41 protein-coding genes and 1 pseudogene are annotated in these 44,072 nt (G+C 41.7%); 12 read left to right on the top strand and 30 right to left on the bottom strand.

The genetic code is table 11. The features are described from left to right. The first annotated feature begins 193 nt into the window (after positions 1-193). Entirely contained in the window at positions 194-1,312 is a 1,119-nt protein-coding gene (gene ytvI, locus DCC82_RS14445) for a sporulation integral membrane protein YtvI (protein ID WP_097354859.1), read from the top strand. A gap of 56 nt (positions 1,313-1,368) precedes the next feature. Here the strand turns inward: ytvI and DCC82_RS14450 are convergent, their stop codons facing one another. The 7 genes from DCC82_RS14450 to dnaE all read right to left on the bottom strand — a co-directional run bounded on the left by DCC82_RS14450 (position 1,369) and on the right by dnaE (position 10,741). Further along, positions 1,369-1,758 (bottom strand): FxsA family protein, encoded by a 390-nt coding sequence (locus DCC82_RS14450; protein ID WP_097354860.1) that lies wholly within the window; start codon positions 1,756-1,758, stop codon positions 1,369-1,371. A gap of 68 nt (positions 1,759-1,826) precedes the next feature. After that, on the bottom strand, positions 1,827-3,590 hold the full coding sequence (gene pyk, locus DCC82_RS14455) for a pyruvate kinase (RefSeq protein WP_097354861.1): 1,764 nt from the start codon (positions 3,588-3,590) through the stop codon (positions 1,827-1,829). Positions 3,591-3,620: 30 nt separating this feature from the next. Beyond that, entirely contained in the window at positions 3,621-4,580 is a 960-nt protein-coding gene (gene pfkA, locus DCC82_RS14460; RefSeq protein ID WP_015864786.1) for a 6-phosphofructokinase, read from the bottom strand. A 171-nt stretch (positions 4,581-4,751) separates the two neighbouring features. Then, positions 4,752-5,729, bottom strand: a complete 978-nt coding sequence (gene accA / locus DCC82_RS14465) for an acetyl-CoA carboxylase carboxyl transferase subunit alpha (protein WP_015864787.1) — start codon at positions 5,727-5,729, stop codon at positions 4,752-4,754. Next, positions 5,714-6,586, bottom strand: a complete 873-nt coding sequence (gene accD / locus DCC82_RS14470) for an acetyl-CoA carboxylase, carboxyltransferase subunit beta (RefSeq protein WP_015864788.1) — start codon at positions 6,584-6,586, stop codon at positions 5,714-5,716. The genes accA and accD overlap by 16 nt, the downstream gene beginning before the upstream one ends. A 78-nt stretch (positions 6,587-6,664) precedes the next feature. Beyond that, the gene (locus DCC82_RS14475) at positions 6,665-7,261 is read right to left on the bottom strand and encodes a FadR/GntR family transcriptional regulator (RefSeq protein ID WP_097354862.1); all 597 of its coding nucleotides are present in this window, start codon (positions 7,259-7,261) and stop codon (positions 6,665-6,667) included. Between the two features lie 168 nt (positions 7,262-7,429). Next, the gene (dnaE, locus tag DCC82_RS14480; protein WP_097354863.1) at positions 7,430-10,741 is read right to left on the bottom strand and encodes a DNA polymerase III subunit alpha; all 3,312 of its coding nucleotides are present in this window, start codon (positions 10,739-10,741) and stop codon (positions 7,430-7,432) included. Between the two features lie 108 nt (positions 10,742-10,849). Here dnaE and ytrH point away from each other — a divergent pair, with 108 nt between their 5' ends. Together ytrH and ytrI are read left to right on the top strand one after the other, a co-directional pair. After that, the gene (ytrH, locus tag DCC82_RS14485; protein WP_062679235.1) at positions 10,850-11,191 is read left to right on the top strand and encodes a sporulation membrane protein YtrH; all 342 of its coding nucleotides are present in this window, start codon (positions 10,850-10,852) and stop codon (positions 11,189-11,191) included. After that, the gene (gene ytrI, locus DCC82_RS14490; protein WP_015864791.1) at positions 11,188-11,697 is read left to right on the top strand and encodes a sporulation membrane protein YtrI; all 510 of its coding nucleotides are present in this window, start codon (positions 11,188-11,190) and stop codon (positions 11,695-11,697) included. Before ytrH ends, ytrI begins: the two co-directional genes overlap by 4 nt. Before the next feature lie 45 nt (positions 11,698-11,742). On the opposite strand, the gene DCC82_RS14495 is transcribed toward ytrI, so the two are convergent. Next, the gene (locus DCC82_RS14495; protein WP_015864792.1) at positions 11,743-12,690 is read right to left on the bottom strand and encodes a DHH family phosphoesterase; all 948 of its coding nucleotides are present in this window, start codon (positions 12,688-12,690) and stop codon (positions 11,743-11,745) included. Between the two features lie 124 nt (positions 12,691-12,814). On the opposite strand from DCC82_RS14495, the gene DCC82_RS14500 reads away from it, so the two are divergent. Beyond that, on the top strand, positions 12,815-13,126 hold the full coding sequence (locus DCC82_RS14500; protein ID WP_015864793.1) for a YtpI family protein: 312 nt from the start codon (positions 12,815-12,817) through the stop codon (positions 13,124-13,126). Positions 13,127-13,151: 25 nt separating this feature from the next. On the opposite strand, the gene DCC82_RS14505 is transcribed toward DCC82_RS14500, so the two are convergent. Next, entirely contained in the window at positions 13,152-14,462 is a 1,311-nt protein-coding gene (locus DCC82_RS14505) for a CBS domain-containing protein (protein WP_062679264.1), read from the bottom strand. Between the two features lie 128 nt (positions 14,463-14,590). Beyond that, entirely contained in the window at positions 14,591-15,271 is a 681-nt protein-coding gene (locus DCC82_RS14510; RefSeq protein ID WP_062679236.1) for a metal-dependent hydrolase, read from the bottom strand. Between the two features lie 128 nt (positions 15,272-15,399). On the opposite strand from DCC82_RS14510, the gene DCC82_RS14515 reads away from it, so the two are divergent. Next, positions 15,400-16,494 (top strand): M24 family metallopeptidase, encoded by a 1,095-nt coding sequence (locus tag DCC82_RS14515; RefSeq protein ID WP_097354864.1) that lies wholly within the window; start codon positions 15,400-15,402, stop codon positions 16,492-16,494. 71 nt (positions 16,495-16,565) lie between these two features. Here the strand turns inward: DCC82_RS14515 and ald are convergent, their stop codons facing one another. The 3 genes from ald to DCC82_RS17715 all read right to left on the bottom strand — a co-directional run bounded on the left by ald (position 16,566) and on the right by DCC82_RS17715 (position 18,924). Continuing rightward, complete coding sequence (ald, locus tag DCC82_RS14520; RefSeq protein WP_062679238.1) at positions 16,566-17,687, bottom strand: alanine dehydrogenase; 1,122 nt, start codon at positions 17,685-17,687, stop codon at positions 16,566-16,568. A 210-nt stretch (positions 17,688-17,897) separates the two neighbouring features. After that, a complete protein-coding gene (locus DCC82_RS14525; RefSeq protein ID WP_015864798.1) occupies positions 17,898-18,659 on the bottom strand; it encodes an SDR family oxidoreductase in 762 nt (253 codons plus the stop codon). Between the two features lie 121 nt (positions 18,660-18,780). Beyond that, the gene (locus DCC82_RS17715; RefSeq protein WP_015864799.1) at positions 18,781-18,924 is read right to left on the bottom strand and encodes a hypothetical protein; all 144 of its coding nucleotides are present in this window, start codon (positions 18,922-18,924) and stop codon (positions 18,781-18,783) included. A gap of 113 nt (positions 18,925-19,037) precedes the next feature. Here DCC82_RS17715 and DCC82_RS14530 point away from each other — a divergent pair, with 113 nt between their 5' ends. Next, positions 19,038-19,487, top strand: a complete 450-nt coding sequence (locus tag DCC82_RS14530; RefSeq protein WP_015864800.1) for a universal stress protein — start codon at positions 19,038-19,040, stop codon at positions 19,485-19,487. Positions 19,488-19,510: 23 nt separating this feature from the next. On the opposite strand, the gene argH is transcribed toward DCC82_RS14530, so the two are convergent. Together argH and DCC82_RS14540 are read right to left on the bottom strand one after the other, a co-directional pair. Then, positions 19,511-20,890, bottom strand: coding sequence for an argininosuccinate lyase (gene argH / locus DCC82_RS14535; protein ID WP_108430401.1), 1,380 nt, complete (start codon positions 20,888-20,890; stop codon positions 19,511-19,513). Then, positions 20,887-22,095 (bottom strand): argininosuccinate synthase, encoded by a 1,209-nt coding sequence (locus tag DCC82_RS14540; RefSeq protein ID WP_015864802.1) that lies wholly within the window; start codon positions 22,093-22,095, stop codon positions 20,887-20,889. The genes argH and DCC82_RS14540 overlap by 4 nt, the downstream gene beginning before the upstream one ends. A gap of 189 nt (positions 22,096-22,284) precedes the next feature. On the opposite strand from DCC82_RS14540, the gene DCC82_RS14545 reads away from it, so the two are divergent. Together DCC82_RS14545 and DCC82_RS14550 are read left to right on the top strand one after the other, a co-directional pair. Continuing rightward, positions 22,285-22,599: a hypothetical protein gene (locus tag DCC82_RS14545; protein ID WP_097354866.1), complete on the top strand. Its 315-nt coding sequence runs from the start codon at positions 22,285-22,287 to the stop codon at positions 22,597-22,599. Positions 22,600-22,757: 158 nt separating this feature from the next. Next, the gene (locus tag DCC82_RS14550) at positions 22,758-24,416 is read left to right on the top strand and encodes an acetate--CoA ligase (RefSeq protein WP_097354867.1); all 1,659 of its coding nucleotides are present in this window, start codon (positions 22,758-22,760) and stop codon (positions 24,414-24,416) included. 45 nt (positions 24,417-24,461) lie between these two features. On the opposite strand, the gene DCC82_RS14555 is transcribed toward DCC82_RS14550, so the two are convergent. The 8 genes from DCC82_RS14555 to sppA all read right to left on the bottom strand — a co-directional run bounded on the left by DCC82_RS14555 (position 24,462) and on the right by sppA (position 30,881). After that, complete coding sequence (locus tag DCC82_RS14555) at positions 24,462-24,977, bottom strand: MogA/MoaB family molybdenum cofactor biosynthesis protein (protein WP_097354868.1); 516 nt, start codon at positions 24,975-24,977, stop codon at positions 24,462-24,464. Positions 24,978-25,051: 74 nt separating this feature from the next. Then, positions 25,052-26,245: an acetate kinase gene (locus tag DCC82_RS14560; protein WP_097354869.1), complete on the bottom strand. Its 1,194-nt coding sequence runs from the start codon at positions 26,243-26,245 to the stop codon at positions 25,052-25,054. Between the two features lie 225 nt (positions 26,246-26,470). Continuing rightward, positions 26,471-27,460 (bottom strand): class I SAM-dependent methyltransferase, encoded by a 990-nt coding sequence (locus DCC82_RS14565; RefSeq protein ID WP_015864806.1) that lies wholly within the window; start codon positions 27,458-27,460, stop codon positions 26,471-26,473. Between the two features lie 145 nt (positions 27,461-27,605). Beyond that, positions 27,606-28,106: a thiol peroxidase gene (gene tpx, locus DCC82_RS14570; RefSeq protein WP_015864807.1), complete on the bottom strand. Its 501-nt coding sequence runs from the start codon at positions 28,104-28,106 to the stop codon at positions 27,606-27,608. Positions 28,107-28,181: 75 nt separating this feature from the next. Then, positions 28,182-28,610 (bottom strand): GerW family sporulation protein, encoded by a 429-nt coding sequence (ytfJ, locus tag DCC82_RS14575; protein WP_015864808.1) that lies wholly within the window; start codon positions 28,608-28,610, stop codon positions 28,182-28,184. A gap of 12 nt (positions 28,611-28,622) precedes the next feature. Further along, positions 28,623-29,309: a DUF2953 domain-containing protein gene (locus DCC82_RS14580; protein WP_015864809.1), complete on the bottom strand. Its 687-nt coding sequence runs from the start codon at positions 29,307-29,309 to the stop codon at positions 28,623-28,625. A gap of 68 nt (positions 29,310-29,377) precedes the next feature. Further along, positions 29,378-29,857 carry an RDD family protein gene (locus DCC82_RS14585; RefSeq protein ID WP_015864810.1) on the bottom strand — a complete coding sequence of 160 codons (480 nt, stop codon included), beginning with the start codon at positions 29,855-29,857 and terminating at the stop codon, positions 29,378-29,380. A 13-nt stretch (positions 29,858-29,870) separates the two neighbouring features. Beyond that, positions 29,871-30,881, bottom strand: a complete 1,011-nt coding sequence (gene sppA / locus DCC82_RS14590; RefSeq protein WP_097354870.1) for a signal peptide peptidase SppA — start codon at positions 30,879-30,881, stop codon at positions 29,871-29,873. A 136-nt stretch (positions 30,882-31,017) separates the two neighbouring features. On the opposite strand from sppA, the gene DCC82_RS14595 reads away from it, so the two are divergent. Continuing rightward, the gene (locus tag DCC82_RS14595; RefSeq protein ID WP_097354871.1) at positions 31,018-31,821 is read left to right on the top strand and encodes an NAD kinase; all 804 of its coding nucleotides are present in this window, start codon (positions 31,018-31,020) and stop codon (positions 31,819-31,821) included. Positions 31,822-31,995: 174 nt separating this feature from the next. Here DCC82_RS14595 and mbcS read toward each other — a convergent pair whose 3' ends face one another. The 5 genes from mbcS to ezrA all read right to left on the bottom strand — a co-directional run bounded on the left by mbcS (position 31,996) and on the right by ezrA (position 38,244). Then, a complete protein-coding gene (gene mbcS / locus DCC82_RS14600; RefSeq protein WP_062679246.1) occupies positions 31,996-33,588 on the bottom strand; it encodes an acyl-CoA synthetase MbcS in 1,593 nt (530 codons plus the stop codon). A 144-nt stretch (positions 33,589-33,732) separates the two neighbouring features. Beyond that, positions 33,733-33,942, bottom strand: coding sequence for an alpha/beta-type small acid-soluble spore protein (locus DCC82_RS14605; protein ID WP_015864814.1), 210 nt, complete (start codon positions 33,940-33,942; stop codon positions 33,733-33,735). Positions 33,943-34,022: 80 nt separating this feature from the next. Next, positions 34,023-35,228, bottom strand: coding sequence for a tRNA uracil 4-sulfurtransferase ThiI (thiI, locus tag DCC82_RS14610; protein ID WP_097354872.1), 1,206 nt, complete (start codon positions 35,226-35,228; stop codon positions 34,023-34,025). A gap of 5 nt (positions 35,229-35,233) precedes the next feature. Beyond that, complete coding sequence (locus DCC82_RS14615) at positions 35,234-36,376, bottom strand: cysteine desulfurase family protein (protein ID WP_015864816.1); 1,143 nt, start codon at positions 36,374-36,376, stop codon at positions 35,234-35,236. A gap of 164 nt (positions 36,377-36,540) precedes the next feature. Next, on the bottom strand, positions 36,541-38,244 hold the full coding sequence (ezrA, locus tag DCC82_RS14620; protein ID WP_015864817.1) for a septation ring formation regulator EzrA: 1,704 nt from the start codon (positions 38,242-38,244) through the stop codon (positions 36,541-36,543). Between the two features lie 185 nt (positions 38,245-38,429). Here ezrA and hisJ point away from each other — a divergent pair, with 185 nt between their 5' ends. Beyond that, positions 38,430-39,233 carry a histidinol-phosphatase HisJ gene (gene hisJ, locus DCC82_RS14625; RefSeq protein ID WP_097354873.1) on the top strand — a complete coding sequence of 268 codons (804 nt, stop codon included), beginning with the start codon at positions 38,430-38,432 and terminating at the stop codon, positions 39,231-39,233. A 58-nt stretch (positions 39,234-39,291) separates the two neighbouring features. After that, positions 39,292-39,757 (top strand): annotated as a pseudogene (locus tag DCC82_RS14630) (GAF domain-containing protein). A gap of 51 nt (positions 39,758-39,808) precedes the next feature. Here the strand turns inward: DCC82_RS14630 and DCC82_RS14635 are convergent. Then, the gene (locus DCC82_RS14635; RefSeq protein WP_097354874.1) at positions 39,809-41,686 is read right to left on the bottom strand and encodes a sensor domain-containing diguanylate cyclase; all 1,878 of its coding nucleotides are present in this window, start codon (positions 41,684-41,686) and stop codon (positions 39,809-39,811) included. 341 nt (positions 41,687-42,027) lie between these two features. On the opposite strand from DCC82_RS14635, the gene rpsD reads away from it, so the two are divergent. Then, entirely contained in the window at positions 42,028-42,630 is a 603-nt protein-coding gene (rpsD, locus tag DCC82_RS14640) for a 30S ribosomal protein S4 (protein WP_062754990.1), read from the top strand. A gap of 86 nt (positions 42,631-42,716) precedes the next feature. Here rpsD and tyrS read toward each other — a convergent pair whose 3' ends face one another. Further along, positions 42,717-43,976: a tyrosine--tRNA ligase gene (gene tyrS / locus DCC82_RS14645; RefSeq protein ID WP_015864822.1), complete on the bottom strand. Its 1,260-nt coding sequence runs from the start codon at positions 43,974-43,976 to the stop codon at positions 42,717-42,719. Between the last annotated feature and the right edge of the window lie 96 nt (positions 43,977-44,072).

Below are 44,072 nucleotides of genomic sequence, written 5' to 3' on the forward strand. Positions count from 1 at the left end.
CACCTACCTTTCTAAATCCAGTGTACTTATATTGAACGAAAAATTCAATATATATTGAAAATATAAACCCCGTCTTCCTTCCACAGCTAAAGCAGTGGGCTTCCGGCGGATGTTCTCGTGAAACCTTCTTCTTTGCGTATACGTAATGAAACCTGTAATATATAACTATGGAAAAATTTATGGAGGTGAAACATTGTCCCGCCATCACTTATATAGCTTTCTTCGCTTTTTGTTTGTGATCGCTGTAGTTATATTCGGATCAATGGCTCTTTATTATGTATCCACCGTTACATATCCATTTATTATTGCGTTTTTTATTGCTTTCTTGATCAATCCGTTAGTCGATTTTCTAGAAACAAAAACGAAAATGCCAAGATGGCTGGCGGTTATTGTGACATTAATTGTACTTTTTTCCAGCGTAGCTGGTCTTGTTACTTTGCTGATCGCGGAAATTGTTTCAGGTACACAATACCTGGCAAATGTCGTACCAGAGAATTTTCAAAAATTAATTACGTATATAGAAACATTTTTTGCGAAGCAAATCATTCCTCTTTATAATGATTTAGCCGCTTTATTTAAAAATTTAGATGCTAGCCAGCAAGATACGATTATGAATAACATCCAAGCAGCAGGTACACAAATAGCAACAACAGTCGGGCAATTTATTCAGCATGTGCTTCAGAACATTCCTCAGCTGCTCGCTTGGCTTCCAAATGCTGCTACCGTCTTTATTTTTTCGCTATTAGCTACGTTTTTTATTAGCAAAGATTGGTATCGACTCACTGGAATCGCCCAAAAAATTTTGCCAGCAAAAGCACGCAAGAGCGGAAAAAGAGTATTTCTCGATTTAAAGAAAGCGCTATTCGGCTTTATCAAAGCGCAGGCTACGCTTATTTCGATCACTACGGTCATTGTTTTGATCGGATTGTTAATTCTTCGTGTCAACTATGCTATTACCATTGCGCTTATTATCGGGCTTGTGGATATTTTACCATACTTAGGAACGGGAATTGTCTTTGTTCCTTGGATTATTTATGCGGCGGTAAGCGGTGATGTACCGTTTGCAATCGGGCTAAGTGTACTTTATATTGTCGTCCTCGTTCAACGGCAAATCATGGAGCCAAAAGTATTATCATCATCGATCGGACTTGACCCGCTGGCTACATTAGTAGCATTATTTGTCGGATTTAAATTAATTGGGTTTCTAGGATTAATTATTGGACCTGTTACACTTGTCATTATCCGTACACTGCACAGCGCCAACGTATTTCGCGATATTTGGAATTTTATTATCGGAAAGCCGACAGCATAAACACCAAAATAAACGCCAAAGAGAAAGAGCCTTTCGACACACCGAAAGGCTCTTTTTTATCTAAAAATGTGAAAAAACATTTTTGCATCAAAAAATGATTTTAACCATCGGGCGATATACGGCTTAATCATGGACCGGGTAGCAGGAAGAAGAAGAAAGACCCCAGCGATATCACTAAAAAAACCTGGTGTTATGAGAAGTACTCCACCGATGAGCACACAAATGCCATCGAGTATCGCTCCGCTTGGAAGACGTCCATAGAAAAACTCCCGTTTGGCTTCTTCAACAACGGCTAGCCCTTGTTGTTTTGCAAGCCACACTCCTATCATTCCAGTCAGCATGATCAATGCGACCGTTGACCAAATGCCAATAAGTTTGCTGGAAAGAATAAACAGCCCGATTTCCAAGGCAGGAATAACGATAAACATTCCGATAAACCATTTCATTTCTTTCTTCTTCCTTTCAGAAAAAAGAATAAAAACAGAGAAAATTTCTTCTCTGTTTTTATTATACCTTACAGCACGCTTGCATGTCCTTGATAAACAGCTCCAAATCCAGCATCAACTGTAATTTCCTGCCCATCTTTTAAAATCGATGTAGCATTTTCTACACCGACAATAACAGGAATGCCGAGACTTAAACCAACGACTGCAGCGTGGCTTGTTAATCCGCCTTCCTCGGTAATAATCGCTGCCGCTTTTTCCAATGCTTCCATCATATCCGCATCTGTGCTACATGTTACTAAAATTCCGCCTTCTACCATTTTATTGATTGCTTCCTCTGCCGTTTTCGCAATAATCGCCTTTCCAAAAGCAGACTTACGACCGATTCCTTGCCCTTTTGCGATAATGTCACCGATGACATGCACTTTCATTAAGTTCGTCGACCCCGTTTCTCCTACTGGAACTCCCGCGGTAATGACAACTAAATCACCGTGTTTTACTACTCCTGATTTTACCGCAGCTTCCACGGCAATATCAAGCATTTCATCGGTTGTGTTCGCTTTTGGAGCTACTTGCGAATATACCCCCCATACGAGCGCCAATTTCCGCGATACAGATTCACTGGCAGTAACAGCAACGATTGGCGCTTTTGGACGATATTTTGACACCATATATGCCGTTCTTCCACTTACTGTTGGCGTTACGATTGCCGCCACGTCTAAATTTAAAGCCGTATGCGCAACAGACTGCCCAATTGCATCTGTGATTGTCGTCGCGCTTTCTTTTGTCCGCTGTGCTAATATTTCCCGGTATTGCAACGCTTGTTCGATACGCAGCGCAATTTGATGCATGGTTTTTACTGCTTCTACTGGATAGTGCCCTGCCGCTGTTTCTCCAGATAACATCACCGCATCTGTCCCATCAAAGATCGCATTCGCGACATCGCTTGCCTCGGCCCGCGTCGGTCTCGGATTTCGCTGCATCGAATCTAACATTTGTGTGGCTGTAATAACCGGTTTGCCAAGCATATTGCATTTTTTAATAAGCGCCTTTTGGATAAGCGGCACTTCTTCAGCTGGAATTTCTACCCCAAGATCGCCGCGTGCCACCATTAGTCCATCTGCAACTTCTAAAATTTCATCAATATTATCCACGCCTTCTTGATTTTCGATTTTTGCAATGATTTGAATATGAAGCGCGTTGTTCGCCTCAAGCAATTCGCGAATTTCTAATACGTCGGAAGCACGCCGCACAAATGAAGCAGCGATAAAATCAATCCCTTGCTCGATGCCAAACAAAATATCTTGGCGATCTTTGTCCGTAATACCTGGCAAATTGACACGGATACCAGGCACATTGACTCCTTTTTTGTTTTTCAATACACCGCCATTCAATACTTTCGTCACGATTTCTCGCGCTTGTTTATCGACTGAAATCACTTCTAATCCGATTAGACCATCATCGAGGAGAATTTTTGCACCAGAAGTGACGTCATCGACCAGTCCTTCATACGTAACCGAAATTTTTTCCGGTGTTCCAAGCACTTCCTCCATCGAAATAATCAGCTGTTCTCCTTCTTTTAGCTCAATTGCCCCGTTTTCCATATTATGCGTACGGATTTCCGGTCCTTTTGTATCTAATAAAATCGCTACCGTTTTTCCCGTTCGTTTTGCCGCTTCCCGAATGTTTTGAATGCGACGCCCGTGCTCAACATGGTCACCGTGGGAAAAATTTAAGCGTGCTACATTCATCCCGGCATGGATCAATTCCACAAGCTTGTCTACACTTTCGCTTGCAGGACCGATCGTACAGACGATTTTTGTTTTCCGCATCATCATTTCTTCTTCCTTTCCACAGGAAATATACTAGATGGATAGCTCTTTCGATAACAAATACATTTTTTGGTCAACGGTATGTTTGTTTGCTAATGCTTCCACAATATCATGGTCGACAAGCTGATTATTTTGGATGCCGACGCAGCGGCCGCCTTTGCCTTCTAACAATAGCTCTACTGCCCGTGCACCTAAGCGGCTGGCTAACACACGGTCAAACGCGGTTGGAGAACCGCCGCGCTGAACATGTCCCAACACTGTGACGCGCGTTTCAAATCCTGTCGCTTCTTGAATTTTCTTTCCAAACTCGACTCCGCTTCCGACACCTTCAGCAACGATAATAATACTATGTTTTTTGCCTCGTTCATGACCACGCTTTAACCGTGCAATAACATCATTCATATCGTAATCGGCTTCTGGAATCAAAATCGTTTCTGCACCTCCAGCAAGCCCTGACCATAACGCAATATCCCCAGCATGACGCCCCATTACTTCAATCACATATGTTCGTTCATGCGATGTAGCAGTATCACGAATTTTGTCAATCGCGTCAATCACCGTGTTTAAAGCCGTATCGAAACCAATCGTAAAATCTGTTCCAGGAATGTCATTGTCAATGGTTCCTGGCACCCCGACACAAGGAAATCCGTGCTCTGTTAATTTTTTGGCACCTTGATAAGAACCATCTCCACCGATGACGACTAATCCTTCAATCCCGTGTTTTTTCAATTGTTCAATCCCTTTTAACTGCCCTTCTTCTGTCTTAAATTCCGGACAGCGCGCCGTATACAGTATTGTACCTCCGCGATGGATAATATCGCCGACATCCCCTACTTCTAATTTTTTAATTTTCCCAGCAATCAAGCCAGCATACCCATAATAAATTCCAAATACTTCTACTCCATGATAAATCGCCTTACGGACGACAGCGCGAATCGCTGCATTCATACCTGGTGAATCTCCGCCACTTGTTAACACACCTATACGTTTCATATTGCCACCTCATTCGCTCATTGTTTCACAAAACATTTAAAAACGTCTGACCTCATACCTTTAAAACACATCTATAAAATAACACGAAGCATAACAGAACACAATAGACAAGTTTATTGAAACGGCTTACAATATAACAAAGCTGCCCCATAGAATGAGACAGCCTTGCTTTTATCTTACCCAAATGTCATCACGAGAAAACGCAAATTGCCCGATCTGTTTAAATTTTTCATATCGCTGTTGAACAAGCGTTTCCCCATCAAGCTTTAAGAGCTGCTTTAGCGATCGTTTCAGCACTTTATCAATTTCCGCCGCTTGTTGGTCCACATCGCGATGGGCACCGCCGCGGACCTCCGGAATAATTTCATCAATCACCCCAAGTTCTTTTAAATCATTCGCTGTAATTTTCATCGTTTCCGCTGCGCGTTGGGCAAGCGATGCATCTTTCCATAAAATCGCAGCGGCTCCTTCTGGAGAGATCACAGAGTAAGTAGAGTTTTCCAGCATATGAATATGATTGCCAACGCCGAGCGCAAGCGCGCCGCCGCTTCCCCCTTCACCAATAACGATGCAAACAATCGGTACCGTAAGTCCTGCCATCTCAAATAAATTTCTGGCAATCGCTTCGCTTTGCCCGCGCTCTTCCGCTGCTTTTCCGGGATATGCCCCTTTTGTATCAATAAAACAAATGATTGGCCGTTGAAATTTTTCCGCCTGTTTCATCAGACGCAATGCTTTTCGATATCCTTCTGGATGCGGCATTCCAAAATTACGTCGAATATTTTCTTTCGTGTCTTTTCCGCGCTGATGACCAATGACTGTCACAGGCAGACCGTCATATTTGGCGATCCCTCCAACAATTGCCTCATCATCTCCAAAACAGCGGTCACCATGGCATTCCAAAAAATGAGTAAACAGCCGCTCAATGTAATCAAGCGTTGTCGGACGATTCGGGTGACGCGCAATTTGAACGCGGTCCCATGGAGTTAAATTCGCATATATGTCATTTTCCAATTTTGCAAGGCGCGCTTCCAATTTTTCAATTTCCGATGAAAGGTCTACATCTGTGCTTTTCATAAATTCTTTTAACTCACTAATTTTTTTGCGCAATTCTATAAGCGGCTTTTCAAATTCTAACTCTGCCACCATCCGTGTCCCCCTCCTCCTTGATGAATATCAAGCACGGTCGTTAATGTATCTTTTAAATCATGGCGATGAATGACGGCATCAAGCTGCCCGTGTTTTAATAAAAACTCTGCCGTTTGAAAGTCTTCTGGAAGTTCCTCCCTTACCGTTTGTTGAATCACGCGTCGGCCCGCAAAGCCAATGAGCGCTCCTGGTTCTGCAAAATTATAGTCTCCCAGCGAGGCAAAACTTGCGGATACCCCTCCGGTAGTCGGATGTGTCATCACCGAAATAATAAGACCGCCCTCATCGCTGAACAATTTTAAAGCGGCGCTTGTTTTGGCCATTTGCATTAAACTTAATACTCCTTCCTGCATGCGCGCGCCGCCGGAAGCCGTAAAAATAAGAAATGGTACATGGAGCTCTCTCGCTTTTTCAATCGCTCTCGTAATTTTTTCACCAACAACAGAACCCATGCTTCCCATCCGAAACGCCGAATCCATCACAGCGATCACAATCGGGTATCCATTTAACGTTCCTTCGCCAGTAATGACCGCTTCGTTTAGGTTCGATTTGCGGCGGTCTTCTTCGAGTTTTTCTATATATCCTGGAAACTGCAATGGATTCACTGACACCATATCCGCATCATATTCATGAAAACTTCCTTCGTCTAACAAGCTATTAATTCGTTCACGGGACGGCATCGTATGATGATAGCCGCAGCTCATGCAAACCCTCAAATTTTTTACCAGTTCTTTCGTATACATAATTTTTTTGCACTTGGGGCATTTTGTCATAATTCCTTCTGGAACTTCACTTCTCACTTTTTCGGAAGGAATCGATGCATATTTCTTCTTTTTTGTAAATAAGTCTTTCCACATGAGGTGCTCCCTCCTCCACTTTTTCACTCTATCATTACTACTGTATCGGAAATGAGTAATATTTTTTGTAAAACGGTGTCATCTTTCTTTCGACAATCGATGTTGCGTATATGTTTCCCAAATTTTCGCCACAGCGGCAACATCCCGCTTCGCAAACGCTTTTAGCATCTGATCATAAAATTCATCTGGAAATGCATCCTCATCATAGATTGTTTGCGAAAAGTTATGGAGCACGCGCCAAATCCGTTCGAGCAAATAGTTTTGTGAAGCTACTGTCACCCATTTGAAAAAAAGCTCATAACTGATCGTTTTTTGTCGAACGCTTTTTTCAAGTTGAGCCAGTTCCTGTTCTGTCCATCGTTGGCAAGCAAGCTGCAAACAAAGCTGTTCTATAAGCCTTTTCGTTTCCGCTAAATCTTCTTTTGCTCGCTCATCTTGTAAAATAAACATTCCGAGTAAATTAATAAGCTGATGATTCCCAACTTCTTTGATATACGTTCCTTCTCCTCTTCGCGTTTCAATTAAGCCGAGAAATTCAAGCGCTCTTAACGCCTCGCGCACAGAAGAGCGACCGACTTGCAGACGCTCTGATAATTCTCGTTCAGAAGGTAGTTTATCGCCGGCGACAAGTCCGTCTTCGCGAATGATCCGGCGGATTTGTTCGAGCGTTTCAATGTATACTTTTGCGTCTTTTACTTGTTACCCCTCCCTGCATGCTTGCTCTATGCATTGTTCAGGAAATTCTAATGAAATCATGTATTTCTTTCCTCCAATTTCCATCACTGGTCTGACCACTTAATGCTTATACGATATAACAAAATTGAAAAATAGTAAAGAAATAAATTATTTTACTACAATATGTTCATCCCCTAGCAGCGCTTTCAATGAAGCGATACATTCATCTGTTAAAGCGACATCATATTCTTCCGTAAGCTTCACCATCTTTTGCTCTTGCTCGTAATATAGAAAGACAGGCGTTTTTCCATGATATTTTTGCAGCAGCTCTTTTAGCGTAAACAATTTTCCAGACGCTATATGTTCCGGACGAATTTTTACATAAAGCGCCTCCATCGCAGGTACGTCTGCTTTGCGAATGACCAGCTGCGCTTTCCCTTTACGAACCTCTACTTTTCCTTCTAATAACCGCACTGTTCCCTTTTTTAAAACTGAAGAATAACGACGATATACATCTGGAAACGCAACCACATCCATTTCCCCGCTTTCATCACTAACCGTAAAGAAAGCCATTTCCTCTCCTGTTTTCGTACGTGTTTTTCTCTCTTCCACAATATATACACCCACTTTAACAGGAAAGTCCGTTTTTTCCCTTATTACACTCATGACTGAGCGGACACCATCCAAACGGAACACCTTCCGATAAGCAGATGTTGGGTGAGGAGAAACATAAACACCGAGCAATTCTTTTTCGTACATTAACTTTTCCTCTAATGACAAAGAAGGTGCTTCTACATATTTTGGCTTCAATGATATATCTGAAAATAATCCTTCTTCGACATACGGACCAACAAGCTGCGCATGTTCTAAAGCAACATCGACGCTTGCTAATAATGATGCTCTTTCGATTCCAAATTCATCAAAGCAGCCTGACAAAATAAGAGATTCTATCGTTTTTCGGTTGATGCCTTTTCCGAATAAGCGAACACAAAAATCAAAAAAGTCCGCAAAAGGCCCCTTTTTTCGCTCTTGTACAATCGCTTTGACTGCCGCTATTCCAACATGTTTAATCGCGGCTAAACTGTAGCGAATCTTTTCATGCTCCACTGAGAAAGAATAACGGCTTTGATTAATCGAAGGCGGCAATAATTCAATCTGTTTTCGTCTTGCTTCATAAATATATAAAGATACTTTTTCTTCGTCTCCGATCACGCTCGTTAATAATGCTGTATAAAAATAAAGCGGATAATGGGCTTTTAAATAAGCAAGTTGGTAGGAAAGCATGCTATAAGCAACGGCATGACTTCGGTTAAACCCATAATTAGCAAAACGGACAATCATATCATATACATCATTTGCAAACCCTTCGTCATAACCTTGGTCGATACAGCCTTGTACGAACTCATTCCGCTGTTGATCTAAAATTTCTTTTTTCTTTTTCGCGACTGCCCGGCGCAATAAATCTGCTTTTCCTAGCGAAAAACCGGCAATGTTCGCAGCGATTTGCATAATTTGTTCTTGATAAATAAGAACACCATATGTCGGCGCTAAAATCGGCGCTAAATCTGGATGAAGATAAGAAACTTTTTCTTCTCCGTGCTTTCTCTTTATATACGAAGGAATGTAATCGATCGGTCCAGGCCGATATAACGCGTTCACCGCCACGATATCCTCAAATTGTGACGGCTTCAATTGCTTTAATACCTGCTTCATCCCATCCGACTCTAACTGAAAAATTCCATTGGTGTCTCCCTTGCTGACCAGCTCGTATGTTTTGCGGTCATCAAGCGGAATGGAACGCACATCGATGGTTTTTCCAGTTTGTTGCTGAATAAGACGGCATATATGTTCAAGCAATGTTAACGTGCGCAAGCCAAGAAAATCCATCTTTAATAGACCTAGCCGCTCTAACACGTCCATCGGGTATTGCGTTAAATACAATTCACCATGGCCTTGCTGCAGTGGAACGATTTGGGAAAGCGGCTCACTGCTAATAATCACACCCGCCGCATGTGTCGAAGTATGGCGCGGAAGCCCTTCGACCTTCATTGCGATTGCAATCCATTGTTTCAACAAAGAAGAAGCTTGAACCGCTTGGCGAAAAGCAAATGATTGATGATATGCTTCTTGAATCGTTATTCCATGTTTGTTAGGAACATACTTGATGATGTTTTCCATCTCTTTCGAATCAATCTGTAACACTTTGCCAATGTCCCGGAGGGCCGCTTTAGCGCCAAACGTACCGAATGTAATGATTTGCGCCACATATTGTTGTCCATACTTATTGGCGACGTATTGAATAACTTCTTCACGCCGGTCATCGGGAAAATCAATATCAATATCCGGCATCGACACCCGTTCTGGATTTAAAAACCGCTCAAATAATAGCCCGTATTGAATCGGATCGATGTCTGTAATATAAAGTGTATACGCGACAAGCGATCCTGCTGCCGACCCTCGCCCTGGACCCGTAACAATCCCTTTTTTTCGAGCGAAATTCATAAAATCCCAAACGATAAGAAAATAATCGCTGAAATCCATTTGCTGAATGACATCGAGTTCATATTCAAGCCGTTTGATGTAAGCATCAGAAGGGGACGAAACTCGTTCATATAGTCCTTTCAGACAAAGGTGCCGCAAATAATGATCTGCGTTTTCCTTTTCTGGAACAGGGTATTTCGGCAGCTTTAATGTGTCCAAGCTGATATGAAGATGGCATTGATCCGCGATTTTCCTGCTGTTTTCCACCGCCTCGGGCAAATCAGAAAACCGCTTTTTCATTTCCTCTGGCGATGTTAAATATCGTTCTCCATCTGTCGCCATCCCCGTTTTTATCACCGCGCCTTGTTTGATCGCTAATAAACAGTGCTGCACAAACGCATCTTCTTTTTCAATATATTGAACATCGTTTGTTGCCACAAGCGGGGTATTGGTTTCGTTGCTTAAATGAATCAACTGCTGCTCATACGGTTCTTGCTGCTTATTTTCTCCTCGCTGTACGGAAAGGTAAAAATCATCTCCAAAAATTTGCTTATATCGTTCTAACAATTGCTTTGCCTTTGTTATTTCGTTATGGGCAAGCAATGTTTCAATTTGCCCGCTTTTTCCTGGGGTTAGTGCAATTAATCCGCCACGATAATGCCATAGCCATTTTTCTGGAATTCCTTCTTGTGTTTTCGTTTGAATCGTACTGCTTATTTTTATTAAATGCTGATAGCCTGTTTCGTTTTTTGCTAATAAAACGAGCGGATATGTGCTTTCCCCCTCCAGCACAATGTCTGTGATCATCCCAATAATCGGCCGAATGCCGTAACGTTTACATTCCATATAAAAAGGAATTGCTCCGTACAATACGTTTTCATCTGTTAATGCCAGTGCAGAAAATTGCAGGTCTTTTGCCTTTTTTACCAAATCGCTGATTTTCGCTGGGCTTGTTAACAGGCTGTAACAGCTGCGAACGTGAAGGTGAACAAACGACAACAATCTCCCCCTCCTTTTCCTCCATTATAGTGGACAAAACTTTTTCATTGCAAAACATACTCTTCCCCGATCGTCCATATACATAGTAAAAGAAAGGGTGGGACGAGTATGAGCGAAAAGATGCCATTTTTGTCTGCTTTTATTCAAAGTTATTTTATTGCTGTCGGCGTGCTGTTAGGCGGTGCGATGATCGGGGCGCTCGGCGCGTTTTTAAGCGGAGAACAGCCGCTTACGGCAATGTATCGATTTGCCGGTGATTTGCGAATTTGGGCTGTGGTTGCTGCCATTGGAGGAACGTTCGATACGTTTTATATGGTAGAACGGGGATTCTTTTTTGGGGAAACTCGCGACATTATTAAACAGTTTCTTCTCATTCTTTCCGCGATGGGAGGCGCGCAGACAGGCGTTACCATTATTACTTGGCTGACACAGGAGCATATTTCTTCATGAGAATCCCGCCTCATTACAACTATCCAACATGGCAGCGTTTTTTTGCCGGCGTTGCGATCGGAGCGCTCATCAGCTGGTTTGTTTTTTTACATTTATTCGGCGTCTTGCAAGAAAAACAAGTTCGAAAAATCATCGAACTTCAAGACAAAATTGCCGATTTGGAAGATGAAATCCGCATTTGGCAAGAAGACTATGTCAAACAGAATAAAATAAACAAAAAAAAATTGATGGTACAAGAAATTTCTGTCCACCTCGTCAACGCGGAGCAATATAAACTTGACTCTTATACGACGTTTCGCATTGAAGAAAGCGTAAAGGAGGATGTTTCCCACTTAAAAGCAAAAGATATCGAAACCGTTTATAACAGCCGGGAGTTGCTAAAGCGGGCTATTGAAAATAAAACATACACCATCAACGAGCAACCGTATAAGCTGGAAATTTATCAGATGTTCGTCTTTACTACTTTATCGATTGAACTAAAATTAAAACCGCTGCCTTCCTCATAAAGAGAAAATGTCCCGGATCTTGCCATACCGGGACATTCCTTCATTTTATTGAGAAAGACACGCTGCTTTCAAATCTTCAATGACGCGGTCCGCATCATCCCAAGAATCAATCGAAGCGCCTGCGGCAAGCGGATGGCCGCCGCCACGATATTTTTTCGCTACTTCATTGACAATTGGGCCTTTGGAACGAAGGCGGACGCGAATTTCTTTCTCTTCCTCGATAAAAAATACCCATGCGACAACTCCTTCGATATTGCCAAGAAGGCCAACTAACTGCGATGCTTCGGAAGCAGTAACGCCATATTGCTCAAGCAGCGATTTCGGCATTTTTATCGCTGCCACTCCTTCTTTCGATACCGTAAAATTTTGCAGCACATATCCACTTAAATGCGCCACATTCAACTTCGTACGATACAATCCATCATATAGCTCCGTCAATGAAAATCCATATTGAATCAGTTCGCTTGCATAACGAAACGTTTTTTCGCTCGTTCTTGGGAAAAGGAAACGGCCTGTATCTCCGACAATCCCCGCGTAAATAAGACGTGCCGCTTCTTTTGTCATCACAAGTCCTTCTTCTTTACCAGCTAAATAAAATTCATAAATCATTTCGCTTGTGGAACTTGCGTTTGTATCTACCCATAATATGTCTCCATATGGGTCTTCGTTTGGATGATGGTCAATTTTAATCAATTGTTTGCCAAGCCGATAACGATCATCGCAAATCCGATCTGTATTTGCCGTATCACAAACAATCACGAGCGCATTTTCATATGTTTTGTCTTCAATGACATCCATCCGCCGTAAAAATTGCAACGACTCTTCTTCCTTCCCAACCGTATACACCGTTTTTTCTGGAAAAGAGGCTTTCAAAATCTCCGCCAATCCTCCTTGTGACCCATACGCATCAGGGTCTGGGCGCACGTGGCGATGAATGATGATCGTATCAAATTGATGGATCGCTCTTAAAATTTCCAAACATTTCTCTTTCATCTTTCTTCCCCTTTTTTGCGGCTGTATTTTTTTTCATTATACGCGAACAAGAAAGGTCATTGCTAGAATTCTTCCTCATTTCTATGTACAATAAGGTAGAAAGAAATAATGGAGGGTGCTATTTATGCCAACACTCGTGATTTTCATTATATTTTCCTTTTCTTTTTACGTCTATTATAAAATAAAGTATTTTCGCTCCCACCGTCCGATGGAACGACGTTGGCTTTCCGCCAAATCAAGCATTGCTCTCGGTCTATTCGTGTTCTTTTTCGGATTAAATCAGTTTTTTCTCCATTCTTCCACCGTCACCTATATTATCGGTACTATTTTCTTGCTAATTGGCGCCGGAAGCGCGTGGGCGGGCTATCGCGCCTATAAGCATTATTTGCCTCTCGTTTTGGAAGAAGCAAAACAAACAGCAAAAAACGGGGCGTAAATCGCGTCCCGTTTTGATACGACTTCTAACGGTCAATTAATTGACACATCATTAGCGCTTTTCCAACGACGACACCTTCGTTATACACTTCCACATCGACTTTTCCAAATTTCCGTCCAATTTCTAGCAGTTTCGCTTTCACATCGATCGTGCTTTCGATTTGCACTGGTTTAATAAAATAAATCGTAATATTTTCAATCACTAAATCTCCGCGTTTATATGCCCGAAGCGCGCGCGTAGCCGCTTCCGTCACAATCGTTGTAAATACTCCATACGATAGTGTTCCTAAATGATTCGTCATTTGCGGAGTAATCGTGCAGCGAAACATCTCCTCTTTCCCGTCACTATTGGCTTCCTGAAATTGGCTTGTAATAATATCATCAATGGTTTCACCAACTTGCGGCTGGCGTTGAATCATCTGAAGCGCTTTTAATACGTCTTGGCGGCTAATAATTCCTTGAAGCCGGTTATGTTCGTCAACAACTGGCAATAATTCGATGCCTTCCCATACCATGATATGGGAAGCGGAGGCGACCGATGTCTTTCCTTTTACCGTGATCGGGTGCTTTGTCATCGCCTTTTCAATCGGCAATTTTCGGTCAAAATCAAGCACATCTTTTGTAGTAACAACTCCTTGCACTTTTAACTGCTGATCCACAACCGGAAACCGGCTATGTCTTGTTTCACGATTGAGCTCATACCAACGTTCAATCGGATCGGTCGTATATAAATATGCTGTTTTTTCAAGCGGTATTAAAATATCTTCGACAAGAACAATTTCCTTTTTAATTAACTGGTCATAAATCGCTCGGTTAATCATCGTCGCTACTGTAAACGTATCGTAGCTTGTCGAAATAATCGGGAGCTGTAATTCGTCTGCTAATTTTTTTACATGGTCTTCTGTATCAAATCCGCCGGTGATTAATACGGCTGCTCCGGCTTCGAGCGCCCGTTCATGCGCTTTCGTACGGTTTCCGACAATCAACAAATCGCCAGCGCCTGTATAGCGCATCATCGCTTCCAGCTGCATCGCGCCAATAACGAACCGGTTCAGCGTTTTATGCAATCCTTCGCGCCCGCCTAACACTTGCCCATCAACAATGTTTACCACTTCTGCATACGTAAGTTTTTCAATATTTTCTTTCCTCTTCTTTTCAATCCGAATTGTACCGACCCGTTCAATCGTGCTCACATACCCTTTATTTTCCGCGTCTTTAATGGCGCGATAGGCGGTTCCTTCACTTACCCCCATTTCTTTCGCAATTTGCCGCACAGAAATTTTTTCACCGACCGGTAAACTATGAATATATTGCAAAATTTGTTCGTGTTTTGTCATCGCCAAGTTTCTTCACCCTTTACATAGTCTCCTTATTTCATTATACGGGTGGAGCAAATTCAATTCAATGAAACGACCAAACACACTTGTTCCTAAAAAAAGCGCCTCCATAAGAGACGCTTTTTCATTTATAATTCAATACCTTCTCCTGGTTTTAATACACGTCCTACGCCATCAGGAAGCAGCGCAACAAATTGGTGCGGATCTTGGGCGATGACCGGGAACGTATTGTAGTGAATCGGCACGACTATTTTCGCGCGAAGCCATTCCGCCGCAACCGCAGCATCTTCCGGTCCCATTGTGAAATTATCTCCGATCGGCAAAAATGCGACATCAATAGAATTGCGCTCACCGATCAGTTTCATATCCGAAAACAACCCCGTATCTCCAGCGTGATAAATCGTTTTGCCTTCGGCGGTGAATAAAATTCCAGCCGGCATACCCAAATAAATAATTTGCTTGTCCTCTGTCACATAACCGGAACCATGGAACGCTTGCGTTAATTTCACTTTTCCAAAATCAAATTGATGCGCTCCCCCGATATGCATCGGGTGGGTATTTACTCCTTGCCATCCTAAATATGTAGCTAATTCAAAAGGAGCAACGACGAGCGCGTTATTTTTCTTAGCCAGCTGCACTGTATCCCCAACATGGTCGCCATGACCATGAGTAAGCAAAATGACATCTGCTTTCACATCTTCCAATTTTAAATCTGTCGCGCCGTTACCTGTAATAAATGGATCAATAAAAATCGTTTTCCCGTTTGTTTCAATTTTTACGACGGAATGTCCATGATATGTTACTTTCATGATCATCCTCTCCTTTCATCATTATTATTCGCGGTGGTGGATGCATTTCCCTGCCCATACGCTTATAAACATTTACATTTTCTTATATTCCTGCTACTCTCAAAGTATATAGAAAGGAGGGGTGCAGAATGAACAAACGACTTCAATTATTTTCCGAGTGGCTTCAAGAACAACATATTTCATTTGCGCTTATTACGTCAAGTCCGAACGTCTTTTATTTAAGCGGGTTTTATTGCGACCCTCACGAGCGGCTTTTAGCGTTGCTCATCTTTCCGCAAGAAGAGCCGGCATTAATTTGCCCGCAAATGGAAACGGCGCGCGTAAAACAAGCTGGATGGACATACGAAATTATTGATTACACCGATACAGACAATCCATGGCAGCTGCTTGAGCATCATGTTCGCTCAAGAAATATTGCTGTAGAGCGAATTGCTGTCGAAAAAAGCCATCTTTCTCTCGAACGATACGAATTGCTTCATACCTATTTCCAAGCGCGTTCATGGATAAACGCGGAAGAAAAGCTGCGGCAATTGCGAATGATCAAAGAGGAGAAAGAAATTGTCGTATTGCGCCAGGCGGCAGAACTTGCAGACTATGCCGTCGAAGTAGGAGTAAACGCAATTGCCGAAGGGAAAACAGAACTAGATATTATCGCAACCATCGAATACGAAATGAAGAAAAAAGGCGTACGGGAAATGTCGTTTGCCACGATGGTACTGACCGGCAAAAACACCGCTAACCCACACGGTGTGCCGGGACTGACAGCCATTCAACGCGGTGATTTTGTTCTATTTGATTTGGGCGTCATTGTGGACGGCTACTGCTCTGATATTACAAGAACGGTCGTCTTCGGTGAAGCGACAGAGGAACAGCAAATGATTTATGATACGGTTCTGCGCGCGCAGCTTGCGGCGATTGATGCCTCTAAACCAGGCGTGGAAATCGGCAATGTCGACCGAGCCGCAAGATCCATTATTGAACAGGCAGGATATGGTCCATATTTTACACATCGCGTCGGCCATGGTTTAGGCATCGAATTACATGAATATCCATCTATGAATGCAACAAATACGATGCCGCTAGAGCGTGGTATGACGTTTACCATTGAACCGGGCATTTATGTTCCTTCTGTCGGCGGGGTGCGTATTGAAGACGATGTGTTCATCACCGATAACGGTGCAGAAATTTTAACGAAATATCCAAAAGAGCTTATAATCGTTTAAAGACAGATAAATAAAAGAAGCGGTCTTTCGGGATGTTGCCGAAAAGGCCGCTCTTTTTGCCGAAAACAAGATTATGATTGTTGTAACAATGTTTTCGCATCTTTATAAGGCAATCCATGTGCCTGCGCTACCGCCTCATACGTAATATAACCGTTCAACGTATTAATTCCTTTCAACAACGCTTCGTTTTGCAAACAAGCTTCTCGATATCCTTTATTAGCGATTTGCAGCGCGTAAGGTACGGTAACGTTTGTCAGCGCAAATGTTGACGTTCTTGGCACCGCACCAGGCATATTCGCTACTGCGTAATGAACAACTCCATGTTTCACATAGATTGGATCATCATGGGTTGTAACGCGATCGGTCGTTTCAAAAATTCCTCCTTGATCAATAGCAATATCCACAAGAACAGAACCTGGTGACATCGAACGAATCATTTCTTCTGTGACGAGTTTTGGCGCTTTCGCTCCCGGAATTAACACCGCACCAATCACTAAATCAGACTGTTGCACTGATTCGGCAATATTATACGAATTTGACATTAACGTCGTCACACGATCCCCAAATAAATCGTCGAGCTCGCGGAGCCGATCTGGATTAATATCTAAAATCGTCACTTCCGCTCCAAGACCAACTGCCATCTTCGCCGCATTGGTTCCAGCAACCCCGCCGCCGATAATCGTTACTTTTCCGCGGCGCACTCCTGGTACACTTCCTAATAAAATTCCTTTCCCGCCATGCGGTTTTTCTAAAAACTGCGCTCCTACTTGTACGGACATTCGCCCCGCCACTTCACTCATTGGAGTTAATAATGGAAGCGAGCCATTTGGCAACTGCACCGTTTCGTAAGCAATTCCGACTACTTTTTTTTCGATTAATTCTTTCGTTAGCGCTTCTTCCGCCGCTAAATGTAAATACGTAAATAAAATAAGACCTTCGCGAAAGTAAGAATACTCTTGTGGAAGCGGCTCTTTCACTTTCATAACCATTTCGGCCGACCACGCTTCTTGCGCCGATGAAACAATCGTTGCTCCTGCTTTTTCATATTCTTCGTCGAAAAATCCTGAACCAAGCCCCGCTCCTTTTTCTATATATACCTCATGTCCTGCTTTCACTAATGTCATTACTCCGGCCGGTGTGATCGCTACTCTGTTTTCGTTATTTTTTATCTCTTTTGGAACACCGATTTTCATTGCAACGAATTCCTCCTAGCTCATTTGCTTACTATAACATATTATTTTGTTAATAAAAGGTGAGATCATCATTACTTATCTTTCTCCTATTTTCACTTAAATAAACGATCACTTTTATCTATCAAATGTTTTTTTCACATCCAATGGAACATAGAAAAACAGAAAAATCACCCCACTGCATCGAGCAAGGTGATTTTTGGAAAAATGCGCTTATGTCCAGTATCGATGAATAACATTTACTCCTCCTGTCACATCGATGATCGCTCCTGTAATCATGTCTGAATCTTCTTCGCATAAGAAAGCAACAACACGAGCGATATCTTCCCCTGTTCCCGAGCGCCCAATTGGTGTCTCATTGTCTTTTATTGTACGCGAATAGGCGATCGTCGCTTCTTTCATCTCTCCAACAATATTGCCTGGGCAAACCATATTAGCTGTAATGCCATATTCCGCTTCTTCTAGCGCGATTGTTTTCGTTAATGACACTAACCCGACTTTTGCGGCACTGAACGCGGATCGGTTCGGCCATCCCGGCGCTCCTGCCGCACCTTGAAAACCATATGTAATAATGCGGCCAAATCGTTGTTTTCTCATCACTGGAATCGTTTTTTTCAATAAATGAAATACCGCACTTAAATTTCCTTCAATCATTTCGTACCACTCATCTTCTGTATAATCAGCTAATTTTTTTCGCTCAAAAATATACGGCCCTGCGTTATTAATTAAAAAATCAATCCGCCCAAACCGATCTAACGCCGCGTCCACAAGCGCAGATAAATCCTCTTTTTTTGTGACGTCACCGCGAACAAATTGAAGCCGCTCTTTTAGATGGGCATACTTTTCTTGCAGTGATTGTACCGCTGTTTCATCACTTCGATAATTGACGGTTACCGAATATCCTTTTTCTAACAACAGTTCCGTTACTTTTCTCCCCAGCCCTTTCGCTCCGGCTGTGATGAGGGCATGTCGCACATCTACTCCTCCTCACCTTAACAACTTCCTGTCTTTACTTTACTATAAAGATATGTCTAAACGCATCCATCTCGCTTAAAAAAAATCATCATGGCGCATAAACACCATGATGTAGTGGAAATTATTCACCAACTTCACGCTTTGGATTATAGTGAAGTTCATCACGATCAACAACCCCGCTATGATATGCATCCATAATTTGCTCGCTAACCATTTTTACTGCATCTTCATCATAATCGAAATCTTTTCTATAGTTTTTTTCCATAATTATATCCCTCCTCGTTCATAGAAATATCATACATATGGTAGTTTCTCATTACTTGTAGCAGGTATACTAATAATAGAGATAGCACTTTTATCCAAAGGGAGTGGAGAACAATGACAATGACGTATAAGACGATTGTTGTTGCTATTGATGGTTCCAAAGAAGCGGAATGGGCATTCAAAAAAGCGATCCAAATTGCTAAACGTAATAATGCGAAACTTATTCTTTCTCACGTCATTGATTTACGGAGCTTTGCCGCCCCATTTGAATTATATGACAGCACCGCCGTTAAACGGTCTGAAGAATACGCAAAAGAGCTTTTAAACGGTTACCAACAACAAGCGTTGGACGCTGGATTAAACGATGTGGTCATCGACATTGAATTTGGCTCCCCAAAAGTAAAAATCGCTAAAGATGTAGCGCAAAAATATAAAGCTGATTTGATCATCTGTGGAGCAACAGGATTAAACGCAGTCGAACGCCTGTTAATTGGAAGCGTTTCTGAACATATCACCCGCTATGCGAAGTGCGATGTGCTTGTCGTGCGAACCGAAAAAGAATAAAGAAAAACACTCCGCAGCATCCGCTACGGAGTGTTCACTATTTTTTTAGCTTTTTCCAACGCTTTTCTTACTTCGGAAAAACCTGTTCCGCCCGCGCTATTGCGGCGGTTAACAGCGGTGTATGGCTTAAGCGCTTCATATATATCTTCTTCAAACAACGGTGACGCTTCCTTATAGACATCCAGCGGCAAATCGGCTAAAAATACGCCTTTTTCAATACAAATTAGCACGAGTTTGCCAACAATCTCATGCGCCTCGCGGAATGGTACCCCTTTGTTGGCTAAGTAGTCGGCAAGCTCCGTTGCATTCGAAAAATCTTGTTTTGTCGCTTTTTCCATAACATCGACGTTTACTTTCATCGTTTTAATCATACCAGCGAAGATTTTCAGCGATCCAGTGACCGTTTTCACCGTATCGAACATGCCTTCTTTGTCTTCTTGCATATCTTTGTTGTACGCAAGCGGCGTTCCTTTCATCACTGTCAAAAGCGCTAATAAATTTCCGTATACCCGTCCCGTTTTTCCGCGAATTAATTCTGCCATGTCCGGATTTTTCTTTTGCGGCATAATGCTGCTTCCTGTGGCGAACGCATCGTCAATTTCAATAAATTGAAACTCTTGGCTTGACCAAAGAATAAGCTCCTCGCAAAAACGTGATAAATGCATCATCAGCATGGAGCTGTTGCTTAAAAATTCAATGATAAAATCACGGTCGCTCACCGCATCGATACTGTTTTCGTAGATGCCGTCAAAGCCAAGAAGCTCCGCGGTCAAATGACGGTCAATTGGAAACGTTGTTCCAGCGAGCGCTCCCGCCCCGAGCGGTGATTTATTAATGCGCTTTAATGATTCACGGAATCGCTCGCGGTCGCGTTCAAGCATCCAAAAATACGCAAGCAAATGATGGGCAAACGAAATCGGCTGCGCCCGCTGCAAATGTGTATATCCCGGTACAATTGTTTCCACGTGCTCCTCCGCTTTTTCGACAAGCACCTTTTGCAATTCTTGAATAAGCTCGATGATTTCCGTTACGCGTTTGCGCAAATATAAATGCATATCGGTTGCCACTTGGTCGTTGCGGCTTCTTCCTGTGTGCAGTTTCCCACCGACAGGGCCAATTTCATCAATAAGCATTTTTTCAATATTTAAATGAATATCCTCGTAGGCAACAGAAAATTCGAGCTTGCCTTGTTTCGCTTTTTCTAACAGCGTAAACAGTCCGGCCTTGATTTTCTCCACATCCTCACTTGGCAAAATTCCGCATTTGCCAAGCATCGTTGCATGAGCGATGCTGCCCTCTATGTCTTCTTCGACTAACTCTTGGTCGAATGGGATCGACGCTCCAAACTCGTCGACCCACTCTTCCGCTGTTTTCTTAAAACGTCCTCCCCAAAGCTTTTTCACACGTTCACCTTCTTTTGATTGTTGACGATGCTGTATACTTTCGTTGGCAATCCGTACAAGGAAATAAAGCCAACGGCCGCTTGATGATCAAATTGGTCATCCGCCGTATATGTCGCAAGCTTTTCGTCGTATAAGGAGAACTCTGATTTGCGCCCTTCGATAATCGCATGCCCTTTAAACAGCTTCACACGCACCACGCCAGTTACGTTCTTTTGCGTTTCTTTTAAGAAAGCGACAAGCGCGTCTTTAATTGGTGAGAACCACAAACCGTTGTAAATGACTTCCGCTAATTTTTGCTCGATAATCGGTTTAAAATGCGCTACTTCCTTTACAAGTGTTAAGTCTTCTAATTCTTTATGCGCCTTAATTAACGTCATCGCTCCAGGACATTCATACACTTCGCGCGATTTAATGCCGACTAGGCGGTTTTCGACATGGTCGATGCGTCCAACCCCATGTTTTCCGGCAATGGCGTTTAACTCCAAAATTAGCGAAGCGAGCGAATACGGCTTGCCGTTTAATGTCTTCGGCACGCCTTGTTCAAAACCGATTTCAATGATTTCCGGCACATCCGGTGTATTCTCCAACGCTGCCGTTAATTCGTATGCTTCTTCCGGCGGAGCCGCCCAAGGGTCTTCTAAAATACCGCACTCGTTGCTTCTGCCCCATAAGTTTTGGTCAATCGAAAACGGACTGTCTAGATCGACTGGAATCGGAATGCCATGTTTTTTCGCATACTCGATTTCCTCTTCACGCGACCAGCTCCATTCGCGAACCGGCGCGATCACTTCCAAATTTGGATTTAGCGCTTTAATGGATACTTCAAAGCGAACTTGGTCGTTTCCTTTTCCTGTACATCCGTGCGCGACGGCAACCGCCCCTTCCAATTCCGCAATTTCCACTAATTTTTTCGCAATAAGCGGGCGCGATAAGGCGGAGACAAGCGGATATTTTCCTTCATAAAGCGCATGTGCCTGCAATGCAATAAGCGCATATTCATCAGCAAATTCTTCCTTGACATCAATAACATATGACTTAATCGCTCCGACTTTTAACGCTTTTTCTTTCACGAAATCAAGATCTTTTCCTTCTCCAAGGTCTAAACAGCAAGCAATGACATCATAACCTCGCTCTTGCAGCCACTTAATCGCAACAGATGTATCTAAACCACCGGAATACGCCAGCACAAGTTTCGGATTTGTCATATTGTATTCCCCTTCCCTTTCACATAAATATACTTGTACATAAATAAATATTCACTAAGTATATTATCACTTTATCAGTTTTTATAAGGTTTTTCAATAGTTATTCATAAAAAAGTATAAAAATACTGAAAGTTGGTTCTTTCTGTTGTTTTTTATAAAATAGAAAATAAGGGAAAGCGAGGGAGAAGCATGGAGCAATATTTCATTTATGATCAACGTCTTGGCATTCCATTGCCGAAACTTGAAAAAGACTGGGAGGATTATAGCGAAAACGAACAACACGCAATTTTGCTGCGATGGGAAAATATTCGTGGAACCATTCCCGACCGTATTGCCGAATTAGAAAAAATTATTAACGAAAAACAAGATCAGTTGAGTGATGAAAACGATTTTGAGCGATCATGCCGGTTAAATTCGGAAATAGCCGAACTCGCCTCGATCATCAACGATTTATGGATTTGGTATCGGATGAATCAAACGGTATCGATGCGCGCTCATCAATAAAACAATGAAGGAGCGAAAAGATGGCAGAAAAATGCTCCTTCTTTTTTTGCCTCTGGATACAATATACTATTTTATTTTTAAATAATATATTGAATATTTTTTCTTTTGCAATTATTATTAATACTGATTCTACTTTTTACAACAGTGGAGGGGTATAAATGCCAAATAAAACGTCCCATTCTTCATTAAGCACTTCTTTTTCTTGGGAGACCGTGTTTCAACATTACGACTGGAATCCACGTGAACGTTTCAATGTCGCTCATGAAGTATGTGACCGCTATGCAGAAGATCCAACTCGCATTGCTCTGTTTTACGAAAACCATTTAGGGGAAAAGCAAGCCATCACCTATCGAGAATTGCGGGATTGGTCGAACCAAATGGCGAATGTATTTCGCAAACTTGGAGTAAAAAAAGGAGATAGAGTTTGCGCTCTTCTGCCTAAAAATCCTGCTCTAGTCGTTTATATTTTAGCTGCTTGGAAAGTTGGCGCGGTTTATGTTCCATTATTTACAGCGTTTGGTCCACAGGCGATTGAATATCGGATTAATCATTCTGAAGCAAAAGTGATTTTGACGAATAAAGAACAACGTTCAAAATTACCTCCAAGAGAAAAAATGCCAACATTAGAGCATATTTTTGTCATTGATGAAACAAATGACCATAACGATTTATCATTTTGGGAAACGCTTTCAAAAGAGCCTGTCGATCATCAGACCGAAGAAACAACTGTGGACGATTTACTAGCTATCCAATACACATCCGGATCGACGGGGATGCCTAAAGGAGCCATGTGGTCGCACAACTTGCTCATTAACATATATCCTTATATGCGATACGCCATCGATTTACGGGATGATGATGTATTTTTAGGAGGAGCCGATCCGGGATGGGCTTACGGGCTGATCTTTTGCACATTTGCGCCAATGTGCTTTGGCGTGCCAATCGTCTTTTACGAAGGACCGTTTAAACCAGAAACGTACTATTCTCTTATGGAAAAATATCATGTAACGAATTTCGCTTACGCACCGACCGCTTATCGCGCGATGGTCGCAGCAGGAGCAGAATTAATCAATAAATACAATATCCGCGTGCGGGCAATGAGTTCCGCGGGAGAACCGCTTAATCCGGAAGTGATCCGCTTTTTCCAAAAACATTTAGGGGTTACTGTCCACGACCAATATGGGCTATCGGAAACGTTAATGCTGATCGGCAATTTCAACGCGGTTGACATGGAGATACGCCCTGGTTCGATGGGATGGGTGCTGCCGGGATTTGAAGTCGCGCTGCTCAGCGAAGAAGGCGTTCCGGTAGAGGACGGAAATGTTGGACAAATTGCTTTTAACACCGATTCCATTCCAAATGTATTTAAAGGCTATTGGAAAGAGCCTGAAAAAACGGCGGAGAGATTGATGGGAAATTGGTTCCTCACTGGAGACTTGGCAACGAAAGACGCGGACGGATACTTTTGGTTCCAAGGCAGGGCCGATGATATTATCTCCAGCGCCGGATATCGCATCGGGCCTTTTGAAATCGAGAGCTGCCTCATCGAACATCCAGCGGTAGTGGAAGCAGCGGCCGTTGGAAAACCAGATCCGTTAAAAGGGGAAATCGTCAAAGCTTTCGTCGTATTGGCAGATGGATTTACTCCATCAGACGAACTAGCGCAAGAATTACCATTATTCGTGAAAAACCGTTTATCAAAACACGAATACCCTCGCGAAGTGGAATTCGTAACGGAACTGCCTAAGACGCCTAGTGGAAAAATCCAGCGATTTATCCTACGCAATCAAGAAGTCGAAAAACAAAAAAACACCTAATCAGACAAAAAAGTGTCCGATTCCTTAAACGGACACTTTTTGCTTTCATCGTAAATCTTTTCTTATTTCCCGCATCACATGGCCAAGCTCCGGCAAAATCAATTTTGTCATCGCAAGGCGTACCGCTCCCGACGACCCTGGGGTGGAAAAAATCGCTGTATCGTTCGCTACACCGGCAATCGCCCGCGATAATATCGCCGCTGAACCGATATCTTCCGTGTAGCTTAACATGCGAAACAACTCGCCAAAGCCAACGATTTCTTTTTCGATGATTTCTTTTACTGTTTCAATGGTCACATCCCGCTTAGCGATGCCGGTGCCGCCGTTTGTTAGCACCACATCGATATTTGTCTGTTCGCATCCGCGCAAAATCGCCTCGCGAATCGCTTCTTTTTCATCTTTTACGATTTCATAACTGACAACTTCATGACCAGCTTCTTTTAATAAATCCATCATTAATTTTCCGCTCTTATCCGTGTCTTTTGTCCTTGTGTCACTAATCGTAATGACTTTACAGCGGACGATGTGCGGTGCTTCTTTTTTATGTTCCGTAACGCTCATATCGATCACCTATTTGATTAAAATTTTTTATAAAAAAGCAGCCTTCTTTCATAAAAGGCTGCTTTTATTCCATATTAACCAATATTCGCCAATCTGACAACGTCCCGGGCGATCATGACTTCTTCGTTCGTCGGAATGACTAACACTTTTACCGGGGAGTGTGGATAGCTGATGAACGCCTCTTTGCCGCGCACTTTATTTAATGCAGGGTCCCAGTATACTCCCATAAATTCAAGGCCGCGCAAGACTTTCGCACGGATCACTTCACTGTTTTCGCCAATTCCAGCCGTGAAAATGATCGCATCTACACCGCACATGCGCGCCGCATAAGAACCGATATATTTATGAATGCGATTAGCAAATACTTCAAGCGCTAGCTCAGCACGTTTATTTCCTTCTGCCGCAGCTTTTTCAAGGTCACGCAAATCGCTGGAAATACCGGAAATTCCAAGCATTCCGCTTTTCTTATTTAATACTTCAAGCACTTCATCCGCAGTCATTCCCGTTTTTTGCATAATGTAAGGGATAAGGGCTGGGTCAATGTTCCCTGAACGCGTTCCCATTGCGACACCAGCGAGCGGCGTAAAGCCCATGGACGTATCGATCGATTTTCCTCCCTCAACGGCAGCGATGCTGGCACCATTGCCAAGATGGCAAGAAATGAGACGAAGCTGTTCAATCGGACGGCCAAGCAATTCGGCAGCGCGTTGTGTCACATACTTATGAGACGTACCATGGAAACCGTATTTGCGAATGCCAAATTTCGTATAGTACTCATATGGAAGACTGTATAAAAACGACTGCTCCGGCATCGTTTGATGAAACGCCGTATCGAATACCGCCACAGCCGGCACATTTGGCAATACTTCTTGAAATGCTTTAATACCGATGATGTTTGCCGGGTTATGAAGCGGGGCAAGCTCGGATACTTCTTCGATTTGTTTTAATACTTCATCGGTAATCAGCACGGAATCACTGAATTTTTCCCCGCCATGCACCACGCGATGGCCGATTCCGTCAATTTCATCAAACGAACGGATAATACCGTGGCTAATTAGCTTGTCAAGCAGCATTTTAACAGCTACCGCGTGGTTTGGAATCGCTGTCACTTCTTGGATTTTTTCACCGTTGACCGTAATTGTAAAAATCGCATCGTCAAAACCGATTCGTTCCACGACCCCTTTGGTTAGCACCGTTTCGCTCGGCATTTCAAATAATTGAAACTTTAAGGATGAACTACCCGCGTTAATCGCTAAAATTTTGGACATATTTCAAACAACTCCTTTAATCTTTTAACATTTATCGCTATCGTTATTTTGTTCGATTTTTAATTATCCCACTATACTTTTTCATTGTATGATTGTTCCTCCTCCCTTTTCAAGCAAGTTCTTTGCTGGTAATCGGTTACAAACTTATGTTTTTATCTTTTGAAAATAAAAATAGTTGCTATCTTTTAAAAATAAAAACAGTTCCCACTTATCACGGGAACTGTTTTACTTCCCTTTTTCTTCTGTAACCCATTCATCAATTTTTCTCATCATCGCCTGCATCGCCTGTTTATTGGAGAAACGGGGAAGTTCCGCTAACAACGCTTTTTTCGGTGCTTTTACGTTTTCTCCTTTCTTTTGTAAAATAAAAATGCTTTTTGCTGCTTGTTCTGTTTTAAACATCGATAGCGGCAGTTGCAACAATCCTTGAATAACCGCATGCTCTTTAATAAATTCATGCAATTTTGCCGCTTGGTCACTTGAAAATAATGTATTTGGAATTAAGAAAAACAAGTAGCCGCCTTCTTTTGTATAATACAAGCTTTGTTCAATGAACAAATGATGGGCGTATGAATGTCCTTCTTCCGCCTTTAATGCAAAGCGAGAAGCATTTTCTTTATGTGGATAATAACCGACAGGCAAATCACACACGACTACATCTGCAAGCTCTACAAATAGCGGCTGCAGCCCATCTTGATTAAAAAGCTGAATCGCGTGTTTTTGCAAATTCGCGTTCACATATGCCAGCTTGATTAATACATCGTCCACATCCACACCGTAACTTTTCGTTTGCTTCCCTTTAAGATGGTTAAGCACCGTTGTCAGCAAATTCGCGGTACCGACGGCAGGATCAAGAATGGTAAGCGCCAGATGTTGGCGAGTAAATTGATTGACTAAATAGCTTATAAATAAACTAACCGCATCCGGGGTCATTTGATGATGCGGTTGTGTATATTCCTTCATTCCTTTTAACACCGCAAGCTGAAATGCTTTTCTTATTTCTTCATTCGTAAACCGTTCGAGTTGAATGTCGGCATATTGTTTTTTGAGACGTTTCGCGTTGACTTCGCTCACTTCTTCTTGAAGAACATCGCCGTGAAACACATTTTCTCCCGTTTCTGCCACCGCTTCTAAATAGGTGCATTGTAATTCATCTTGCAAAATTTTGGCTGTTTCATCAAATAATGTAAACAAACGTTCTACTGGAGTTGCCATTGTTCCTCCACCTTTCCGTAAGTGTCCAATATTTTATTGTACGATGTGCACAATCCAATAGCAAGAAGGATAAACGAACATTTGCCGATCGCAAGCCTGTGTCGATAAAATAGGAAAGACCTCGAACAAGTCGAGGTCTTTTCGGTTATTTTGCTGCTTTTGCCGCTTCGATGGCCGCTTCGTAGTTCGGATGATTTGTTACTTCCGGCACATATTCCACATATGTTACAATATCGTTGCTGTCAATGACAAACACCGCGCGTGCCAGTAAACGCAATTCTTTAATCAGCACGCCGTACGCTTGCCCAAAGGAAACATCGCGATGGTCAGAAAGAACTTGTACGTTTTCCACACCTGCCGCCCCGCACCAGCGTTTTTGTGCAAACGGCAAATCAACGCTAATCGTCAATACTTTCACATTATCCAATTTTGCTGCTTCTTCATTAAACCGGCGTGTTTGCGCATCACAAACGCCTGTATCCAGCGATGGAACAACACTGATCAAGCGGACGTGGCCTTTCGTATCAGCGAGCGTGACTTCCGATAAATCGTTAGCCAATACTTTAAAATCAGGTGCTTTGTCTCCCACTTTCACTTCATTACCAACTAATGTTACCGGTTGTCCTTTAAATGTAACTTGCGCCATTGGTCTTCCCCCCTTAAAATATGTACTACTGTCATCATAAAGGGAATACCAAAAAATTTCAATGGTTTCAACTTATCAAATATCAAAATCGTGTTTTTCTGTTGGCGAATCCTTTTTATTTTTCTTTAACATCTCTTGAATTTTCTCAATCGCCTGCGGTGCCACATCCAATATCTTTTCATATAAATGAGTGCTTTCGTCAAGATGAAGCAGTTTTACTCCCGAAGAGTTAACGATCAAAAAGGCAATAGGCGTAATGGAAACACCGCCGCCGCTTCCGCCGCCAAATGGATGCTCACTAGCCTGTTGTTGACTAGCGCCATTGCCATCCATCATAAATTCACTACCACCCGCCGCAAATCCAAAACCTACTTTGGAAACCGTTAAAATGATACTTCCGTCTGGCGTTTCGACCGGATCACCGATAATTGTATTGACATCAATCATTTGTTTTAAATTTTCCATCGCTGTTGTCATAAGCCCTTGAATTGGATGATTGCTCATGCAAGATTCCTCCTAGTAGCTTTCATTTGTTTGCTGGGTGACAAATGTTTTTATTTCTGACAAATGATAGTCACGCCAATATTTCACAACTCGTATTCCTGCTAACATAGCATGCCCGATTCGAAAATGAATCATACATACGAATTTCGTTTCGGAAATTGCTTCATGAAAAGATGGAGTAATCATTAAACAAGGTGACGTTTGTAGTTTCATATATTTGCTAAATAATGCAACCAAACTATATTTCAACGACCATCCTAATCCGACAATCATCCCTGTTGCCGCTGCATCTCCTGTTCCGATTTTCGTCTGCCATTCGAATTTCGTAATGGATATATGACGAAGGAATTTTTTTATAATTGCATTCAGTCGTACGACATGTCTGGCAAACTCCTTTGCTTTCTGAAAGATATCGATAATATCCTCTAGCGTATACTTGCTTCGGTTTGGCTTGCTTTCAGAAATATTTTTTACTGTTTCTTTATGATCAACGACAATGCCCGGCGATTCTGTTTCTATTTTTACTAATGGTATATGTATCGTATATCGAATAATCCCAAATAATGTTCGAAACGTAATTTTCCATTCATCATCATCTTGTGCATGTTGAAAAAAAATTGTAATCGACAACTTCATCACCGATAAAACAAAAATCAATAGAAAAAGAGCGACAACTATACTTACCGCAATTTTCAACATCAGCACTCCCCTTCAACATACCATTGTCACCATATGCGCAAAAAAATAAACCTGCCAATATGACAGGTTTATTCATGAATGACAAGTGTATCAGCAAACTGGTCGTGCATCCCTTTTTTCTTTTCTGAAAAAGCGACAAAAAGAAATCCGATAAATAAAATCGTTTTCGCGATAAACTTTCCGATCACTTCACGAAATAAGACGGTCGTCCATGTTAATGGCTTTCCTGACTCATCAATCACTTTTAATCCAAATACCATTTTTCCTAATGTTTGTTGAAAGAATTTTGTCATCAATACAAAATATGCATAAAATGTCAAGGTCGTAGCAATCGTTGCTGGCGCAAACATATTCGTCCGATCGACAGAAATATCCAACAGATGAAAGAGCGGAAAAATAAGCAAACGGTTTAAGCTGCCGACAACAAGCAAATCGAGCAAATATGCCCAAAATCGCATCCAAAACCCAGCATATCGTACATGAGAAGATACATTTGCATATGTTTCATTTCTTGCCTCTACAGGAACTGGCAGATACTTTTCGGTCATTTTTCCACTTCCTTTATTCAGCATATAAATACATTAAGCGCGGTGAAGAAGGGTTAGAAAGCAATTTTATTAATTCGGTTGCTTCATGCTTTGGCGTTGTGTTTTGATTGAACGCCATTTGAAATAAGGAGCCAAACGAAAATTCATTCGTATATTTCACCACTTGCGCGTCCGACAAACGATGGTCTTTTTTTAATGCGGCGATCGTATCGTCCAAATAACCAAATTCGTCAATCAAATGCAATTGTTTTGCCTGTCTTCCATCATAAATTCGCCCATCGGCAATTTTTCGAACTTCGCTTTCCGGAAGATGTCTGCCTTCGGAAATCACTTTCACAAATCCCTCATAAGAATTTTGAATTAGTTGCTGCAATATTTTCTTTTCTTCTTCCGTCATTTCCCTTGTCGGATTCATAATGTCTTTATACGGTCCGCTTTTGATCGTGACAAGCTTTACTCCATACTTTTTAGCAAGTCCTTCATAGTTTAAACTTTGCATAATCACCCCCAGCGAACCGGTAATCGTTTCAGGACTTGCGAAAATTTTATCCCCTGCCGTCGAAATATAGTATCCTCCCGAAGCTGCCATCGATCCCATTGAAACGTAAATTGGTTTCTTCGTTTCTTTTTTTAGCTCCAGCAGTTGGTCGTGAATCTCCGCGCTTTCCACGACGCCGCCCCCAGGTGAATTTACTCTTAGCACAATCGCTTTTACCGTATCGTCATTTTTTGCTTGCTCAATCATTCGCAAAAATGATTGATGATCATATCCTGCTGCAGCAAATAGCGCTCCCGTATCTCCTACATCTTGAATGACTCCATTTACTTCAAGAACAACGATTTTTTGCAATTCATCGCCATCTTCAAGAACCTCTTCGCTGAACTCATTCTGCACTAATGCAAGCCAATTTCTCGACCATTTTTCCGCATCGCTTGTTAACAGTGTAGTAATAACGTTTACTAAGGCGGAAAAAACAAATAATACAACAGCAATCAATAACGCAATCCATCGCTTTCGATTCATCATTCTTCCCCCTATGAAAACAACTTATTTTTAGATTTCGTGTAAAAGTGTTACACTAAATTATGTATACTTCACTTATTGTACCATAATTACCAATTGACTAAAATATGACAACGGGACAATGGGAGGGTTTTAAATGGCAGACGAGCGCAATCATCTTTATTTTTTTTATAAGCGTGATGAACAACTGATGAAACGTGTAGAACCGCTGATCACGCTTGCAAAACAAGGTCCGTTTGTGGTAGTCGATGATCATAAAAAAGCGAATATCATCGTCAGCATCGGGGACGATGGCTCGTTTTTACAAGCGGTGCGTCAAACAGGATTTCGCAACGATTGCTTATATGTCGGGATTTCCACACTTCCGTCACGCGGGTTTTACTGCGACTTTCAAATTGATGACATTGATCATATGGCAGAAGCAATAAAAAATTTACAGCTGGAAGTAAGAAAATATCCAATTATTCAAGTTACCATTGATGGCACCGCTTCATTTTTCTGTTTAAACGAATGTTCCATTCGCTCGCAAATTATTAAAACATTAACGATGGACGTATTTATTGACGACCTGCACTTTGAAACGTTTCGTGGAGATGGAATCATCATTTCGACACCGACAGGAAGTACGGCATATAATAAATCGGTAAACGGCGCGGTCGTTGATCCGCTTCTTCCTTGCTTTCAAGTAAGCGAGTTAGCTTCACTCAATAATAACCGTTACCGGACGCTCGGTTCATCGTTTATTTTAAGCGGAGAGCGAAAATTAACTTTAAAAATGTCCGATGAAACAAGCTATTTTCCAATCATTGGTTTAGATAATGAAGCATTAAGCATTCAACATATTGAAAAAATTGATGTCATCTTAAGCGACAGAGTGATTAAAACCGTCCGTTTAAAAGACAATTCTTTCTGGGACAAAGTAAAACGAGTGTTTTTATAAGAAAACTCTCTCTCTGGAAGTAAACCGTTCTTCGCCCGCTGGGGTGTTCTTGCTTTTGTTGTGATTTAGCTTTTTGATAAGACAAGTCAGTCTGGAGACAGTCTTTCGCCCACAATGCCGTTTAAGAGCAAAAAAGGACTGTTTCCTGTTTGAAACAGTCCTTTTTTTACTTTTTTATTGCTGCTTTGCAAGGCGCATCTCGCGTTCGCGCAGCTCCACGCGACGGATTTTTCCTGACGGCGTTTTCGGCAAATCATCGACAAATTCAATTTTACGCGGGTATTTATACGGTGCGGTCAGCTGTTTGACATGCTCCTGCAGCTTTGGAATCAGCGCCGGATCATTTTTATCTACTCCTTCGCGAAGAACAACAAACGCTTTCACAACATAACCGCGTATTTCATCTGGACTAGCGACGACAGCACACTCTTTTACCGCAGGGTGCTTGACAAGGGCGTCTTCTACTTCAAACGGTCCGATTGTATAACCGGAGCTAATGATAATATCATCTCCACGCCCTTCAAACCAAAAATATCCATCTTCATCTTTTCTCGCTTTATCCCCTGTAATATAATAATCACCGCGGAATTGCATCGCCGTTCTTTCCGGATCTTTATAGTAATACTTAAACAGCGTTGGAGTGTCGACGTGGACGGCGATATCGCCAACTTCGCCGACGGAGCAAGGTTCCCCGTTTTCATTGATAATCTCAACGATGTTTCCCGGCGTCGGTTTGCCCATGGAGCCTGGTTTGATCTTCATACCTTTCATAACGCCGACAAGCAATGTATTTTCCGTTTGTCCATATCCATCCCGGACTTGAATGTTGAAATATTTTTCAAACGTATCAATCACTTCCCTGTTAAGCGGCTCTCCGGCTGATACGGCGCTGCGGAGATGCGGAAGCTTATAATCGCCGATATTTGGCACTTTTGCCATTAGCCGATACTCCGTCGGCGTGCAGCAAAGCACATTTACTTCGTACTTGCTTAAAAGCTGTAAATATTTTTCTGGATCAAACCGGCCATAATAGACAAACCCAGTGGCGCCTGAACCGAGCGTTGATAAAAACGGGCTCCAAATCCATTTTTGCCATCCTGGACCGGCAGTCGCCCAGACAAGATCATTTTCTTCGATGCATAACCAATTTTTCGCAGCGATGCGCAAATGCGCATACCCCCACCCGTGCGAATGAACGACCCCTTTCGGATTTCCGGTCGTTCCCGATGTATAGGATAAAAATGCCATATCATCACGGGATGTGTCAGCAGCAACAAGCTCATCGCTTTCTGCCTTCATCGCTTCCTCTAAATTGATCCAACCGCTCGGTTTCGTCTTTCCGACAACGAATTTCATAATATGGTCAATGTTTCCGATCGGTTCAAATTGATCCACATATGGCTCATACGCAATAATCGCTTTTACCTCACCATGGGAAATACGGTATTGCAGATCTTTTGTGCGGAGCATTTCCGAACTCGGAATGACTACTAGCCCCGCTTTTAATGTTCCTAAATATACTTCATACGCTTCAATTAAGCGGGGCACCATAACAAGCACTTTATCCCCTTTTTCAAGCCCACGTTTTAATAAAGCGTTTCCAATTTGATTGGCGTGTTTGATTAAATCGCCATATGTAATTTCCCGTGTTTCCCCTTGTTCATTTTCCCATTTTAAAGCAAGCTTATTCGGATTAGCCATCGCATGTTTTTCGATCTCAGACGTTAAATTATAGCGTTCCGGCGCGATGAAATTTTCCCTCTTCATTTTCTCCAACTCCCCTTTACAATATGATAGGTGCCAATTTAGCGCATGCTACTTACATTATACAAAATAATTTATATATTTTGAATATTTTTAAAAAATAATAAAAGGCGGGATAAACCCGCCTTCGTAGCCATATATATTCAATTAAAATTGTTGTTGAGTACCGCCTAATTGTTGTTGCGCCATAGCAACAAGGCGTTTTGTAATTTCTCCCCCAACAGAACCGTTAGCGCGAGAAGTAGTATCAGCGCCTAATTTTACGCCAAATTCTTGAGCGATTTCGTATTTCATTTGTTCAAGAGCTTGTTGTGCTCCTGGAACAAGCAATTGATTCGAATTGTTGTTGCGTGCCATATGTTTTCACCTCCTTGTACCTATAGAATGTGTGAAAACATATGGCTTCATGCATTTATCTCATTGGTAAATTTCGGGATTTAGAATAACTGTTCAAACTCATCTTCCGTTGCGGAATGTTCGTCGATGACCATCGTTTCCGTATTTGCGATCGCCTTCTCTATTAATGGTTGTAAATCAACAAAACTTTCATAATGAACCACTTTTTCTTTTTTTGGTTTTGTTTTTGGCGATCTTGGCGTAAAAATGGTACAACAATCTTCATATGGAAGAATCGAAATATCGTGTGTGTCAATTTTTTTAGCAATGTCGATAATTTCTATTTTATCCATCGATACAAGCGGCCGCAAAATCGGCGTTGTGGTGACATCATTAATGACAAACATGCTTTCTAGAGTTTGGCTGGCAACTTGTCCAAGGCTTTCCCCTGTCACAATCGCAAGTGCTCGATGCCGCTGACGCAATGCATCAGTAATTTTTAGCATTGCTCTTCTTGTTGAAATAAGCGAGTATTCGTTTGGCACTTGTGTATAAATGGCTTGCTGCACTTCTGTAAAAGGAACAATGTGAAGTTTTATTTTTCCTCCGTACGTGGTTAATTTTTTCACTAAATCAATCACTTTTTGTTTTGCCCGATCGCTTGTAAACGGCGGACTAAAAAAGTGAACCGCTTCTATTTCCAATCCGCGCTTCATTGCCAAATATCCGGCAACTGGGCTATCGATTCCACCGGAAAGCATGAGCATTGCTTTGCCGCTCGATCCCACCGGCAAGCCTCCGGGACCTGGAATATCGTGACACGTGATATATGTGCCTTCTTGGCGAACTTCCACGCGGACATCGATATCAGGATCATGTACATTTACCGTTAACCCGTCTGTATTGCGCAAAATATGAGCGCCAATTTCATAATTTAACTCGCTGCTTCCATACGGAAATTGCTTGTCCACTCTTCGAGCGCTTATTTTAAACGTTTTTCCTTGATGAGGAAGCTGCTTAACAGCTGCCAATGCTGTTTCTTTTATTTCGTTCAATTCATTATGACATTTCATTGCTAAACTAAATGAATGAATGCCAAATACATTTTTTAATTTGTCAATAATCGGTTCATGCGGTTCTCCGTTTAGTAAAATGTACATGCGATCACGCATATATTCGATTTTAATATTCGGAAACGCATGAAGTTTTTTAGCGACATTATCTTTTAAACGGCGAACAAACAAGTTTCGATTTCGACCTTTTGTCGTCATTTCTCCATAGCGAATTAAAATACGGTCATATTTCATAGCAATTACCTCGTTACCTCTCTTAATTTTTCGATTGCCTTTTTCATCACGGCGATAGCAATCGGAATTTCTTCGAGCGTATTTTCAAAGGAAAGGCTAATGCGAATGCCGCTTTCCGCCCGTTTGTCCCCCATTCCCATCGCCAATAATGTTTTACTTGGCGCCTTCTTTTTCGAAGAACACGCCGATGTAGTGGAAACAAAAATATCGTTTTTTTCCAATTCATGAACAAACACTTCCGGTTTAATGCCATCTAAAGAAAAGTTAATAATATGCGGGGCGGAATGCTCTAATGGCGTATTTATTTGAATAAAGGGAATCTCTTTTAATTCATTGAGCCAAGCTTGCTTGACTTCAAGTAAATAATCGATTTGTTTGTCGTATTTTTCTAACGACATCCGCAACGCTTTTGCCATTGCTACAATTGCCGGAACATTTTCGGTCCCAGAACGGAGCTGCATTTCCTGCCCTCCGCCCGCTAACAACGGCGAAAGCTGAATTCCTTGGCGAACGTATAAAATTCCCGCACCACGCAGCCCATGAAACTTATGAGCCGACATTGTACATAAATCAATATGCGCTTTTTTCATATCAAGCGGTACTTTACTGATTCCTTGCACTCGGTCGACATGGAAAATCGTTTTCGGATAGCTCGAAAGCAGCTCACCAATCTCTTCTACAGGTTGAATAGCGCCAACTTCATTATTGACATGCATAATCGAAACGAGAATCGTATCATCGCGCAGCGCTTTTTTTACTTGCTCAACTGTAACGACACCATTTTCATTCACCGGTAAATATGTCACTTCAAATCCTAATTGTTCCAATTGATGGCAAGCCTCTGATACAGATGGATGCTCAATCGCCGTCGTGATAATATGATTGCCGCGATGGCGATATTGAAAGGCAACTCCTTTTATGGCAAAATTATTTGCTTCCGTTCCTCCAGATGTAAAAATAATTTCGCTCGGTTTGACTTGCAATGACGCGGCAATTTGTTCACGAGCTTGCGTTAATAGCCGCTCCGCTTTCATTCCTAATTCGTGAAGAGAGGACGGATTTCCGAAATACTTTGTAGCCACAGTGACAAACGAATCCACCACTTCAGGAAACGGTTTTGTTGTTGCGCTGTTATCTAAATAAATCATCACGTCCATCCTCCGATTATCGTTAACAAATTGTACACTAGTAAGTAATTATAATAAAGAAAGCCGTTAAACATCAACCGAAACATATTATACTTACATTATTCGCAAAAAAACCGATAAATATCTCTATCTATCCATTGATATTTATCGGTCTTGCGAATCGTTTATTCTTCCTTGGAACGTTCATCACGAAAAATTTGTTGAATGCGTTGAAGCGCACCAGGCTCCACTTTTTCTAAAGCAGCTACCGCTTGCTCCAGCGCCTGTTCATAATCGTAATGGCGAAATAGAAATTCGGCTTCTTCCAATCCTTCTTTTACGCTAGGATAGCGACGGCGGTAGCGGTTCCCATATTGAATCACTTTTTCGACAAGAGATGCTTGCTCAATCATTTCCACCGTCCGTTCATATACGCGCTGAACCATGTTTCCGGATTCCTCCAACGCTTGATGGACAGCAGACATATTAAGCGGTTTTTCCTCCAAACGCACCGCGACTTTCATCAAACTATCTTTTGCTTCCGACAATTGCAATTCGTAAGATTTTGGAAGCCCTGGCAACCGGCTTTTTTGCACAAGCCGCATTGCTTCCGACAGCTTTTTCTTCATCTCATCTAGTTTTTCGCGGGCAACTAGCTCGTCTTTTCGCAATGTTTGCAACATCTTGCGAAACTCCTCATGCTCTTCTTTCATCATTTCTATTTGCGCCAACAGCTGCTCTAATTCTTCTTTTAAAAGCGAATGAGCGGTTTTCGCTTCTAAAATGCGGGCTTGAATGATTTCAAAACGCTTCATTAACTGATGGATTTGTTTTTCAATGCTGCGATATTTTTCAAGATCTTTTGTCGATAACCGATAGCTTTGCTGTACAAACAATGTTTCTTCACTTGTTTCTTTCGCTTCTTCGTTGAGCTCGTTCAACATTTCTTCAATACGAGACATTTCTGTTTTTATGTAGTGATGGGAAATTACTTCTTTTTCCAATAAATCGTATAATGTATCAATCTCTTCTTTTATTTCAGTAATCCCTTGTTTTGCTTCTTCTATTTGCAAATCGCCAATCATTTGCATACACTGTTCAATTTTTTCCCGCTTTTGCACTATTTCCCGATCTATTTGTAAATGATCAAGGATATAGCCTTCCTGCTTCATTTCTTTATATCCATCGTAAAGCTCTTCCAGCTGGGCTGGAATCGTTGTTTGACACTCTGTTAATAATTCTGGAATATCGCTCATCATCTCTGTAACTTTGTTTAGTTCCCCTTTTGATGAAAGAACGATTTCCCGCGCAGCCAAGTAGTTTCCTGATGCTGTTAATTCCTCAAACTGTTTAAATTTTGATTCGATCTCTTCTAATTTTTCATCTAGCTTTGCCGCTGCAACTCCGAACGTATACCGATAAGCCAACAACGTTTTTTTCGCTTCACGATACATTGTTCTTAACTCTTCTATTTCAGTACGGTTTTGCTCCTCACTGCCGATCAATTCATGCACTTCATCAATAATGAGTTGAACTTCCTCTTCCGCTTGACGCAGCAGCTGATCGATTTCACGCAACACCGCTTTTGCTTTTGCATAACGATATTTATCAAGCAATTCTTCTGTATCAAATAATTTTTCTTCCACGTCAGGCAACTTAACAGCTACGAGATCGTCCCACTTTTGCCGCCACTTCTCAAACAATTGTTCCGTTTCTCCCGTCATATTCAATTGTTTTACTTTCGAAAGCTCATCGGGCACCGGTCGATTCATAATCGAAATTTTCCACGCTTCCAGTCGATCAATTTCGCTATACATTTTTTTTCGGTACACATGATTATATATCATTACTCCGCCAAGAAGGAGTAGAACGATAACTGCGATTTCCATCAAGAAATAGCCCCCTTGCACCCGAGTTAGTCACAAAAGAAAATGAGGTTAACCGAGAAGGCAAATTTGCGTAATGTTTTTTCAATGTTTTTATGATACCATGTTAACGACATTTTTTGACCAAATTTTTTATTTTTTTCACAGAAATCTTCATTTTTCTTATATTAAGGAAGGAGTGAGTCATTTTGCGTGACGGGCACATCCATACCCCGTTTTGTCCGCACGGAAGCGGCGATTCACTAGAACAATACGTTGAACGGGCCATTATGCTTGGCTATAAAGAAATTTCTTTTACAGAGCATGCCCCGCTTCCGGAAGGATTTACCGATCCGACACCATATCAAGATAGCGCAATGCGTCGCGAACAAATCGATCATTATTTCGCATCATTAACCGATTTGAAAGCACGTTATCAAAATGATATTATCATCCACATCGGTCTTGAAGTCGATTTTATTCTCGGTTTCGAAGAAAAAACAGCACGATTTTTAGAAGATGTCGGACCGTTGTTAGATGACGGCATTTTATCTGTACATTTTCTCTATTGCAAAGGACAGTACGTCTGTATCGATTACAGCCCTGAAATGTTCGCCGATATCATAACATTATTCGGCTCGATCGACAATGTGTACAATGCGTATTACGACACAGTTTTGCAATCGATTCGCGCAAATCTTGGCCCATATAAACCGAAACGCATTGGCCATATGACGCTTATCCATAAATTTCAAAAACGCTTCCCTTGTTCTTCACCGATGACGGAGCCGCTGTTACAGATTCTCAATGAAATAAAACTCCGCGATTATGAGCTTGACTATAACGGTGCAGGTGCTAGAAAACCGCTTTGTTTGCAGCCGTATCCGCCAAACTGGGTAATCCGCGAGGCAATGAAGCGAAACATCCGTATTATATATGGTTCAGACGCACATAGCGCAAACGATTTACATCAAGGAACGGACGTTATGCTAAAAGAAGCGTTTTTCGATTGACAAAGTTTCTATAACCACCATAGAATATCCTCATATGGACAAAGGAGGCGGAAAAACATTGTTTCATGCTGTCGCTTATAACGGAACACGGGAAGAAAACTACGAACTTGTCATTCAACAGCTGCGCGCGTTAATTGAAGGAGAATCAAACTTCATCGCCAATTTAGCCAATGCTTCCGCTTTATTAAATCATTTTTTCGAACAAATCAATTGGGTTGGTTTCTACTTAACGGAAAACGATGAGCTTGTGTTAGGGCCGTTTCAAGGACTTCCGGCCTGTGTACGCATTCCGTTTGGCAAAGGTGTATGCGGCACAAAAAACAATCATCGTTCCTGATGTTCATCTGTTTCCTGGCCACATCGCATGTGATGCGGCATCTCAATCGGAAATCGTTGTGCCTATGGTAAAAGACGGAAATGTAATCGGTGTACTAGACATTGATAGTCCGATCAAAAATAGCTTTGATGAAACAGATCAAAAATATTTGGAAAAGTTCGTCGACGTCATTATAGCGACATTATAGGATAGAAAACAATAATCGAGAAGAAAGGAATCCGAATGAACGGATTCCTTTTTACACTTTATATTGACGAACATAATCTTTCACAAAAATACAATTCTTTCCTGTTCTTTTCGCCGCATAAAGCGCCTCATCAGCCCGTTTAAATAAATCTTTCGCTTCTTCGGGACGATTTTTTTTCCAATACGAAATGCCGCATGAAATCGTTACAGGAGGATGTGTTTCCTTTCTTACTTTTTCAGCAAGACGATGCGCAATCGAAATTCCTGAAGCTAATGACACTTTAGGCAAATAAACTGCGAGCTCCTCCCCACCCCAACGAGCGCCAATGTCACTAGCACGAATATTGGCACGAATGATATTGGCAACCTGAACGAGTACATCATCTCCTATTTGATGTCCATATGTATCATTTACTTGTTTAAAATTATCGATATCGACTAAAATAAGCGTTCCAAATTCATCATGAAGCATCGATGTTTTGATTTGTTCATCTAAATAACGTCTTGTATACAATTTCGTCAAATAGTCCGTAACAACGTGCTTTTCAAGCTCTTCTCTTAACATCGCATTCGTAAATGCGAGGGTGGAATGTTGAATCAGTGACTGCAACAGTTTAAACATTTCAAACGTAAAATGGTATGGTTCGCGATGTAAAACAATCGAAACTCCTTTTAGCTCCCCATTTTGAACCATAGGAGCAGCCATTAGAGAGTGATAGACAGGAACGGAAAGAGAAGCATGAATTTTTGCATCTCCAACAAAGACGATATCCTTTTCCGTTTTCATTTTCTTTTCCACAAATTCAATATACTTTTTGGATTTACAGGATTGAAAAAATGGTGTGCTCCCAGGTAATAGCTTTCGTTTCCTCCCTTCAAACCAGAAAAAACCGACTTCATCCGCACAAAACGATTGCTTAATTTGCTTTACCATAAATTCAATGGCATCTTGAAGACGCAAATTTGCATTCAACTGGTGTATCGTTTCATTAATTAGCTGTAAATCCGCAACGAGACGACGGGATTGCTCATACAATTTCGCATTTTCCAACGCGCTTCCCGCCGTATTGGCAAGCAAAGAAATAAAATTGATTTCCCTTTTTGGAAACTCCATAATGTAAGGGGCCATAATTTCAATAACACCGTAAACGCCCTGCGCTCCTTTAATCGGCGCATACAAAACGGAACGACGCAGCGAAATGGAGTCTTCAAACTGAATTCTCCCCGTCAAAAAAGCCTGCATCGCTGCCATATTTTCGCCGCTTTCATCAAAAACAAGCGGTTTGATTGGCAAATGCCCGTGATGCTGATTATCGTGCGACAAAAGCAAATGGTATGTAAAGGACGGATATACTTGCTTAAGAGTGTTAATAATTTCCTCGAGCACATCATCAATCTTCATCGATGAATGAATTTTCGCGGCAAACCGATGAAGCTGTTCATAACGTTTTTCATCGCTAAGCCCTTGGGATATCATCCTGAACTTTCGGAAAAGCGTTGAAAAATCTTGTTTGATTTTTTTTAGCAGCTTTCTGCTTATGAAAAGCTGGCGATCATACACTAGTTGCAACATCCCGATTAACTCCTCGGAAAGGCGAAGGAAAATTTGCGCGGTTATATACTTTTCATCTTCATGAATTTGTATCGTCTGCTGCTCATCATCTACCATTGCTTTTATATTGTCAGGCAGAATTTGATAACAGAAAGGAGAGTGACTTTCTTCTGATTTCGTGATTGCTTCCGGATAAAACGATTTATTTAAAGGATCAAACACAAAAAAAGCAGCTTGCTTTATCATAAGCTCCTGTTTGAGTAGTAACAGCAATTCTGTGATCACATTGGAAAAATTCTCATAATCATCATACGATAAAAACCAATGAAAAAATTTTTGTTTAAAGGCTCCGTACACTTTTTCTTCTTCTAATTTCATCGCCCTTTTCACCTAAACTGATGTTCTCATTCCAGTTAGTTTTAGAATGGAGTATATACAAAACTTTTCAAAAAATTACATCTTTTATTATATCATATTATCTCGAAATAAGGAAAATAAAAATATTGACTTTGCCCTATAAAAGTCATATAATAGCCTTTGTGTAAAATATAGCAGCCTTAGTGCTCACCTTTATGGTTCCATTTTGTTCCTCGATAACGAGGTGTATCGTGTAACTCTTAGCTGCTAGAGCGAGGATACATGAAAACAAAATGGCCATAATTGTTGACGCACGCCTGCTTTTATTTTACCCGAAATAAAAGCAAAAGGAGGAGCATTGAATGGCTCGTTATACAGGTCCAACGTGGAAAATTTCTCGCCGCCTAGGAATCTCCTTAAGCGGTACAGGTAAAGAGTTGCAAAAACGTCCTTACCCACCAGGTCAACATGGTCCAAGTCAACGCAGAAAACTTTCGGAATATGGTCTGCAATTGCAAGAAAAACAAAAACTTCGCCATATGTACGGCGTAAACGAACGTCAATTCCGCAAAACGTTTGAAGAAGCTGGCAAAATGCCTGGTAAACACGGGGAAAACTTTATGATTCTTTTAGAATCACGTTTAGACAACCTTGTTTACCGTTTAGGCTTTGCGCGTACTCGCCGCCAAGCTCGTCAGCTTGTAACGCACGGCCATATTTTAGTTGACGGAAACCGTGTAAACATTCCATCTTACCGTGTGAAACCTGGCCAAACGATTTCTGTCCGCGAAAAATCTCGCAACCTTCAAGTCATTAAAGAAGCATTAGAATTGAACAACTTCGTACCAGATTATTTAACATTGGATGCTGAAAAACTTGAAGGCACGTATACTCGTTTACCTGAACGTTCCGAATTGCCAGCGGAAATTAACGAAGCATTAATCGTTGAGTTCTACTCTCGTTAATGCGCCGCATCCCTTCAGATATGGTTCTGGAGGGATTTTTTTCTTGTGATCATCTACCAATAAAAAACCCGGTCTTCCCGGGTTTTTTATTGGTAGCGAATTAAATAATATTTTTTCTTTCCGCGGCGAATGATGGTAAAACGTCCTTCGATGCGGTTTTCTTTTGTAATCACTGCATTGACATCTTGTATGCGCTCGCCATTGATGTAAATCGCTCCGTTTGTAATATCTTCCCTCGCCTGCCGTTTCGATGGCACAATCTTCGCCATGACAAGGAGTTCCACTAACGGAACTTCCTCTCCCTTATATTCAAAAGAAGGAACGTCTTTAAACCCTTGTTCAATTTCCTCGGCTGTTAATTGTGACACACTTCCACTAAAGAGCGCCTCCGAAATGCGAATCGCTTGCTTCAAGGCTTCTTCTCCATGGACAAGTTTCGTCATTTCTTCGGCTAACGCTTTTTGCGCCGCACGCTGTTCCGGAGCTTTCTGCAATTGTTTTTCTAGCTCTTCAATTTCTTCTTTCGATAAGAACGTAAAGTATTTTAAATATTTAATGACATCACGGTCGTCTGTGTTAATCCAAAATTGGTAAAACTCATATGGAGACGTTTTTTCCCGATCAAGCCAAATGGCTCCGCTCTCTGTTTTCCCGAATTTTGTTCCATCTGCTTTGGTAACAAGCGGAACGGTTAATCCAAACGCTTTTGCATCTCCTTCCGTTTTTCGGATTAACTCTAATCCTGCTGTGATATTTCCCCATTGGTCACTGCCGCCAATTTGCAAACGACATTGTTCGTTTTGATAAAGTTTTAAGAAGTCCAATGATTGTAAAATCATATAGCTAAACTCCGTAAACGAAATGCCTGTCTCGATGCGCGATTGCACCGATTCTTTCGCCAGCATGTAGTTTAGCCCGAAGTTTTTTCCAACATCGCGCAAAAAAGTAATCACATCAAGCGAACCAATCCAATCATAGTTGTTGGCGATTTTCGCCGGATTTTCTTTCGCGTCAAAATCTAAAAATCTTGACAATTGCTCTTTAATGCGTTCACTCCATTGTTGCACCGTTTCTTTTGCATTTAATGTACGCTCGCTTTTTTTTCCGCTTGGGTCTCCGATTAGCCCGGTCGCACCGCCAACAAGCGCAATTGGACGATGGCCAGCTAGCTGAAATCGGCGCAGCGTTAAAATCGGCAATAAATGTCCGATGTGCAAACTGTCCGCCGTAGGGTCAAATCCGGAATATAACGTCACTTTTTCCTCATTTAGTAATTTCTGAAGCCCTTCCTTATCCGTGACTTGGTTAATTAATCCGCGCCATTCCAACTCTTGCAACAAGTCCATTTGATCCACCCCTTTTTTATTTTTGGTATTGTCAAAAGTTTATCCTCCACACTCACGGTTTTCTCCTGAGTTTCAACCGTTGGAAGAAAAAAAGCT

The organism is Geobacillus sp. LYN3 (assembly GCF_003064505.1).
GTDB lineage: Bacteria > Bacillota > Bacilli > Bacillales > Anoxybacillaceae > Parageobacillus_B > Parageobacillus_B toebii.

Excerpts from the sequence above, each read along its gene's own strand:
- DCC82_RS14450 (WP_097354860.1), bottom strand. The coding sequence starts at position 1,758 with ATGAAATGGTTTATCGGAATGTTTATCGTTATTCCTGCCTTGGAAATC.
- pyk (WP_097354861.1), bottom strand. The coding sequence starts at position 3,590 with ATGATGCGGAAAACAAAAATCGTCTGTACGATCGGTCCTGCAAGCGAA.
- pfkA (WP_015864786.1), bottom strand. The coding sequence starts at position 4,580 with ATGAAACGTATAGGTGTGTTAACAAGTGGCGGAGATTCACCAGGTATG.
- accA (WP_015864787.1), bottom strand. The coding sequence starts at position 5,729 with ATGGTGGCAGAGTTAGAATTTGAAAAGCCGCTTATAGAATTGCGCAAA.
- accD (WP_015864788.1), bottom strand. The coding sequence starts at position 6,586 with ATGTGGAAAGACTTATTTACAAAAAAGAAGAAATATGCATCGATTCCT.
- ytrH (WP_062679235.1), top strand. The coding sequence starts at position 10,850 with ATGAGCGAAAAGATGCCATTTTTGTCTGCTTTTATTCAAAGTTATTTT.
- ytrI (WP_015864791.1), top strand. The coding sequence starts at position 11,188 with ATGAGAATCCCGCCTCATTACAACTATCCAACATGGCAGCGTTTTTTT.
- DCC82_RS14495 (WP_015864792.1), bottom strand. The coding sequence starts at position 12,690 with ATGAAAGAGAAATGTTTGGAAATTTTAAGAGCGATCCATCAATTTGAT.
- DCC82_RS14500 (WP_015864793.1), top strand. The coding sequence starts at position 12,815 with ATGCCAACACTCGTGATTTTCATTATATTTTCCTTTTCTTTTTACGTC.
- DCC82_RS14505 (WP_062679264.1), bottom strand. The coding sequence starts at position 14,462 with ATGACAAAACACGAACAAATTTTGCAATATATTCATAGTTTACCGGTC.
- DCC82_RS14510 (WP_062679236.1), bottom strand. The coding sequence starts at position 15,271 with ATGAAAGTAACATATCATGGACATTCCGTCGTAAAAATTGAAACAAAC.
- DCC82_RS14515 (WP_097354864.1), top strand. The coding sequence starts at position 15,400 with ATGAACAAACGACTTCAATTATTTTCCGAGTGGCTTCAAGAACAACAT.
- ald (WP_062679238.1), bottom strand. The coding sequence starts at position 17,687 with ATGAAAATCGGTGTTCCAAAAGAGATAAAAAATAACGAAAACAGAGTA.
- DCC82_RS17715 (WP_015864799.1), bottom strand. The coding sequence starts at position 18,924 with ATGGAAAAAAACTATAGAAAAGATTTCGATTATGATGAAGATGCAGTA.
- DCC82_RS14530 (WP_015864800.1), top strand. The coding sequence starts at position 19,038 with ATGACAATGACGTATAAGACGATTGTTGTTGCTATTGATGGTTCCAAA.
- DCC82_RS14540 (WP_015864802.1), bottom strand. The coding sequence starts at position 22,095 with ATGACAAATCCGAAACTTGTGCTGGCGTATTCCGGTGGTTTAGATACA.
- DCC82_RS14545 (WP_097354866.1), top strand. The coding sequence starts at position 22,285 with ATGGAGCAATATTTCATTTATGATCAACGTCTTGGCATTCCATTGCCG.
- DCC82_RS14550 (WP_097354867.1), top strand. The coding sequence starts at position 22,758 with ATGCCAAATAAAACGTCCCATTCTTCATTAAGCACTTCTTTTTCTTGG.
- DCC82_RS14555 (WP_097354868.1), bottom strand. The coding sequence starts at position 24,977 with ATGAGCGTTACGGAACATAAAAAAGAAGCACCGCACATCGTCCGCTGT.
- DCC82_RS14560 (WP_097354869.1), bottom strand. The coding sequence starts at position 26,245 with ATGTCCAAAATTTTAGCGATTAACGCGGGTAGTTCATCCTTAAAGTTT.
- DCC82_RS14565 (WP_015864806.1), bottom strand. The coding sequence starts at position 27,460 with ATGGCAACTCCAGTAGAACGTTTGTTTACATTATTTGATGAAACAGCC.
- tpx (WP_015864807.1), bottom strand. The coding sequence starts at position 28,106 with ATGGCGCAAGTTACATTTAAAGGACAACCGGTAACATTAGTTGGTAAT.
- ytfJ (WP_015864808.1), bottom strand. The coding sequence starts at position 28,610 with ATGAGCAATCATCCAATTCAAGGGCTTATGACAACAGCGATGGAAAAT.
- DCC82_RS14580 (WP_015864809.1), bottom strand. The coding sequence starts at position 29,309 with ATGTTGAAAATTGCGGTAAGTATAGTTGTCGCTCTTTTTCTATTGATT.
- DCC82_RS14585 (WP_015864810.1), bottom strand. The coding sequence starts at position 29,857 with ATGACCGAAAAGTATCTGCCAGTTCCTGTAGAGGCAAGAAATGAAACA.
- sppA (WP_097354870.1), bottom strand. The coding sequence starts at position 30,881 with ATGAATCGAAAGCGATGGATTGCGTTATTGATTGCTGTTGTATTATTT.
- DCC82_RS14595 (WP_097354871.1), top strand. The coding sequence starts at position 31,018 with ATGGCAGACGAGCGCAATCATCTTTATTTTTTTTATAAGCGTGATGAA.
- mbcS (WP_062679246.1), bottom strand. The coding sequence starts at position 33,588 with ATGAAGAGGGAAAATTTCATCGCGCCGGAACGCTATAATTTAACGTCT.
- DCC82_RS14605 (WP_015864814.1), bottom strand. The coding sequence starts at position 33,942 with ATGGCACGCAACAACAATTCGAATCAATTGCTTGTTCCAGGAGCACAA.
- thiI (WP_097354872.1), bottom strand. The coding sequence starts at position 35,228 with ATGAAATATGACCGTATTTTAATTCGCTATGGAGAAATGACGACAAAA.
- DCC82_RS14615 (WP_015864816.1), bottom strand. The coding sequence starts at position 36,376 with ATGATTTATTTAGATAACAGCGCAACAACAAAACCGTTTCCTGAAGTG.
- ezrA (WP_015864817.1), bottom strand. The coding sequence starts at position 38,244 with ATGGAAATCGCAGTTATCGTTCTACTCCTTCTTGGCGGAGTAATGATA.
- DCC82_RS14635 (WP_097354874.1), bottom strand. The coding sequence starts at position 41,686 with ATGAAATTAGAAGAAGAAAAAGTGTACGGAGCCTTTAAACAAAAATTT.
- rpsD (WP_062754990.1), top strand. The coding sequence starts at position 42,028 with ATGGCTCGTTATACAGGTCCAACGTGGAAAATTTCTCGCCGCCTAGGA.
- tyrS (WP_015864822.1), bottom strand. The coding sequence starts at position 43,976 with ATGGACTTGTTGCAAGAGTTGGAATGGCGCGGATTAATTAACCAAGTC.